We start from the raw sequence: 57,671 nt of genomic DNA, 5'->3' as shown, positions 1-57,671 counted from the left end.
GTATAACTATACGGGATTATACGAATAGCTTAGAATAAGGTGTATTTAAAAGTCGATTTAGAGGAATTCAGTATTCTATTCTGTACAGATTGACCCCAATTTTTACTTAAACACAACAATTAGGCTTGATCCTTTTTGAATCCATCTTGACGATTATACTCCGGCTAAACTTTATCACATAAAAAAATCTGCTAAGATTGCTCTTAGCAGATTTAATATTTTGAAAGAGGATTAGTCTCCCTGTTAATGATCCCTGGTAAGATAAAATCTCACCGACGGAATATTAAATATTCTCTTGATCGCGAAGCCCTTGAATATAAGATGCTTTCTGAATTTCTCTTCTACGTGATACAGAAGGTTTTGTGAAAGCTTGACGATCACGCAGCTTACGCATTGTTCCCGTTCTATCAAATTTTCTCTTGAAACGCTTCAGCGCTCTATCGATATTTTCTCCGTCTTTTACTGGTATAATTAACATAGTGGTACCTCCTTTCTTTAAAATTCTTTTCAGTTTTCAGGCCGCAAAGATAGTTTAAACTTTAAAACTAACAAGCGGATTTAAATTTAATTAGTTCGCCGCAGGCTTATATTCTTTTTTATCAATCACTATTTTAGCAATAATCTCCTTTAAAATCTCAGACGTACCGCCACCAATAGGGCCTAATCTGCTATCTCTGAACATTCTTGCCAGTGGATAATCTTCCATATAACCATAGCCTCCCAGCATCTGTAAGCATTTATAAATCACCTCATCTGCTATTTTTGTCGCAAGTAATTTCGACATGCTAGCTTCTTTAACCACATAATCCCCGCTATTTAAATTATTAGCAATAGCATAATTAAAAGATTTTACCATCTCTACTTCACTTGCCATTTCTGCAACAGTATGCCTCAATGCCTGAAATTTATCTATGGTCTTCCCAAAAGCTGTACGCTCAGACATATAGTCTAACGTATATTCTAAAGCATACTCAGCACGTGCGTGAGCATTCACCCCCATTATCAAGCGCTCTAAAGCGAAATGCTGCATAATATAAGAGAAGCCTTTATCTTCTTCTCCAAGTAAATTCTCAACAGGAATTTTCACATCAGAAAATGCAAGCTCTCCGGTATCTGAAGCTCTCCAACCCAATTTATCTAATTTTGTAGCGCTTATACCTTCTGCTGCTCTATCTATTACAAAAATACTCAGACCCTTATTCCCTTTCTCAGGAGTTGTCTTCGCAGCAACAATCAAGTAATCTGAATAAACACCGTTTGTGATAAAGGTTTTAGAACCATTTAAAACATAATGATCTCCTTTTAGCACAGCAGTACTTCGCATTCCTGCAACGTCAGAACCACCAAAGGGTTCCGTAATACATAAACAGCCTATCTTCTCACCAAGAACACTAGGAGTCAGATATTTTTCTTTAATCTCAGGTGAGCCTTCAACCTTTAAATGCGTCATTGCCAAATAAGCATGCGCCCACATTGCGGCAGCAAAACCGCCACTATTGACGCGCTGCAACTCTTCTAAAAAGATAACCGTGTAGAAAATATCAAGATCCAGCCCGCCGTATTCTTCTGGAGTGGCTAAACCAAAATACCCCATCTCCCCCATCTTTGTCCAGATAAAGCGATCTATATCGCCTGTCTGCTCCCATTTTTCAATATGCGGAACAACTTCCTTTTGCAAAAATTCTCTCAGACTTTCTCTAAAGAGCTGATGCTCTTCCGAAAAAAAAACATTATTCATCTAGTATACTTTAATTTAATATAAGGCAATCGGAAAGGAAGTTTTGCAAGCCAAATATGCGTAATTCTCAGTAATGCCTTCTTAATTTTGGTTGGATGACAAATATAATTTAATTCGCTCTAATTTATATGCGCTTATTCCGTCTATTTTGAGAAGCTCATCAAGATTGTTAATACCCTCATGTAAAACACGATAATCTATTATATCGCGTGCGATTTCAAAAGTTATAAAAGGAACTGTTGAGAGATCTGATGCATTAGCTGAATTGACATCAATCAATTTTATTTCTGGTTTTGATTGAACCGTAAACCGATCTTTAATGGCATAAACCTGACTTTTAGAAATCCCGTAGATATCATAAAGCTGGTTATCTTCCAGAAAACCTCCCAATCTTTTTCGGTAGCTCAACACACGTTTTGCGATTGCTTCATCTAAACCTTCTATCTGGGTAAAACTTGCAAAATCAGCTTTATTCAAATCGCTCTTAGGTTTTTCCTCTGCTGAAGCAAAACTGAACTTTGAAGCTTTTGGCTTGGAGTTAGTAACCCACTCCGGAAATTTAAAATATGGGGAAATCGTTTGGAGTAAAGAATCTGAGACACCCGTGACGTTTTGAAAATCTTCAGCAGAATTAATCCACTGATCTTTTTCACGAAAACGCAACAACTTATCTATTTCAGCTAAACTCATTCCTAAGGTGTAACCTTTATAATCGGTTATGAAATTAGGATTGAATGGAAAAATTTTCGGCTGAGAAGCTGCTAATTTAATCCGCCTCAATGAGTCTATGCGCGCTTCAAATACCTGAAGTTCTTCATTGGTTAAGGCTTCTGATTTATATGAAGTATCAGGTGTTATTAAAAAATATACTCCCCAAGAAGCTACCAGAATCAGCACCAAAAGTAAAATCCCACTCCGTTGTCTGTTATCCAGAAAGAAGTGGGATTTTAAATTCATAAGAGAATTGTTTTGTTAAGAAGCCTCTTTAGTCTTTTTTGAAGCTTTATCTATACCTGCATCCATCTTACCAATTTTAATGGCGTTGAGATACGCTTGTAATTCTTTTCTAACTTTAGGTGAAAGTAACACCAGACCGATAATATTAGGAAACACCATCGCAAAGATCATTGCATCTGAGAACGCGATAACTGCTCCTAAACTTGATGAAGCACCTACTACAACGAATATTAAAAATAAGATTTTATATGTAATATCCTGAACTTTTCCTTTTCCAAATAAATATTTCCAAGATTGAAGACCATAATAAGACCAAGAAATTGCTGTAGAAATTGCAAATAACACTACCGCTATAGTAAGAACAATAGAGAAATATGGAATAGCAGAATCAAATGCTACAGAAGTTAAATCAACTCCATTTATAGGTTCGTTAGTTGCATTAAGCATTACATTACTTGCCGCATCAAGATTACCATAGGTAAATAGATTATGCTTTGCATTAGTGATAATAATCACAATAGCAGTCATCGTACAAATGATTACCGTATCCACAAAGGGACCAATTGACGCCGTAAGACCTTCACTCGCCGGGTAACGTGTTTTCACTGCAGAATGCGCAATTGCAGCAGAACCTACACCAGCCTCGTTAGAGAACGCTGCTCTTTGAAAGCCTACAATAATAACCCCTACAACACCACCAAAGGCTGCATTAGGATTCATAGCACCATCCCAGATCTGTCCTAAAGCATAACCTACCATATCAATATTGATAGCGATAATTATAAAACCTGCAAGAACATATACGATAGCCATAAATGGCACTACCTTTTCGGTAAAAGAGCCTATTCTTTTAATACCTCCTATAATCACCAAACCGATAATAACAGCCATTATTAAACCTAAATACAAACCTGCATTAGGATTATCCCATCCTGTCATCTGTATCAACTGTGATGAAGCCTGATTAGACTGAAACATATTTCCACCGCCAAAAGAACCACCGATACAGAAAATAGCAAATACAACTGCAGCTACTTTACCAAGACCGCCAAGCCCTTTTTCTTTTAAACCTTTAGAAAGGTAATACATAGGACCTCCGTAGGTTTTACCATTCTCATCTACTTCACGGTATTTTACACCTAAAGTACATTCTACAAACTTAGAAGCCATACCTAAAAGACCGGCAATAATCATCCATATTGTTGCTCCAGGTCCACCAAGTGCAATTGCAACGGCTACACCTGCAATATTACCAAGACCTACTGTCGCTGAAAGCGATGCCGTTAAAGCTTGAAAGTGTGTCACCTCTCCTTGTACTTCTCCTGTAAGTTTAACAGTGTCTTTTACTTTACCATCTTCAACGGTTATTTCTTCGTCTGCAGGAACGTAATGATCTAAATCATCATATTTGCCCCAAGCTGTTTTAATACTGTCCTTAAAGTATCTAAGGTTTACACCTTTAAAATAAATTGTAAAAAACAAAGCCCCTAAAAGCAAAATAAGAATTACGATTGGTAATTCTTTTCCGGCTATTACTATAGGATACATAATGGTGTCTACAATGGGGGTTGTATATTTTTCGAAAGCTGCATTAATAGATTCCCCCACGCTCATTTCTTCCTGAGCAAATGTCAGAAAAGGGAAAATTAGACAACAGATTGAAAAAATAATTTTCTTCATAAGAATATTTTTAAAATAAATTTTGGAGTAAAAAAACCTTGAGGAAAACCCACAAAGCATTAACATAAAACAACAGTCTACACCGAGGCAAGCCTCGAAGTATTCAATCTCGATTTTCGAGTAAAGCCAGCAAGATGCTAAAAAAATAGCCTTTTTCAAAGATAAACGCCGTTAAAAAAGAGGAGAAACTCTCCATTTACAAAGAATAATTCAAAGAATCTTTTAGCTTATTACTTAAAATCATTGTTTCAATACATCTATTTAAGAATACAAAAAAGCCCTGCTCAATAAAGGTCAAACAGGGCTTTTAAAAATCATAATTCTAATACTTAAACATTAACTTATCGCATCTTTTTTCAATTTAATTGCTGCAAGGTATCTGTCTAACTGTTTCTTTACCACTGGGAATAAAAAGAATAAACCTATCATATTAGGGAATATCATCGCGAAGATCATCGCGTCAGAAAATGCCCAAATCGACCCCATATTTGCCGCTGAACCGATCACTATAAATGTTAGAAATAACAGTTTGTAAACAAGATCTGCAACCTTTCCTCTACCAAAAAGAAATTTCCAAGATTGTAATCCGTAATATGACCAAGAAATCATCGTAGACACTGCAAATAAAACCACAGCTACCGTTAAAAATATATTAGAATATGGAATATACTCATGAAAAGCTTTTGAAGTAATACCCGCTCCTTCGTAAGAAAGACCATCTATAATCACAGCGCCTGAACCATCACCACCGTACTCAAAATAGCCTCCAAAATTGAAGATAATAATCACCAAAGCTGTCATTGTACAAATAACAACGGTATCAATAAATGGTTCTAGTAAAGCAACCAATCCCTCACTTGCGGAATACTTTGTACGAACTGCAGAATGGGCTATAGAAGCAGAACCCGCTCCTGCTTCGTTAGAGAAAGCCGCTCTTTTAAATCCTATCAGGAGAACTCCAATCAAGCTTCCCACTCCTATTGCAGTAGGCTTAAAAGCCTCTTCCAATATTAAAGCAAACGCGTCATCTATATAACTATAATTAGAACCTATAATATAGGTACAAGCAGCCAGATACATTATTGCCATAAAAGGAACAACCTTTTCAGTTACCTGAGCAATACGCTTGATTCCACCAATTATAATTATTCCAACCAAAATCGCTATCACAATACCAATCCAAAAACCAGCACCTGCACTTTGAAAATTAAATAGTTCTTTCAATACAATTGTAGCCTGATTACTCTGAGCAGCGTTACCACCACCAAATGAACCCCCGACACAAAAAATGGCAAAGATCACTGCCGCTATTTTCCCTAAAACAGCAAAGCCTTTCTCTTTAAGACCTTTAGTCAGATAATACATTGGCCCGCCATAAACTGTACCATCTTCCCCCACATCACGGTATTGAACTCCTAAGGTACATTCTACAAACTTGGTAGACATACCTAATAATCCACAAACAATCATCCAGAATGTTGCTCCCGGACCTCCTAATGCAATTGCAAGCGCCACACCTGCTATATTACCATTACCTACCGTACCAGAAACAGCAGTAGCCAAAGCCTGAAAATGACTTACTTCTCCAGCAGAAGACTCATCTCTAATAGTATCTACTATATCTCCATTTACTGCTAAATCATTATCAAGAGTCTCTATATGCTGCTCTAGATTTACATTGTTTAAATCTACTCCATTAGCAATCCCCTCCTCTCCATACAGAACCTGAGCTCCGTGATTTTCTATATCTTCATATTTACCACGCACAGTCTGAATAGCACGCCAGAAATATCTGAAGTTAGGAAAGCCAAAATAAATAGTAAAGAAAAAAGCACTAAAGACCAGAAGAATTAGTATGAAAGGAATTCCAAATACATTAAAGAAAACAATATTTGAAAAGAAATCTGAAATAGGCGAAAAAGCCTGATCAATTTTTTGATCTATTCCAACCTCAACTTCTTGAGCTGTAACCTGGAAAACCGAAAAAAAGATAAAAACGGAAGCGAATAGGTGTTTCATAAAAAAAAGCAAAATCGTTAAATTAAAACTAGAATAAAGCGAAAAACATCACATTATTTTCATCGCTTTCTTCGACATCCTGTAAACATACTACTAAATCGCAAATTCTTTATGTAATTTTTCTATCTGTTCTGGCCTACCTATAACAATAAGTATAGAATCTTTTTCTAAGAGTAAAGAAGCTTCGGGATTTATGATATAATTTCCGTCAGGTGCCTTGTAGCCTATTATTGAGCACCCGGTACGATTTCTAAGATCAATATCTCTTATGGCACGACTCTTATGATCAGGACAAACAGCATCATAATTTATTTGCTGAACGTTCACACGCCCACCTGTTGCAACTTGTAAATGATCTAAGAATTCAAGCAAATCGGGTACCACAACGAGAGAAGCCATATGATCACCGCCTATCTTATCGGGCATAATCACATTATTTGCGCCGGCGAATTTTAACTTTTGGTAGGTGGTTTCTTCTGAGGCTCTACTAATAATCTTCATTTTTGCGTTAATCTGACGTGCAGAAAGCACCACAAACAAATTATCAGAATCTTTAGGCAACGCAGATATCAAGGTTGCAGCACGCGCTACGCCCGCCGCCATTAAAATCTCATCTTCATTGGCATTACCGGTGACAAAAGGTATATCGTCAGATTGAAATTTATTTACGACTTCTTCATCAAGCTCAATTACCACAAAAGGTTTATGGTATGTCATTAACTTTTGAGCTGCCTGTTTACCGTTACGACCATAACCCACAATGATCACGTGGTTATTCAACTTATCTATTTTTTTCTGCACGCTGCGTTGTTTTATAAGTTCAAAATTACTTCGGCTTAAAATATATTCTGTTATAATTGAAATCGCATAACCCACAACAACAACACTTACCAGAATTAAAATCACCGTAAAAACTTTTGCAGTATCATTTAAGGGCTGTACTTCTCCAAATCCTACGGTACTGATGGTTATCATCGTCATGTAGACAGCATCTGTCCAGGTATATTCAGCAAAAAACCGAAAACCAAAAATCCCCATAGCCAGCATACTCATTATAAGCAATAAGGCTATATACATTCGGTTTTTAAATATTTTGAGCATAGGCGATTACAAATCAAATACAGAAGTCCGCTTCGTATAAACCAGATCTTTAAGCTTAAGCCAGAATGCTAAAACGAGATAAAAAGCGAATCCCAATCCTGCAGTCGCAAAAGAAAGGTAAATGAAAAACAAACGTACATGCTTAGCACGTATTCCCATTCGATCTGCCAGTCGAGACGAAACGTAAAAACCGTTTCTTTCAAAAAAATGACGCAATTTATGCATAATAACTACTCGTATTTACAAAACGTATAACTGCTAAAGTAAAGCCTTTGATTCATTATCCCGCTTCATTGAGCAAATAATTACCTATCTGACAACGCAAACATTGATTTTGATCACAGTAGGTTTTTTTAAGCTGAATCAATGCCTGACTGTGCAAAGCATCTTTTTTAATAGATTTCAATTTTGAAAACCCGGCTATTATAGAATTCTTTTCTTGCGGAAGGCTTAACATCAAGTTGACCAAGTCTTCTTCTATTACTTGTCCCTGCCTTTTAGCATAAGCAAACTTTAGAGGAACTAATGTATTGATGATCAAAATATCGATAAACGCTGACGTTGTATGTTTAGATCGTTTTTTATGATTTTTACCAAAATTATAATGGGTTTCCCAATAACCTGAAGTATTCGCTTTAAACAACTCTTGCAACTCATCTCGTGTTTTTGCTACCAAAACCTGACTAAATAAATTAGCTTTCAATTCATATAATTTTGCAAGTTGAGAAATACGAATGGTAGGAAAATTAGGCGGGCGCAATTTAAAGAACTGAACTTTCTGATCGATACCGGAGACTAAATCATATTTATGCTGATTGTATTTAAAGTCTGCATTCCAATCTCGTATTTGTTGCTCATTGGCTTCTTCATGCAATAAGCCTGCAAGTCCTAGCAGTACAGCCTCTAACTGACCTTTCTGCGAACTTAACTTTCTTATAATTTTAAAATCTATTACTGAAGCTAAAGCTTCGAAAGCATCCGCATTGATTACCGTACCAAAGTTTCGGGCAAGCATAGCAAACAAAACAGCTTCCCAATCTCCATTCTTAATAGCGAGTAAGCTTTCGACCTGCAATACTTTTCGTTCTAAACGTTCAAAAAACAAGCGTTCCATCCAATTTTCAAACAAAAACTCAGGAACTTCTTGAAACCGGGATTCACAATTGATAAAGTTATAAACTTTAAATTCTAATAACTGCCAGTAACTATTCAACAACTCCTTATTCACTTTATCACTCAGAATAAGGGTTGGGATCGCTACATCAGCTTTATCAAAAACTGAACAATCATCTTCCCAAACAACGTGCAAAATTACATTTTCATAAGCTGCGTCTTGCTCGTGGTTATGCAAATACCAATCAGAACTTTTAATATGAACCTCAACATTTCCAGCCCATAACTGATCATCAATTCTCACTTGAGCATTAAAAAAATCGGGGCCGGCAAGTTCATTGTGTATCCCTGTCTTTACAATCTGAAGTTCTTTACCGCATACCGTTTTTAGCTTTGAAGACGAAGCTGCACCTTCAAATTTTCGGTATTTCCAGAGATGATGTAAAAATGTCTCTTTCATTGGCTTAAAGTTAAAGCAATTTTAGCATAATCTTAATAGCCTCAACACTTAAGCCTCTGTAATTTTAAAAAAAACAAAAAGCAACTATGAAAAATTCAATTTTAACTGTAGCATTTGCTGCTAGCTTAATTTTTACATCTTGTGTAGATCGCAAAACATCAGACAATGGTGAAGTGGATCTTGAAACTCAATCTGAGCAAGTTACACCAGAAGACATGTATCAAACATCAGGAACAGATGAAACTGATCATCCAGAAAATCTAGTAGAAATAAACAGCGCTAAAAAAGTAATTAATGATTATTTTGATGCATTAAAACGCGGAGAAATGACTGCAGCCTATGAAGAAATGTCTCGAACAAGCAATCGTGGTACGTCTTCTGAATTTGCCGAAAAACATTCAAATATTGAAACAGTTACTTTAAGTTTCACTAAAGATCCCGAAGTAATTAATGGTGCAGAAGGTACAGATGTAAAAATGCCGCTTAGATATACTATTAAAACTAAAGAAGGAAACACCGAAACGTATAACGGTTCTGTATTAGTAGTAAAAAAGAATAAGGAAGATGCTGATTATAAAATACAAGGTATGACTATGACACGCGAAGACAGCTAATAGGAGTCTAAATCAATCTATAAATCCTTTTTCGCGCATCCAATTGTCACTATACATTTTACCCACATAGCGGCTTCCGTGGTCATGAAAAAGGATTACTACTACATCACCTTCTTTAAAATGTTCTTTTAATTGCAGTAACCCTTTTATTGCTGCTCCTGCAGAATTCCCCAAAAAGAAACCTTCTTCTTTCGCAAGGCGCTGCGTATAAACCGCAGCATCTTTATCGGTTACTTTAGTAAAGCCATCGATAATATGAAAATCTACATTCTTGGGTAAAATATCTTCTCCTATTCCTTCTGTTATATACGGGTAAATTTCATTCTCATCAAAAATTCCGGTTTCGTGATATTTCTTAAACACCGAACCATAGGTGTCAATTCCCCATATTTTGATATTAGGGTTTTTCATTTTTAAAAATCTGCCCACTCCAGATATGGTTCCTCCTGTCCCTACTCCAGTAACAAAATGGGTGACTTTACCGTCTGTTTGCTTCCAAATTTCAGGTCCTGTAGATTCAAAATGTGCCTGAGTATTCGCTGGATTGTCATATTGATTTACATACCACGAGTTGGGCGTTTCTTGCGCCAAACGTTTTGAAGTGCTGTAATACGATTGCGGATCATCTGGTGCTACCGCTGTGGGACAAACCACGACCTCACATCCTACCGCTTTGAGAATATCTATCTTTTCTTTACTCTGCTTATCAGAAATAACACAGATCATCTTATAACCTTTCACAATAGCAACCAACGCCAAGCCCATTCCTGTATTCCCGGAAGTCCCTTCAATAATAGTCCCGCCGGGCTTTAGTTCGCCTGAAGCTTCGGCCGCTTCAACCATCTTAAGCGCCATTCTATCTTTTACAGAATTCCCCGGATTGAATGTCTCATATTTCGCCAAAACCAAACACGGTAATTCCGCTGTAAGCTTGTTTAGTTTTACGAGTGGAGTATTGCCTATTGTTTCTAAAATGGTTTCGGCATAATGCATAAAGTCGGGATTTTTAAGAAGAAGTTTTTTTGAGTAATTTTTAACCAAAACCAACTTCTGTTATCTATTCTTAAAAAATAAAAATTAAAAACGAATTTTTCTACCGATTTAACAACATTTTGATTTTTCAACCTGAAATTTGATAATCATTTTTCTTATCATTCAGAAACCAGTTTGTGCTTTGATCTTTTGCTCCCTTTTTTAACTTTGATGATATAATAAACAATAAAGGTATTCCCTATAATAGATGGCAAAATCCAAACCCATAATCCCGGAATTCGCATTCCTGCTACTAAAAATGCCGTGACAGATGCGATATAAGCTCCGGTAATTTTACCTATATGCTGTGTAAGCCAAGCTGTTTTGGTGCGAAAAGGATTCTTTAAAAATCGATAATCCTGAAAGCAAAGAGCGAGACCTAGAATTCCAAAAAAGACAAAAAGGATTTTATTACCAAAAACCTCCAGCACTCCGCTTACAATCATCAACAATGCAATCACCGCCATACTAAGTGTGATGCCCCAATCGGTTTTAGAAACTACCGCTTTTCTGGATTTAAAACGCAAAGTTCTATTTCCTACCAGAACCATATAAATTGTAAACAAACCAATTAAAAACAAAAACGGATTGTAGTGCCCAGGCATACTTGCAACAGGTAATGAAAGTCCGGAACTGACCAGCATTCCCGCTGTAAAAAACTTCCCTGATTTTCTATGAATTTTACTTCCTTTCTGAGTTAATAAACTCAACGTTCCCGAAAGAAGACCGATGCCGCCAAAGCATGCGTGAATATAAATTGCGATAGTAATTGCTGTTTCCATAATTGAGTGGTTTGATCTTACATTTCAAAAATGATAACATTTAAGAAAGCGGACTATTCAAATTCACCCAACTGTAAAATCTCAATACTCAATTGTAAAAAGAAACGCTTTTCCTTTCGCGAAAGCTTAGAAATCAATCAAACTTAATGGTCTTTACCGGAGAAATTCGGGTAATTACATAAGAAGGAACCAGCAGCATTACCGCACATAAAAGAAAGGTCCCCACATTAAGAAGCACAATATAATACCAATCGATGTAAACCGGAGCTTCACTCACATAATAGGTCTCAGGATTGAGTGTAATAAGACCAAAATACTTCTGAATAAACAACAGGCCAAGACCTATGACATTTCCCCAGAACAATCCAACCCCTACTAAATAAAGTGCGTTGTACATAAATATCTTTCGAATACTCCAGTTGTTTGCTCCAAGTGCTTTAAGAATACCCACCATTGGCGTACGTTCTAAAATCAATACAAGAAGTGCAACAATCATATTAATACCGGCAACAATAATCATCACAACGATGATAAGTGCGATGTTAAAATCAAACAGCGACAACCACTCAAAAATACTATAGTATTTCTGCGTTATAGTCATCGTATTTAGAAACGAATCGGTGTTCTGATAGATCTCTGTACCTATTTCATCCAGACGATCAAAGTCATTTACAAAAACCTCAAAAGCACCTACTTGATCGTCTTCCCAATTATTCAGTTTTTGAATATGACGAATGTCTGCAAATAAGAAGCTCTCATCAAACTCCTGAAAACCGCTATTATAGATCCCAACGATATCGAACCTTCTGTTTAAAAACCCTCCATCTTCTTTAAGAAAAAACACAATGACTTTATCGCCATTTTTAAAACCCAATCGGTTGGCTTGATACTGACTAACGAGTATTTCAGTATTTAATTTATCTTTATAATCCGGGATTCTTCCTGCTACGAGAAAGTCTTCCATATACTCCCAGCGGTAATCGTCTCCCACCCCTTTTACAATAATGCCCTCAAAATCTGTTGGAGTCCTAATCACACCGGCTTTAGTAGCAGTAACCTGTACGTGAGTAACCTCAGGTACAGCATCAAAATCAGGATAAAAAGGTTGATTTTTAGGAATAGGATTGAGAGTGATATCACTGTTATTTCCATCAAATTGAGAAATAATCACATCACCATTAAAAGCAGAAACCTTTTCTTTTATTTTTTGCTGAAGCCCCACACCGGTAGCAATAGTAATCATCATCATAACCATCCCCAGAATAATGGCGATAATTGCAATTTTAATTATAGGTGTCGAAGCAGTACTTTTATACTTCTTAGCGCCAATTATGCGTTTAGCTGTAAAATATTCAAAATTCAATCGTCCTATGGCGTTTCGTTTGCTCAAAAGTACCCTTTTTTTAGTTTTTGTAATTGCTATTTCCTGTGGAAACCGTTCCGGAAATAAAAATCAAATTCAAAACTCACGCATTCAAAATCCTAAAAACCCGGATTCAATACCTGCTTTTGAAAACCGGAAATTGATACTGGGAGCCAATCGCACGGAAGCATACTTACCGCTTCTAGCCGGTAAACGACTAGCGGTTGTAGGAAACCCGAGTTCGTTGATCTTAAAAAAAGAATTGCCTAACGGCGAAAAAACCTATGTTCACCTGATAGATTCTCTTTTAAGTCTGAATCAAAATCTGGTCAAAGTATTTTCTCCTGAACATGGTTTTAGAGGCACAGCAGATGCCGGTGAAGCTATAAAAGACGGTAAAGATCCTAAAACCGAACTACCGGTAATTTCGCTCTATGGAACTAATAAAAAACCAAAATCCGAACAATTAGAAGGAATTGACATTCTTGTTTTTGATATTCAAGATGTGGGTGTGCGCTTTTACACCTACATCGCTACACTGCATTACGTGATGCAAGCCGCTGCTGAAGCTAATATTCCGGTGGTTATTTTAGATCGTCCAAATCCTAACGGAAGCTATGTTGACGGTCCGGTGATGGAAGCTGCTCACACTAGTTTTTTGGGAATGCATGCCGGTGTTCCACTAGTTCACGGGATGACAATAGGAGAATATGCAAAGATGATGGCAGAAGAAAACTGGTTAAAAACCGATAAGAAAGTTGATCTCACGGTTATCCCGATGGAAAATTACAATCACGAAATGCAATACTCTTTGCCGGTGCGCCCTTCTCCTAATTTACCAAACGATCAGGCTGTAATGCTTTATCCTAGTTTAGGACTTTGTGAAGGAACTACTTTAAATGCCGGTCGCGGCACCGAAATGCAGTTTCAAATACTAGGTTCTCCTTATTTACCTAAAGATAAATATGAATTAAGCTATACGCCGGCTCCTAATTTTGGTTCAAAAAGTCCTAAGTTTAATGGCAAACTTTGCAACGGACTTGACCTAAGAACTGTTTCTGAGCTCCATCAAGTTGACCTTAGCTTTATCATAAATGCATATCGCGATTATACTAAGAAGGAGGACTTTTTCAATACCAAGAATTTTACGGCACACGCTGGTACTGCAAAACTTCAAAAACAAATTGAGGCCGGTGCTTCATTAGAAGAGATAAGAACTAGTTGGCAATCAGACACACAAGATTTTCTAAAAATTCGTTCAAAATATTTGTTATACGAATAGATCAAACAGTATTATTTCTTTCTGAATAACTAAAAAAAAGAGCTAAACGCTGATTTCCTATTCAATTTTCGATAATCATACAGCTAAAGGCGACAAAATCTACGAAAACGTTGTTCTAACTTAAATTACCTCAAATAAGTATAAAATTAACTTTTTTAATGATTCAGTTTATTTAAATTTAAGCCCTTAGATTATAAACATTTAGCACGTCAAGGTGCCTTATTTTTAAAATTCGATATAATGAAATCGTTTATTACCCTATTTTTTGCTTTGCTTTTTACAAGCGTTTTTTATGGACAACGTCTATTTGGCACCGTAACAGATGCCAAAACCGATGAACCTATAGCTGGTGTTAATGTATTCATCAAATCAATTAAAAAAGGAGTAACCTCAAAAAACAATGGCATTTTTTATTTTGAACAGGCACACGGTCTTAAAAAGCAAGACACCATACTTTTTAATATGGTAGGATACCATACACTGAAGCTCACACTTGAGGAGTACGATACTCTTGAGAAAAAAGTAAGACTTGTTGAAGAGAACTTCTCACGCAATCGTTCTAGTAACTCAACGGGTCGTATCATTACATTAGGTAAATCTAATAATAGTATAAAATGATTCTTTTATTTAAAAAAAACAGAAGACAGATTTAAACATTCTTCAGTAAATTTAAGCCTCGGTTCTACCGAGGTTTTTCTATTTAAATACATCTTATGAAAGTCCAGCTACATTACATTTTTTTCTTCTCCTTCTTCATTATTAGCTCTTCATTATTTGCACAACAAAGTCAGGTCTTACCCAAGGCTAATCCTGAAGAAGCAGGTATGAGTTCAAGTCGTCTAGCCTATATAGACAGTATATCTATCACAGCAATTGAAGATCAGCAAGTACCGGGTTTAGTGGCTTTAGTGGCGCGCAATGGCAAGATTGTATATCATAAAGCTTTTGGAACAGCCAATGCAAAAGGAGATCAACTGGATTTCAACTCAATTTTTAGAATTGCATCGCAAACTAAAGCTATTACTTCAACTGCAGTAATGATGCTCTGGGAGCGAGGCAAATTTCAGCTTGATGATCCTATTTCAAAATATATCCCTGAATTTAAAAATGAGCAGGTTTTAGACTCTTTACTACCTGACGGAAGTTACACAACCAAACCCGCAACACGCCCTATAACAATTAGACATTTGCTTACCCATACTTCAGGTTTGGGTTACGGTGAGATAGATGGTGATCCCCGTTTTAAAAAAATATATCGTGATGCGGGAGTAACAGACCTGTTTACAACTAAAGCTATACGTATTGAAGAAAGTGTAAAAAAACTGGCTAAACTTCCACTACACCATAATCCCGGTGAGCATTTCACCTACAGTGAAGGACTCGATGTTTTAGGATATTTTGTTCAGATTATATCCGGCAAACAGCTAGACGAGTTCTTTAAAACAGAGATTTTTGAACCGCTGAAAATGCAAAACACCTATTTCTATTTACCAAAAGGAAAACGTGATGAGTTGGTTTCTGTACAAACCAAAAATGAGGATAAATGGGTAGACTTCCCCACTACTTTTTACGATCCTGATTATCCTAAAAAAGGTGAAATGACCTTCTTTTCTGGTGGTGCCGGTTTATCAAGCACTCCGATTGATTATGCTCAGTTCTTACAAATGTATCTCAACAAAGGCACACTTAACGGTCACCGTTTATTAAGCAGAACTACAATAGATTTTATGCTAAGTAATCAAATAGATGATATTTGGAAGTCGAGAGGAGCTTATCATGGTTTAGCTTTTAGCGTGGTAGATGATTTAAGCGCTGCCAAAGGCGGAAAAGGGAGTCCGCGCACGTTTGAATGGGGCGGCTATTTCAACACTCAGTATTTTGCTGATCCTGAAGAAAACCTCATTGGAATCATTATGAAGCAGACACAAAAAGTAAGCGGCGATGAAACCAGTTGGAAATTCAGAAATATCGTATTTTCATCAATTGATGATTAATCGTATTTTTTCACCTCTTTTTTTGATTACCTGATAATAATTCAATTTACGAGGGTTAAATGCGCTACTTCTTTCGATTCATTAAAAACTGATACTTAATTTTAGATCATAACTAATAAAAGCTTTCAAATTTATTCAAATGAGAAAAACGTTTTACTTTTTAACCCTCTGTGCGGGTTTAAGCACCAATCTTTTTGCTCAGGATCAAAAAGCAACTGTAGAAAAAATAGTAACCGAAGCAACCGGAAATTCACAACTTAAAGTATTAGCTCATGAACTTCTTGATGTTGTGGGACCGCGCCTCGTTGGTACACCCGAATTAAAAGAAGCTCATGACTGGGCTGTGCAAACCTATACCGATTGGGGAATTTCTGCAGAGAACCAACAATGGGGTGTTTGGAAAGGTTGGGATCGCGGTATCACACATATAGATCTTGTGAGTCCACGTAGCGTAAGTCTTGAAGGTATGCAGCTTGCTTGGAGCCCTTCTACTTCTTCAAAAGGTGTTGAAGCAGAAGTTATAATTCTTCCAGAAGCTAAAGACTCGTTGAGTTTTCAGAATATGCTAAAACAGGTTAAAGGCAAATTTGTTTTAATCTCTATGCAGCAACCTACAGGAAGACCTGATGATAACTGGGAAGAATGGGCTACACCAGAATCTTTCGAAAAAATGAAAAAAGATCGGGATGTTCTAAAAGATGCTTGGGATGCTCGTATTCAAGCAACCGGATATTCCTCACGTGAATTGCCTAAAATTTTAGAAGAAGCCGGTGCTGTAGGTGTTATCACCAGCAACTGGTCTCGTGGTTTTGGTGTAAACAAAGTATTTTCTGCATATACAGATGATATCCCGATGGTTGATATTGCTTTAGAGGATTATGGCTTACTTTATCGTCTTGCAGAATATGGCGACAAGCCAAGCATTAAGGTAGTTGCTCAATCTAAAAATCTGGGTGAAGTGCCAACTTTCAACACCATTGCTCAAATTAAAGGAAGCGAAAAGCCTGACGAATATGTAATTCTTTCTGCTCATTTTGATTCTTGGGATGGCGCACAAGGTGCTACAGACAACGGTACCGGAACTTTGGTCATGATGGAAGCTATGCGTATTCTTAAAGAAGTTTATCCTAACCCCAAACGTACCATTCTTGTTGGCCATTGGAGTAGTGAAGAACAAGGTCTTAACGGTTCTCGTGCATTTGTAAAAGACCATCCGGAGATTGTTGCCGGCGTTCAGGCTGTATTCAATCAGGATAACGGGACAGGTCGTGTTGCTAATATTTCAGGAAACGGATTCTTAAATGCTTATGATTATGTAAGTAGTTGGTTAAATGCTGTACCTGATGAAGTAGCAAATATTGAAACTCATTTCCCTGGGGCTCCAGGTCGTGGTGGTTCTGATTATGCTTCTTTTGTAGCCGCAGGCGCTCCTGCTTTCAACTTAAGTTCATTAAGCTGGAATTACTGGAACTATACGTGGCACACCAACCGCGATACGTATGACAAAATAGTTTGGGATGATTTACAAAACAACGCTATTCTAACTGCCGTTCTTGCTTATATGGCTAGTGAAGATTATGATAAAACATCTCGCGAACAAATTGTTTTACCGGTAAATAAAAGAACCGGAGCACAAATGACTTGGCCGGAACCGCGTGATGCTAACCGTCGCGGTGGACTGGATGACTAAGGTTAAAATATAGAAAACTATATAAAAATGCTCTGGGATCACTCAGGGCATTTTTTATTTCAGCTTAACGCGTTCTTTCATTTTTTCTACAATATTGTAGGCTGCAGGGCAAATAGCAACATTTTTCAATGTGATATTTGTTATCTGCTGAAATTTCTTTCGATCTGTGTGTGGGAACTCTGCACAAGCTTTTGGACGCACATCATAGATCATACAATAGTTATCTGCTCCCAGAAAAGTACAGGGTACTTCCTGAAGCACATAATCGTTATCTTCATCTATACGTAAATACGTGTCTATAAACTGTGCATCTTTCATCCTAAAATGCTTTGCAATACGGCTCACATCACGGTCTGTAAATAAAGGCCCGGTAGTTTTACAGCAATTGGCGCATTTTAAACAATCTGTTTCTTCAAATTCTTCATCGTGTAATTCCTGCATCTGGTAATCCAGATCTTTAGGCGGTTTACGCTTCAGCTTTTTAAAATAGGCAGCATTCTCTTTATGCTTATCTTTGGCAAGATTAGGCAACTGCTCAATAAATTCATCCATACCGCAAAAATACGCATTTAAATCCCCTTGATTTTATGACCAAAAAAGATTCTCAAAACCCTGATATTTTTGGTCAGGCGTTACTCGATTTCCACACTGATAATTACACCGAAGATATCACCGTTATCTCTTCGCTTACCGAAGATGATGAAATACCAGTTCCCTATCTTTTTAGAGATTTTGATGCTATGCCTCTAGTAGAGCAAGAAGCTTTAAAACTTGCTAAAGGAAAAACATTAGACATAGGTTCTTGCGCCGGAAGTCATAGTCTGTATTTGCAAAATAAGGGAATCGATGTCACTGCACTGGATGTTTCTCAAGGAGCGATTAGCGTCTGTCAAAAACGTGGAATATCAAAAACTATTGAGTCTAACATTCTAAGCTATACCGAAAAAAATTACAACACCTTGCTGCTTATGATGAATGGTAGCGGCATTTTTGAAACCTTAAAAAACACGCAATACTATTTAAAGCATCTACACAGTCTTTTAAAAACAGGTGGTCAGATTCTTATTGATTCTTCAGACATTGCTTTTATGTATGAGGAAGAAGATGGCAGTTACTGGCGTGATGCGAGCCGTGAGTATTATGGCGAAGTAACATTCAAAATTCAATATAAAAACCAAACCTCAGAAGCCTTTGACTGGTTGTATATTGACTTTAAAACTCTGAAATCCGAAGCTGAAAAGGCTGGCTTTAGCTGCAAAAAAATTATCGATGGACCTCATTACGACTATCTGGCCCAACTCATAAAACTATAACGGAAAAAACACCGTACATAGTGTTATAGGTTACATTGCACTAAAAACATCATAAACTAAATACAACAAGACACGAACCTTAAACGTTTAGTTACTTTTGAAAACACTCAAATTCATTTTAATGACACTTAATAAAATCACCCCCTACCTTACAATTCTTTTTACATCCTTAATACTTTCCTGTTCAAGCGATAATGATTCAGCGGCAACGACTACAACAGACCCTACACTTGCAAATAAAAAAGCGCTGGGTGCTTCAGCAAGAGATTTTTTAAGTGCTGAACAATTCACTTCTATGAATGTTGAGATTGCTTATGTAGAAGGTTTTAGACCTTCTAATACAACGCTTAGTAACTTAAGAAATCTTTTCTCTCAACGCTTAAACAAACCAGACGGTGTTATTTTTACTGAAACAGTCGTACCTGCTTCTACTGTAGGCGCTTTAAATCGGGATGAATATACTAAGATAGAAGAAGATAACCGAACCGTTTTTAACGTTGGTGATGAGCTTGGAGTTTGGGTTTTCTTTACTAATGAAAACTCAGAAAGTGATGAAGGCAACAGCCGTATTCTAGGTACTGCTTACCGCAATACTTCTTGTATTATTTTCGGCGAAACGCTTAGAGATTTCAGCCGTGGTATTACAGGACCAAGTCTTACACAACTGGAAACAGTTACTACTGAGCATGAGTTTGGCCACCTTTTTGGGCTGGTAAATCTTGGTACTCCAATGGTGCGTGATCACGAAGATGAAACTGCTGATGATGACGGAGAAGAAACTCCTAACAAACACTGTAATCAAGACAACTGTCTTATGTACTTTCAAACAGTCGCAGATGCAACAAGTACTACGATGAATGGCTTACCTACCTTTGGCGAATTTTGTCAAGAAGACCTAAGAGCTAATGGCGGAAAATAGATTAGCAGCTGCTTTAAAAAAACAAAAGCTTCGGGAGGTCATCCAGAAGCTTTTTAAGTTTATAGAAAATTAAGACTAGTCTAAAACCAAGTTTGAAGTAGCAATCATTTTACCACCATCAAAAATATTGATCTTATATAATCCCTTTGGAAAATCATCTCCTTTAGGTGCAATATTCTCACAAATATCTAAAGCTGTTTTCTCATAGTAGAATTTTGAAATTGCACTATAAGTAACGCTTGTTACACTGTCTATAGCAATTGTCTTGTTTGCTCCTAAAATATTATTTTGAGGATCTAACACCTGAACATAAAGTTCACGATCTCCAGCATCAGCGATTCTGTTTTGAGGTATTGTAAAACACGCTCTGATACGGTCTATACGACGTGCTCTGTCATTCTCTACCAGTTTACCACTGTTTCTGATAATAACACCAGTACCTACTAATTTACTTGCAGATAAACTTGCTCCTAAAGCTACTTTTTCAGCTAACTCATCTTTTACCATATTAAGACTGTCTCGTTTCATTTTTGAAACTTCAAGCTCATAAGTCGTACTGTCAACCTGCATAGCAAGCATCTTGTTCATACCTTTTAAACTGTCATTCTGAGCAAAAAGATACTCGCGCTCTTTTTTAAGTTTATAAACCTCATCACGGTAACGACGCAATACAGATACATTAGCTTCCATTTTCTGAACAGAATCAATCAAAACCTGAATACGATCACGAGCTTGATTTAATTCGGTATCTTTTAGGTTATTCTCTTCGATTACCGCGTCATACTTAGTGACCATTTGTTTAAGATCATTAAGAACCAGTTCTTTTTCTTCTGTTAATTCTGCTTTTGTATTTTTCTCTTGGTTGTAGAGTTTAATTGCAAAAGCACCGGCTACAACAAGAAGCACGGCAAGTATTCCCGTAACTATCTTTATACCCGTATTCTTATTCTCATTTTCCATAAATAACTATTGTTTGATTAGCGTAGGCTTGTACCTATTTATATTTTAACGTTAATGCTGATTCAAAAGTGTGTAAAATTGTAAAAACAGCCACTATAATTTACTGTTTTTTAACGAAAAACAGGACTTACAACTGCTCTTAAAAAGCACCCAAACTTACAAAAAAGACAAACACTGCATCTTTAATTTTTTATTAATAACTCAGCCAAAAAATTGCATAACTGTATCTTTGAACTATGAAAGAAAATCACAAACGCGCGGCTATACTTTTTGGAGTTCTCGCAATAATTGCTGTTCTAATTTTATTTATCAATGCAAGTTTTGGTAAAGGCCTTCTACTAGGTTTAGGTTTTGCAGCCATCATTTATATCTTACGCAGCTTTTTACCCAGAAGACATTAAATAGGTTTCAGAACATTTTGATTCCTCCTAATTATAGTGTCATAAAATATATAGCAATTCTTTAGCACTGGTAAGCACTCTGAACTTAGAATGATTTATTTCGTCATCAACCTGCTCATGACTCCACGTGGTATGAAACGGAATATGAAACGCATAACCTCCCATCGCCAATACCGGAATTACATCAGACTTTAGCGAATTACCAATCATTAAAAATTCTTGAGGTTCTATATCAAGATGTTTAACCAGTTTTTTATACTGTGTTTCTTTTTTATCGGAAACAATCTCCACGTGATGAAAATAATCAATTAATCCGCTTTTAATAAGTTTACGCTCCTGGTCAAGCAAATCACCTTTAGTAGCAACAACCAACTTATATTTTTTAGAAAGCTCTTCAAGAACTTCTTCAATATAAGGTAAAACTTCAACTGGTTCTGCCAGCATCTGTTTTCCTTTATTTAGAATAAATGCAGTTGTTTCGGCATTCATACTATCTCCCATTAACCGATGTGCAGTTTCGAGCATAGATAACGTAAAGCCTTTTATACCGTAGCCATACGTATTCAGGTTTCGTATTTCCGTATCCAGAAGCTTTCGTACGATATCTTCTTCGTCACCGTAATCTGAAAGATGTTTTGCAAAAGCAATTTCTGCATCTCTAAAAAAGGTTTCATTTACCCAAAGCGTATCATCTGCATCAAAAGCGATAACCTTTATTTTATTTAAATCCAAATTCTCAAAATTAGAAGTTGCTTAAAAGTACTTAAAAAATAGGACCTCACTGTTTAAACAATGAGGTCTTATTTTATTTTAAAAGTATATAAATACTATTTTTTCTTTTTCATTTTATTGAGCCAAATTAAGGTTCCCGTTACCGGCAAACTTGTACCAATTAAACATGCGAGAAAGTAAATGAACTTAGAAAAGAATCCAAAAACTTCTCCCGTATGCAGGGGTTTTACCAAAGAAGCCAATTGCACATTAAACGGCTTATCACTAAATTTTTCTACAGCAAGCACCTCTCCTGTTTTTGAAACGTAAGCCATATCTGAAATAGAAGGTGACCAACCGTTAGCATCACGCTTTCTAATGCTAAAAAAATCATTTCGCTCTCCCGGTAGGTTTATAGAAACATCTCCCGGGTAATCAAAAATTGTATCTGCAGTATTTAAAATTTCAGGAAGACTGATTTTTGAAGCTTCTGCGCTTTCGATAATTTGAAATTCTGGAGAAGAACGGTTAAATATTTTAGTCCCTATAAGATTCCCTAAACCCACTCTATATCCTTCAAAAGACCAACATAAACCAGTGATTCCCATTATTATGATAAAGATCAAAGCGTAAAAACCCAGTGTGTTATGCAAATCATGATTCACACGTTTCCAATTGGCTTTTGTTTTAATTTTAAAACCGCTTTTTACATTTTTCCATTTTACTTTCTTCGGAAACCATAACACAAGACCGGTTATAGAAAGAATTAAAAAGATGATGGTTGCTACACCTACTATTGGTCTCCCAATCGCTGAATCTAAAAGTAACCAACGGTGCATTTTAAAGAAGAAAAAACAAAAAGCATCTGCAGGATTTACCGCTGGTTTTAAGCGCTCTCCAGTATATGGATTTACCATCATAATAGTACCGCGGCGCTCTTTAGGATTTTCTTTTACTGTAAAAACGTAAGCCTTGTCTGAAGCCTCGGGAATGCTTATACTGGTTAACACGCCACTATTTTCTGTTGTGATTTTTTCTTTTAAAACCGCTACACTTATTTTTTCACCTTTTGGGTCTATAACTAATTCATCTGCAAAGGCATCTTTAATCTCATGTTCAAAAGCAAGAATAGTTCCGCTAAGACAAACCAAAAACAAAATAATTCCGCTAGCAAGTCCCAGCCAGAGATGCACATCATTGATAAATTTTCTAATGGTGTAGGTCTTCTTATTTTTCATTTTAGAGTTTAAAAAAGTTGTCTATAGCAATATTAAGAATAGCCTTCAAGAATTTTGTTTCACAGTCTAATTTGTAAAAAATCATTAGCGCAAACTATTTTTCAAGTAGTTGCAAATATAAAACGGAAAATACTTTTGAACTATTTAGACTTAATAAATTCAACATGAATCAACTCTTCTGAACTATACATTTATACACTATATAATTACAAAAAGAAGCACTTCTTCTAAAAAGAATTTTTATCTAAAAAAAACTGCCTAAATACTTTTTAGACAGCCTCTTTTTAATATCCAAACCAGTTTTTATCGAACCAATTTTTTATACTTAATACGTTTTGGCATTAAATCACCACCTAGACGTTTCTTCTTATTTTCCTCGTAATCAGAAAAACCACCTTCAAAGAAATAAACTTGACTATCGCCTTCAAAAGCTAAAATATGTGTACAAATTCTATCTAAGAACCAACGGTCGTGAGAAATAACAACGGCACAACCCGCAAAGTTTTCAAGTCCTTCTTCAAGAGCGCGCAGTGTGTTCACATCCAAATCGTTAGTAGGCTCATCCAATAGCAATACGTTTCCTTCTTCTTTTAGCGTCATTGCAAGATGTAAGCGGTTACGCTCACCACCGGAAAGCATACTCACTTTTTTATTTTGCTCGTTTCCACTAAAATTAAAACGACTCAAATAAGCTCTCGAGTTCACCTCTTTACCTCCCATTAACACAAGCTCCTGCTCATCAGAAAAATTTTGCCAAATGGTTTTATCAGGATCAATATTACTATGACTTTGGTCAACGTAGGCGATTTGAGCAGTTTCTCCAACGGTAAAGCTTCCTTTATCCGGTTCGATTTCGCCCATAATCATTTTAAAAATAGTGGTCTTCCCTGCTCCGTTGGGACCTATAACACCTACTATTCCAGCCTGCGGAAGGGTGAAATTAAGATCCTCATAAAGCAATTTATCCCCAAATGCTTTACTCACGCCGGTAGCATCAATTACATTAGTCCCCAAACGTGGGCCATTAGGAATATAGATTTCTAATTTCTCGTCTGTTTGCTTTTGATCTTGAGATAAGAGTTTATCATAATTGCTCAAACGTGCTTTCTGCTTCGTCTGACGGCCTTTAGCTCCCTGACGTACCCACTCTAGCTCACGTTCCAGCGTTTTTTGACGCTTAGACGCAGTCTTGCTTTCCTGTGCCATGCGTTTGGACTTCTGGTCTAACCAGGAAGAGTAATTCCCTTTCCACGGAATACCTTCTCCCCTGTCTAATTCTAGAATCCATCCTGCAACATTATCTAAGAAATAACGGTCGTGTGTTACTGCAATAACCGTTCCTTTGTATTGCGCTAAATGATGCTCTAACCAGTGTACGCTTTCTGCATCCAAGTGGTTGGTAGGTTCATCCAGAAGCAATACATCGGGTTCCTGAAGCAATAAGCGACATAAAGCCACACGACGCTTTTCACCACCAGAAAGCACTCCTACCTTTTGATCTGCAGGTGGCGTACGCAATGCATCCATCGCAACTTCGAGCTTATTGTCCAGTTCCCAGGCACCACGCGCGTCAATCTCGTCCTGTAAGACGGCTTGGCGTGCCATAAGTTTATCCATCTTGTCTGGATCTGAGTACACTTCTTCAAGACCAAAAGAGTCATTGATTTTATTGTATTCTTCCAGAATGGCTACTGTTTCAGCAGCGCCTTCTTTTACAATCTCAAGTACCGTTTTTTCAGGATCCAACTTCGGCTCCTGTTCTAAATAACCTACACTAAATTCCTTATCTGAAGTAACCTCTCCCTGAAAATTAGTATCCAATCCTGCAATGATTTTCATCAAAGTGGATTTACCGGAACCATTAAGCCCTAATATTCCAATTTTTGCTCCATAAAAAAAGCTCAAATAGATTTTCTTAAGTACAGGGGTATTCGCACCGGAATAGGTTTTGCTTACCCCGGTCATTGAAAAAATTATCTTTTTATCGTCACTCATAATGTATTCAGTATTAAAATCTTGTTTTTTTTATAAAAACACCTAAAACTCAGGTGTATCCTTTCTAATCAAGTTAAGAGAATTTATTGGCTATATTAAGCCCAGAAGCCTAAGAATAATTGCAAGCTGACCGGTGTGATAAGCATTATGCTCTATAACCAGCATCAGTTCACGCAAAACACGCTGTTCCTCCCCGTGTTTAACCACTTGCAACAAGTCTGTATTTTCATCTTCAATAAAAGCCATTAAAAGCTTTCGATCTTTAAAAAACTCAGACACTAATGATTTCCATTCTTCTTTAGTTTTAGCCTTCTTTTCAGCCGGCCAATAATCTTTAGGCCAACTCGGCATTGCATACGACTCGGCTAAACAAAAATTCAATATATCTTTTTGTGCGTAAGCCATATGGTAAAAAACCTCATAAAAAGAATAAGGCAAACCCACAGGACGCTCACCACTTTTTTTATAGGAGATGTCCTCAAGCAGATCCTCAACATTTTTAAAGGCTTCTCCGCCGTGAAGATGTCTTAAAAGTTGCTCTTTAAGTAATTTTTGTGCCATTAAACACGACCTTTTAATGCATTAAAAACCCAGGCAATTGCAAAAAACCCAATCCCAACTGAGGCAAAACCCCAACCGGCAACTTCATTGTATCTAAATGCACCTAGAAATATAAGACCAAGTCCCACCACAATCATTATAAAAGTAGCCCAACTCAGTACCGTATTCTTATTCATCATAGTTTTGATTTTTGTGCGTCTTTGCATCGAAGCATAGAGCGCAAATATCGCATTTTTCATATAAATAGTAGCGTGTATTGAGATATCGATTTCGTATTTTCGTTACCACACAATGCTACGTTCTAATTATTTCAGTTTATTACCTATTTGCATAAAGACCATTAATTAAGAATGTTTAAATTTTATAGATGGATATCAAATTCAATAAAAACGAAGATCATAATAAGCTTCTTGTTTCAGACTTAAAAAGAAAATTTGCTCAGGTAAAACTGGGCGGAGGCGAAAAGCGTATCGCAAAACAACACGAAAAAGGAAAGCTTACCGCACGGGAGCGTATCGACTTTTTACTCGACAAACCCGAAAAAGCTATTGAAATCGCTGCATTTGCCGGTGAAGGTATGTATGAAGAACACGGTGGTTGTCCCAGCGGAGGCGTTGTGGTTAAAATAGGTCATATTAGTGGCAAACAATGTATTGTTGTAGCTAACGATGCTACCGTAAAAGCAGGCGCCTGGTTCCCCATAACCGGAAAGAAAAACCTTCGTGCACAAGAATTGAGTATAGAAAATAAGCTTCCTATCATTTATCTGGTCGACAGCGCAGGTGTATATCTGCCGATGCAAGATGAGATTTTCCCTGATAAAGAACATTTTGGGAGAATCTTTAGAAACAATGCGATAATGAGCAGTATGGGAATCACGCAGATTAGCGCTGTGATGGGAAGCTGTGTCGCCGGTGGCGCGTATTTACCTATTATGAGTGACGAAGCGATGATTGTAGACAAAACCGGAAGTATTTTTCTGGCTGGTAGTTACCTGGTAAAAGCGGCAATTGGAGAAAGTGTTGACAATGAAACCTTGGGTGGTGCTACTACACATTGTGAAATAAGCGGCGTTACCGATTATAAAGCAACTGACGATCGTGATGCTTTGACACGTATTAAAAATATAATGGGGAAAATAGGTGATTTTGATAAAGCCGGTTTTAATCGTGCTTCACCTGCTAAACCCAAAGAAAATCCTCAGGATATCTATGGAATTTTACCTGCTAAACGCAGTGATCAATACGATATGAACGAAATCATCAAACGTCTCGTTGATGATTCTGAATTTGAAGAATACAAAAAAGGCTACGGTCAAACGCTTATTACGGCTTATGCTCGTATAGACGGTTGGGCTGTAGGTATAATTGCTAATCAACGAAAGATTGTAAAAACTAAAAAAGGTGAGATGCAGTTTGGCGGAGTGATTTATAGCGATAGTGCTGATAAGGCTACGCGTTTTATTGCCAACTGTAATCAAAAGAAAATTCCGCTCGTGTTTTTACAAGATGTTACTGGCTTTATGGTAGGTAGCAAAAGTGAGCACGGTGGTATTATTAAAGATGGCGCTAAAATGGTTAACGCCGTTAGTAATAGTGTGGTTCCTAAATTCACAATCATTATAGGTAATTCATACGGCGCAGGCAATTACGCGATGTGTGGTAAAGCCTATGATCCGCGGTTGATCGCGGCATGGCCTTCTGCAGAATTGGCTGTGATGAGCGGTAATAGTGCCGCAAAAGTTTTACTTCAGATAGAAACGGCTTCCTTAAAAAAGCAAGGAAAAGAAATCACTCCGGAAGTTGAAAAAGAACTTTACGACAACATCAAAGCGCGTTACGACGAGCAGGTTTCGCCGTATTATGCTGCATCTCGTATCTGGACCGATGCAGTTATAGATCCGCTTCAAACCCGTCACTGGATTTCAACAGGAATCGAGGCTGCGAACCACGCCCCTATTGAGAAAAAATTCAATCTAGGAATTATACAGGTTTAATAGCTATGAAAAAAACAAGCTCTATTGTTATAGCTGTAATTTCATTCTTAATATTTGGAGGAATTAGCTTTTACTTAGTATCAAAATTATTTGAACCCGATGTTCAAGAAACTTTAATTGAAGTTGCTCTTGAGCTTAATAAACAAGCTCCTATTCAAGTTGATGAAGAAACACGTCTGGATAGCGCTACAGTAACCGGAGACAAGATCTTTGATTACTACTATACGCTTATATACCGTTCAGACATGGTTAATAAAGATACTATTGCTAAATACATCAAACCAGGCATAATTGCTCAACTAAAATCTAGTCAAGATATGAACTATTTTAAAGAACATGAGGTCACCTTAAATTATAACTATTATGGTTATGATGGTAAACATGCCGTATCATTAAAAATAACTCCAGATCTCTATAAAGATTAAACTAACTTCAGAAATTAACCTCCTCCAACTCTCATGCTTTCTACTCAGAAAAAACCCAATGACATACTCTATAACCTAGATTATTTCTTTGAATTATCTCCAGATGTAATGTGCATAGCTGGATATGATGGATACTTTAGAAAAGTAAATCCTGCGCTTATCACTACTTTAGGATATACCGAAGAAGAATTATTTGCCAAGCCCATTTATCATTTCATTCATGAAGATGACAGGTCTATTACAAGTAAGAAGCGACAAAGCCTATTAGAAGAAAATGAATTAACACAATTTGAGAATAGATACATTCACAAAAATGGAAGTGTCGTTTGGTTTCATTGGTCTTCAATCGCACTAAAAAAAGAAGATATTATCTATGCGGTAGCAAAGGACATAACCTTAAAGAAAAATATAGAAATAGAACGAAACCTTCTACTGAAACAACTGAGTGAAAGCAATAAAGATTTAAAGCATTTTAATTATTCTAGTTCTCACGATTTAAGATCACCGCTGAGTAACCTCATAACACTGCATCAACTTATTGATGAATCTAAAATTAAAGATCCAGACACCCTAGAATATGTAAAATTACTTCGCATTTCTACTGAAAACTTAAATGATGTAATAACGTCATATCTTGATGGGTGGATAAAAAAGGATCGTCTAAACCTTAAAACGAAATCTATAGATTTTGAAAAAACTTTAAACACTACGCAAGACTCAATAAAGCAACTCATTGAGAAAAATAATGTCACTATACAATATGATTTTAAGAGCGCTCCTTCGGTGGTTTTCAACCTAAACTTTTTAAAAAGCATTTTTCTTAATCTAATTACAAACAGTATAAAATACGCTAGACTAGACTTAGCTTCTGTTATAAATATTCATTCTTTTAAATCTGAGAACAATATCAAACTAGTGTTTCAAGACAATGGGTCTGGTATAGATTTAAAAAGTGCAGGTGATAAAGTCTTTAAACTTCATCAGCGTTTTCATGATTATGAAGATAGCAAAGGCATAGGATTATATCTTGTTCACAACCATATTACAAGTTTAGGTGGCAACATTGAGATTGAGAGTAAGCTTAACGAAGGAACTCGATTTACATTGACTTTTAAATCCTAATCTAGATCTTTTTTAAGTTTCAAACTTAATTCGTTCTTAAGTCATGAATATAACCTGTGTTATATTCTCAATTAATTTCACTAAATCGGTTAAGTGGCTACAAGTTAGTATGCTCAAACTATTCTATATTTGCAGATTTATAGACATTCTATTTGCTAGAATGATAAATGAAAACACATTTATATGTTTAAGAAGAGTCTGATTGCATTAGCTATAGGAGGTTTTGGGATAGGTATGACCGAGTTTGTGATGATGGGGATTCTACCTGATGTAGCCAAAGATCTCAATGTCACCATACCTCAAGCAGGACATTTTATTTCTGCTTATGCTTTAGGGGTCGTAATTGGTGCTCCAATTCTTGTAGCTATTGCCGGAAATTACCCCCCAAAAAAGATTCTATTCTCTTTAATGATAGGCTTTACTGTTTTTAATTCTTTTTCGGTTTTTGCATCTTCTTATGGCCTCATGCTTATTTCCAGATTACTATCTGGTCTTCCTCATGGAGCTTTCTTTGGTGTAGGTGCAGTAGTTGCCAGCAGACTTGTACCTAAAGAAAAAGCAGCTAGTGCTGTTGCTATGATGTTTAGCGGACTAACAATCGCCAATATTATAGGGATTCCTTTAGGAACCTATGTAGGTCACAACATTTCGTGGCGTTATACTTTTATGATTGTCGTAGCCGTAGGATTGGTAACTGTTTTAGCTATTAAATTCTGGCTTCCGAATATTGAAAAATCAGAACCCATACCTTTAAAACAAGCACTTAAGATTTTTAAACGCACTGAACTCTGGCTCATCTTGGCAATCACGGCTGTAGGTACAGGTGGCTTTTTTGCTTGGTACAGTTATATCACACCACTATTAACCGACGTAAGTGGCTTTGATAGTGATATGGTGATTTTTATCTTGATGCTTGCCGGTCTAGGGATGACCTTTGGTAATGTTTTAGGTGGAAAATTAGCAGATAAATTTTCGCCAATTAAGGCTACCGCGTTACTATTAAGTGTGATGAGTCTTTGCTTGATTACAATTTCTCTAATAGCACCTATACAATGGGCGATGTTACTAATGGTTTTTGTTACAGGCGCTTTTGCTTTTTCAACTGCCCCTTCTATACAAATGCTTATGATAAAGTCTGCAAAAGAATCTGAAATGCTAGCCTCTTCAGTAAATCAAGCTGCATTTAATATCGCAAATGCAGTAGGTGCATTTTTAGGAGGTTTACCTATTGCGGCTGGATATGGTTATACCTCTCCAGAACTTGTAGGAGCCTGTTTAGCCTTTGGAGGTGTTTTACTTTCTATAAGTGTAATTGTCTTGCGTAAGAAAAGAGCTAAGCTTGCCCTAGAGCAAGCTTAGACTGTCGCTTTTTTAATCAACTAAGATGAGTTCTTCCTGACGCTTATTGATGTATTTAAAGCCTTTTGGCCCCCAGAATCCATCTTCTTCAAGCATTATGCGGATGTCTTTATTCCACTCTGAGATATTTACGGTGGTATTGAGCTCAATGGCGTATGCCGTATTCTCAAAAAGTTTATAATCTCCCGTTCCCGGAACGCCATCTTGCGAATCCCACATTCCAATGGTAGGACCTGCAGAATGGCCATAAAGTCCTAATGGATGCGTATAAATAGATGGGCGTAACCCCTCAGCTTTAGCTTCAGTTAATGATTCTTTTAAAATCATGTTTCCGGTTTTTCCGGTTTCAAAATTGGAAGTAAAAATATCCTGTACCTGATTCCCTTTGGCAAAAGCGTCAACTAAAAACTGCGGAGCTTGCGTTTCGCCATCTTTTAAAACGTAAGCGTGTTCTTGCACATCTGTATTCAATCTCAAATAACTGATTCCAAAATCACAATGGAGTAAATCACCGGGTAAGATTACCTGACCTTCATTATGATTGGTAAAAGCTGTGATATGATTTTCTAAAGGTTCATCAGACCGCTGAATATCTATTGTAGGGTGAAACCAGGTTTCAAGTCCCATATCGGTCACTTTTTGTCTTAAAAACCATACGACATCTTCTGTGGTCGTTTTACCAGGGATGATCACTTTTGAACTAAAAGCTTCCTGAATAATAGTATGAGTAATGCCAACTAATTCCTCAAAAAGTTGCATCTCAACTGCACTACGAGTCTCTATCCAACCTACAGCAAGGGGTTCTGCGGAAACAACCTTAGATTTAAACGAAGATGGCAAAACATTCATAAATGCATCATAATCTGTTTTTGAAATCCCATCTGCAATCCCATAATTTTCTGAATAATTAAGAGCTATTTTTTCAGGATTATGCACCTCTATAATCTTTATCAAAGCCTTCCACTGATCTGGCTCTTCTTCTTTATCCCAAGCTGATGTGATGTTGTCACCAATATTGTAACGCGCCACAGCAAGTTTTTCTGCTTTAAATTTAGTATCATCATAAGAGAAGACGAGAATAGTGCGTCTTCTTGCATTTAACCACGTTGATGGGAGCATTGTTTTTACAACAGGATCTTCATTGTACTCACGGGTTATTAAAATCCACATATCAATACCGGTACGATCCATGATATCTGGTAAGACGTGATCAAAACGATCTGCTAAAATCTTATCGATTAAAGATGCCCGGTCGCGCTCGGGTAAAATCTGACTTTTTAAGGTTTGGGTAGCTGTAATAAAGGCAAGAAAAACTAGGAGAATATAACGCATGAATCTATGTATAAGTATTCCCGAAATTACGCATTAACCCCTAATAAAAAAAGGTGCTCAGAGCACCTTTTTGTTTGAATATTATTTTAAGTTTTTCAGGGCTTACCTCGAAGACATAAGTTGTTTCCTATTAACACCTTGAAGAATTTACTCAATGTCAATTACTCATTATCCCGTTTCTTTTTTCGTTTTCTTACAGCACTGGTTGAAAAGTCCATTTCCATAAACTTAGTGAGTTCTTCTTCTGTGAGTATAGATTTCAAATCGGTTTTAAATTCGTTTTGCATACGCTCAAAATCTTTACGCAAAGTCTCTTGATCTTTAACCTTATCTTTCTGCAAAGCCATTACTTCATTATAGTAATCTTCAAGATAAGCACGCAACACTTCAGTTTGAAAAGGATCTAATTCAAATTCCGCTACATAATCAGGCAAACGCTCTTCTGCAATTTCTGCTGCTGTTGGCGGTTCTTCTGTAGGTCCTTGTGGAGTTTGACTAGCTCCCATTCGACTACTCCCCATTCGGTTACGGCCATAACCACCGTACCCGCGCCCATAACCGTATTGAGCTGATAAAGATTGAATTGATAAAAGTGTGATTGCGATTATAGCTATGTAGCGCATAATTAAAATTTTAGCCAAAGATAATAAGTTTAATTCGAAAAGAACGAATTGTCTTTTCCGCATTGATTTGAGCATAAACTATGCCTAAATTTCTTCTGCCGCTGTCAGACTTTTTAAAATCGAGCCACGTTTAACCTTACCGGTCTCTGTTCTTATAAATTGCGGAGTACAATAAATCCGCTTGGGTGTTTCATATTTACCAAGAACTTCAAAATTAAGTCTGGAAGCATCAAAACTATCACACTCAATTACCAGAATCAAACGCTCTCCTAAAGCATCGTCAGGCTCACTACCCACAATAAAAGGAATATCTATCTGGTGTGCTAATTTCTGTTCTATAGTCTCTGGATAGAGTTTTATACCACCACTATTTATCACATTATCTACACGACCTAACCACAGGAATTTTTTGTAGGAGATGAGATCAACCAAGTCGTTTGTAATTACCGGATCTGTCGCAACTTTTGGAGCTTTAATAACAAGACAACCTCGATCGTCTTTACTCACTGTCACTTTATTAAGTGTCTTAAAAGGAGGTTCAATATCTCTATGCTTTTTTGAGTTTATACGTCTCACAGCAATATGAGTGACCGTTTCGGTCATCCCGTAGGTTTCATAAATCTTAGCCGAACTATCTTTTACCAACTCTTTCAACGTTTGAGAAAACGGACCGCCGCCAATGATCAACTTACCCAAAAGATGTAAACGTGCAATACTATTATCAAGCTGAAACGGAGTCATAGCCGAAAAATCGTAACGCTTTAAAACCTGATCTAAAGGATTAGATTTAGGCGGTACCAAGTCTAACTTCCAGCCTAATATAACCGCTCTTACAAACATCATCTTGCCAGCTATATATCTGGTAGGCAAACAATGTAAAGCTGTAGAACCGGCTTCTAATTTAAATCGCTTTCCGGTTGCTTTTGCACTGTTTACCATGTGTCGCTTAAGCAACTTGATGCTTTTTGGCGCTCCGGTAGACCCTGAAGTATTCACCAAAACATAATCTTTATCGTTAAGCCAGTCTAATATAAACTCACCCAACTCTTGCTCATAAAGCTCTCCTGTTTTCTGAATCTTTAAAGCAAACTCCTTTAAGCCGGAAGCTTTGAGTCGCGTGCCATTTAACTGAAATTCTGAGTGTACAGGATATTTAGACATCACATTAGGATTTAATCTGTAACCAAATTATCTTCAAGTTTTGTTGATTCTGGTTCTTTTACAGAACCGAATAATTTTTCTTTCCAGCCGGTCCATTTGTATCTATATGCTAAAATCCCTAAAAAGATAGGATAAATTATAAGAACAGGAAAGATTATTTCTAACGCACTTGAACTACCTGCTGTAGATTTAAAAATAGCGTCAGTTTGTAAAGCCGAATAATCTGTAGTTACTAAAACTGCTGCTAAAAAGTTATTTCCTAAATGAAAGCCTAAGGCCATTTCTAAACCTTCATCCATTAAAGTCATAATACCAAGCAAAAATCCAGTTCCGATATAAAACACCATTGTTATTGCTCCCATCTCAGCTACTTCTGGATTTGCGGAATGAAACACCCCAAAGAGTACACTGGTAACTATTAACGGAAACCATTTTGATTTTGAAGCGACCCCTAGCTGTTGCATTAAATACCCTCTAAACAACCACTCTTCGAGACCTATTTGAAAAGGAAACATCAACAAACTAATTACAAATAATATTATAAAATTAGTTAGGTCAAATTGAAGAACATAATCTTCCGGAGTCAGATAATAAGAAATGAAGAATCCAGCTATTGTGAATATTAAAATCAAACTTAATGAAAAGGCAAATCTCTTAAAATCAAATTTTGATCTTGAAGTTGTCAATGAAAGTATACTTCGATTATGCAAGTATTTCACTAGGATAAAAAGCAAAATTAGAATAGGAATAAATACCCCTAAATTTAATATTAGATTGATATTAGCAGGAATACTTTTCAGCATTTCATACATCTTATCCATGTCTTCCTGACTGGTAAATAAGAATGCTATAAAATTTAAAATAAAAATACCCATTACCAGAATAGTTGTAATCCCAACTTTCCATTTGGCATTATCTCCTTTATAAGCTTGTTCTATAAACATAAATTAAAATTGAAAGCTCCAGTTTTGTTGTGCATTGTACCACAATTTGCCGTGCTTAATTTCTAGAGGGGAAGATACATTATTTGTGTACAATCCGCCAGTACCAAGACCTTGAGGGATTGTCGTGTTTTTTGAATGTGTATATTGAGCAATCGCATTGAGCCCAATGTTACTTTCTAGCGCAGAAGTGATCCACCAGCCTATGCCCTGCTCTTCTGCAAGTTGTATCCAAGTATCGCATCCGCGGAAACCTCCTACCAGACTGGGTTTTAAAATAATATACTGAGGTTTAATCGTTTGCAGCAATTCTTTTTGTTTAGCATAGCCAAAAACACCAATCAACTCTTCATCTAAAGCAATGGGTAAAGGTGTTTGATCGCAAAGTGTAGCCATTTTTTTTTCTTGGTGTTGCTTGATGGGTTGCTCGATTGAATGAAGATCTAAAGCTGCTAATCTTTCTAATTTATGTAAAGCTTCAGCGGGAGCAAAAGCGCCATTTGCATCAACACGCAAGGTGATTTTTTCTTTCGGAAACTTTTTTCGTATACCTTCTAACAACTTGATTTCGGTATCAAAATCAATAGCGCCAATTTTCATTTTGATACAATCAAAACCGGCTTCTATCTTTTCATTAATTTGATCTTGCATAAACTGAGCTTCGCCCATCCAGATCAAACCGTTTATCGCAATGCCCTCATCTCCTTTTGTAAATTCTGAAGAAAAAAGCTCATATGGATTTTCTGCATTGAATGACCTGAAAGCCATCTCAATCCCAAATTGAATACTAGGAAAACCCTCTAAATTATCATAAAGTGTTTGCTCACCTAGATGGATGTTTTTACAAGCCCACTTGAGTGTTTCTTCATAATCTGGGCGATCGTCAATACTGAGACCGCGTAGAATTCCACATTCTCCAAAACCTGTTTTTCCTAATTCTTCAATTTTGATAAACCAAGTTTCCTTTTGTGTCATAACGCCCCGCGAAGTTCCGCTGGGGAGTTTGAAGTCTAGAACATATTTTTTGTAAGCTGCTTTCAAAAGCTTTTTTTTAAAGTTCTAATAAACCGCCAATTTCTAGTAGTGTAAGTTCTTTTTCAACTGCAGAAAATGCTTTTTTAGCACCTTCGTGATCAATTTCTATATATCCAAACGTATCATAATGACACCCTAATATTTTATTACATTCAATAAAATCACTGGCGCGCACGGCATCTTTAATTCCCATTGTAAAATTGTCTCCAATAGGTAAAATAGCCAGATCCAGATCAAAATCTAATGGAATCAGTTTCATATCCATCGTCAGTGCTGTATCGCCAGCCATATAGATTGTTTTCCCATCTATACTGAATATAAATCCGCCAGGCTGACCACCATAGCTTCCGTCAGGAAAAGAACTGGTATGAATGGCATTTACATATTTTACTTTCCCAAAATCAAACTCCCAGCTTCCGCCGTGATTCATAGGATGTGTTTCAATTCCTTTATCTGCATAATGATTTGCTATCTCATAATTACTCACAATAACAGCATCTGCTTGTTTGGCGATCGTTTCGGCATCTAGCGTATGATCTTGATGCGCATGGGTTAAAAATATATAATCTGGATTTAAAGTTTTAATATCAATCTTATCTTTTGCAAGATCGTTTCCGGTAATAAATGGATCAGTAAGTATCGTTGCGTTTTCGGTTTCAAAACCAAAACAGTTCTGACCATAATAGGTGATTTTCATAATTTTTTCTCTTTTTTAATTGACATTAAATTTCGACAAGGAAAGCCTCAACAGAAAATCTCGCGCTATAAGTTTTCGTTAAAAATAACTTAGAAAAGGAAGCCTACAGTAAAGAGTAGCGAAAAGAAAAAAGTGGATAGTGCTACTTTTTTTAATTCAGGATCCAATAATGCCGGACTTTCATTTTTAGCGACATAAACCAGATGCTTGAATAAGGGGATAAAAACCAAAAAGGCAACAGCAGACCATTTGTAGGTTTGGGTTAGCTGAAAGAAAACTAAACTGGAAACAAAAGCGCCTATAATTAAAAAATAATGATAGTATTTTACATTTTTAGCACCTAATGCTACAGCTAATGTATTCTTGTTAGCACGTGCATCACTCAATCGATCACGCATGTTATTGAGGTTTAAAACTGCAATACTTAACAAACCAATAGTTATTGCTGGAAAGAAAATCAGAGGCTCAAGATTCACAGCATACAAATAGTAACTACCCACAACGGAAACCAAACCAAAAAATAGGAACACAAATAAATCGCCCAATCCTCTATACCCATACGCACCTTTACCTACTGTATATTTTATAGCTGCCAGAATAGCGAACAGTCCCAATCCAAAAAACAATACTGATTGTAAAAAATGTGCAGAACCAAAAGCAGTATATATCAAGGCTGCACTTATTAGAAGAGTGAGTAATGCCATAAAAGCCATTCCATTTTTAAGCTGCTTAGCGGTTAACAAGCCGCTTTGCATGGCCCGTGCGGGACCAATACGCTCATTATTATCTGTGCCTTTCATTCCGTCGCCATAATCATTCGCAAAGTTTGAAAGTATCTGAAAGCCCAATGTAGCCAACAATGCGAGAATACAAATATCCCATCTAAATACTCCGGCATTATACGCCAAAGCACTTCCTACAATTATTCCAGAAACTGATAAAGGCAAAGTGCGTAAACGCGCAGCAGAAACCCACGCTTTAACTCGTGTCATAAGGTAGTGTTTAGTGCAAAAATAAGCTTATCTATTCCGATAATAAAATTCTAGAATTGATTTAATGAGTCTGTTAAAAACTAAATCGAAACCCCTGTAGTAAGCTTCATGTTGATTATTTTCACTTTATTGATATTTCAAAAATTATCAATAAACTTGGGTACAACCCAAGCGGTTATTTTAGGAAAAGATTAGGCTAGCTTTAGTTAATATTTAATACCCGTAGAAATCGTTCATTAGGTTGCTTTTGTACCTTGATTTTAACTAACCAAGACTAACTTAATGGATACTTCTTACTTTTTTAAAAATACCGATCTGATTATCGAGTCCCTAATAGGAACTATTCTAATTTTTATTTTAATAGTAATCTATACGCGTATTTTTGGACTCAAAAGCTTCAGTAAAATGACTGGTTTTGACTTTGTCATAACCGTTGCTATTGGTAGTATTTTAGGAATTACCATCAATTCTGGTAATCCTTCTGTTTTATTAGGCGCAGCAATTCTGCTAATTTTATATGGACTAAATTATGCAGTTACCGTATTGCGCTATAAATCAGAAAAAGCAGAAGACCTTATTGATAATAACCCACTTTTACTTATGGAAAACGGTGAAGTAATTTGGGAAAATATGAAGGTTAGTAAAGTCACCGAAGCAGAACTGCAATCCAAATTACGCGAAGCAAATGTTATTAGACTTAAACAAGTAAAAGCAGTCATTCTCGAAACTACGGGAGAAATAAGTGTTCTACACACTAACGATGAAAGCATTCAAGTTGAAGACTATATAATGGATGACGTTATTAGAAAGAAATAAACTTAAAATACAAATAAAAAACTGTATACTAACGACTGGAATACAGGATAGCACAGGGTGCAAAACTTAAAAAACTCGAGTATCTTAATGAAGATTTGAAATAATATACATAAAACGAAATCGATATCATAATCGATTTATATTTTAAATCGACTATACCTAACTTATTTATTTGAATTAGCCATCAAATAAAAAACGGAATCTCTTTCTAAAGATTCCGTTTTTTAATATTCAATATTAACTCCTGTGACAGACTAAATAATATAGTTAGCAACACCTCCGTCTACACGCAAAGCTGCACCGTTTGTCGCTGAAGATAACGGACTCGCAACATAAACGACCATATTGGCTACTTCTTCGGTTTCTGCAAAACGCTGAATAAGCGATGTGGGTCTACGTTCTTTAAAGAATTCTTCAATTACAACATCTAAGCTAGTGTCATTTTCTTCTGCTTGCTCTTTTAATCCTTTTTCGTTCGCTCTACTCATTGTAGGTCCTGGCAATACACTATTTACTGTTACATTAGTCCCTTTACTCAATCGTGCTAATCCACGAGAAATAGAAAGCTGTGCTGTTTTACTGAAACCATAATGCACCATTTCAGTCGGGATATTCAATGCTGATTCGCTAGAAATAAATATGATTCTTCCTTCATTCTTTTTCAGCATCATAGGAAAATAATGTCTTGCTAAACGCACTCCACTCATCACATTAACTTCAAACATTTCAAACCATTGATCATCTGTAATATTTTCAAAATCTACTTGATTGAAAATTCCAACATTATTTACAAGGATATCTACCTCAGGGATTTCTTTCAATAAATGATCTATATGATCCTTTTGTGCAAAATCTGCAACTATGCCTGTAATTGCATCATTTCCGGTTTCTTTCTTCAGCTCTTCAATAACTCGAGCGATATCATCTGCTTTACGCCCATTTATAATAACTGCAGCTCCTTCTTTAGCTAAGCCTTTAGCAATCGCTTTTCCTATACCAGCCGTAGAACCAGTCACTAAAGCTGATTTTCCTTTCAATTGTAAATCCATTTTATTTTTTTTAGTTGTTTTATTCTATCTCAAAGTTACTAAACTGGATCACGACGTAAAATTTAACTTTCTGAATCTCAAAACAAAATAAATCAAACAACAAACTACTAATCAGATATTTAGATTTACAAATTATGTGAAATTTTAGATTTTAAACTTAACACAGCTTAACAAAACGCACGATATTTTAATAATTCATAGGCAAAACTGCCTATGAAATACCGCTAGCTTAGCAGTAACATTAAAATGTAAAAAGATGAAACGATTATTTTTATATACGAGTTCTGCATTATTAACGCTTGCTATTACAGCTTGTAATACTGATGCTAAAAAGCAAGATTTAGCGGAGACTAAGACCGAAGTAAAACTTGAAAAACCACAACCACCAGAAGAGGTTATTCCTGAAGGTTACAAATTGTATAAAAGCTCAACGCTTATAAATGACTGGAAGGTGAGTTTATTACACCCAGACCGTGCATCTGTTGATGCTTCAGGCAGCCAACTCTCTGTAAAATATTCTGGCGAAGACAACTCATTTTATGGAGGCCTAACTGATGGTTTTATTATGAATATGACCATGTTGAACAATTCAGATTCAGAGAAACATATAAAAAATAATACTCCTGAAAAAATAGGAGATTATGATGTTTATACCTATCAAGCTCCCAACAGTATTGGTACTGCACGAGTAGATCATTACTTAATACGAATTACTCCAGAAGATGAGACCGAAGCTGTATATGCTGATTTTGCTACTGCTATAAAAGGTAAACTAAGCAGCGAGTATGAGACGATGATAGAAAAGATTTTTGAATCAATGACATGGACTAAAGCCACTGAATAACTTTAAAAAATCATAAAATTAAAGAGGCGCCAATTATGGCGTCTTCTTTTATATCTTAATCTTATTACACCTAGAATTTAGGCAATACGCTATTTTTATATTCAGTGATTATTTCTTCTACAATATCAGCTGCAGGCTTAATTTCCTTTATAATACCCGCTATCTGGCCTATTTCTAATTCACCCTCTTCAGTATCTCCTTCAAACATTCCTTTTTTAGCTCTGCCTCGACCTAAAAGATTAACCAGCTCTTCTTTAGATGGAGTGGTTTGATACAATGCTTTTACTTCCTCGTAAAACTTATTTTTAAGCAAACGCACCGGCGCCAACTCTTTTAAAGTTAACTCGGTTGCACCTTCCTCTGCTTCTACAACTAAATTTTTATAAGCAACATGACTACTAGCCTCTGGGGTTGCAACAAACCTACTGCCTATCTGCACGCCATCTGCTCCTAGAATCATAGCGGCTAGCATACCTTTTCCTGTTGCAATACCTCCTGCTGCGATTAAAGGAATATCCAATTTCTCCTTAACCATAGGAATTAAGGTAAATGTGGTGGTCTCTTCCCGACCGTTATGTCCGCCGGCTTCAAACCCCTCTGCAACCACAGCATCTACTCCGGCTTCCTGAGCTTTTAAAGCAAACTTCACGCTACTTACTACGTGAACCACTTTAACGCCGTGATCTTTTAAATACGAGGTCCAGGTTTTAGGATTTCCGGCACTGGTAAAAACAATTTGTACACATTCATCAATAATGATTTGCATCAGCTTATCAATATCAGGATATAACAAAGGAACATTTACTCCAAAAGGTTTATCTGTTGTCTTTTTACATTTCTGAATATGTTCTCGAAGGACTTCAGGATACATAGAGCCTGCACCCAAGAGACCTAGACCGCCTGCATTGCTAACAGCACTTGCTAATTTCCAACCGCTATTCCAGACCATTCCTGCCTGAATTAGTGGATATTTAATATCAAAAAGTGCTGTGATTCTATTCAAACTAGGTATTTATGAAATTACTCCGGAGCCCAGACATTCTTCGCCATCATACCAAGCAACAAACTGCCCTTCACTAATAGCCGATTGTGGCTCGTCAAAAGACACGTAGAGTCCATCTTCTGTTTTATGTAAGAGTGCTTTTTGTAAAGGTTGACGGTAGCGTATACGCGCTTCTACCTCCCGCACTTCTCCTTCAGCTAATTTTAAATCTTCTCTTATGTAGTGTACTTCATCTTCCTGAACAAACAAAGCGCTGCGTAACAAACCCGGATGATCTTTACCTTGACCGGTGTAAATCACATTTTCTGCTACATCTGTATCTATCACAAAAAGTGGTTCAGGAGTACCACCAACCGCGAGACCTTTACGCTGACCTTTTGTAAAGTAATGTGCGCCTTGGTGTTTTCCTACAATTTTTCCATCTATAATGCTATATTTTGGCTTTTTAGCGAGTGTTGCAACGTCACTTACAGCTATTGCAATACTATCAGTTTCCTTAGCCTGCAATGCCTCTATTTTCTCTTGTGCTTTTTCCGCAGCTATTTCAACAATTACCCCTTCTTTCGGTTTTAATTTTTGCTGAAGAAAATCAGGTAAGCGAACTTTTCCTATAAAGCATAACCCTTGAGAATCTTTCTTTTCTGCAGTTACCAGATCTTGTTCTTTAGCAATTTTACGCACTTCACTTTTTTGCAAATTCCCAATAGGAAATAAGGTTTTAGACAATTGCTCCTGCGAAAGCTGACACAAAAAGTAAGATTGATCCTTATTTGTATCTGCACCTGCTAATAATTGATAAACCGGCTTACCATCTATTTGGCTCTCCCCTTTTTGACAGTAGTGGCCTGTAGCCACATAGTCTGCTCCAAGCTCTAATGCTATTTTCATAAACACATCAAACTTGATCTCACGGTTACACAATACATCAGGATTAGGCGTACGTCCTTTCTCATATTCCCGAAACATATAATCTACAATACGCTCTTTGTATTGCTCACTCAAATCTACCGTCTGAAAGGGAATCCCTAATTTTTCTGCAACAAGCATCGCGTCGTTGCTATCATCAAGCCAGGGACACTCATCAGAAATAGTTACCGAATCATCGTGCCAGTTTTTCATAAATAACCCTATCACATTATAGCCTGCTTCTTTGAGCAAGTAGGCAGAAACACTGCTGTCTACTCCCCCACTAAGTCCTACCACCACGGTTTTCATGTCTTCAAATTTGAGATTTAAGTCGGATGACTTGCTGCAAAATTACGAAAGATTAAAAGAAACTGTTGTGAGCTTCCTGTAACCTGTAAGCGCATAGCTTATAAAATCAATTATTTTGTTTAACATTTTTAACTTAACCTTAAACAATTTTAAAATTGAGTCTTTTAATTTTAAACAAACTAATAAAAAAATGAATTATGAAAACTAGTAACAAAATGCTTCAAATACTGTTTATTACAGTATTTACTCTTGGTTTAACATCCTGTAGTGATGATGATGACAATGGTAACATTATTGACCAACCTCAAACGATTGCAGACATCGTATCTGAAAGTGATGATTTTGACATTCTCCTAGCTGCTGCAATACGGGCTGATCTTGTAGAAACCCTATCTTCTACGGCAAATACGAATCTTACCGTTTTTGCCCCTACAGACGCTGCCTTTTTAACCTATTTGGAAGCTGATGATGAAGCTGCTGCCATTGCTGCAGTAAACGCATTACCCGAACAAGCTGTTGCCAATTTACTGCTCAACCACGTTTTAGGAACTGCCGTGATGTCTTCAGACATTACTGCGGGGTATGTAGAGGCGCTTTCCACTAATGCAGACGGCGACGCTCTTAACCTGTACATAGGTGTTGCAGACGGAACAGTTTCAGTAAACGGAGTTGCAGATGTAGTGACTGCCGATGTAGATGCAGATAACGGAGTAATACATGTGGTAGATGCCGTAATCCCAGAAGCTACCGTAGTGACTTTTGCAACAGCAGATCCCAACTTTTCAAGCCTAGTCGCTGCATTAACCAGAGAAAGTAGTTTTTCTTACGTAGCCACACTTTCAACAGCTAACGGTACAGATCCTGCTCCTTTTACGGTTTTTGCTCCTACAAATGATGCTTTCACAGCGCTTATCGCTGAATTGGACGCTGTAGAGGCTCTAGGAGATATCCCCACGGCAACCTTAGAAGCTGCACTAAATACGCACGTAGTGGCCGGGGCTAATGTACGGGAAGCTGATCTTACAGACGGACCTGTTACAACTCTGGGTGGTGAAGTAACTATTGATGCTTCAACTGCGGTAATCACCGATGCAAACGGAAGAGAAAGTACTATTGTAGTTACCAATGTACAGGCTTCAAACGGCGTGATTCACGCTATTGATACCGTATTGCTTCCGGAATTGTAAACGGGAGAATACAGTGCTAACTAAAAACCCTTCAGGTAAATTCTGAAGGGTTTTTTATGGTTTAAAGCGAAGCCTGACTACTTATACTATTTATTCTTTTGTTGCTTTTCTGCCTGCTCCATCATTTCAGAAAATTTCTTAGAGAAACGATTTTGCTTTTTAGGTTTTGCTTTTGCAGTTGCAATTTTAGCGTGAATTCTATCTTCATCCAGAATAAAATTCTTTATTACAAGCATAATCCCTATTGTAATCAGGTTTGAAATGAAATAATATAAACTCAAGCCACTCGCATAATTGTTGAAGAAAAACAACATCATTATAGGAGATAAGTACATCAAGAATTTCATATTTGGCATACCCGGTTGTTGAGTTTGTTGCATACTCTGCCCGGTTGTCATCGTCATATAAATGAAGATTGCAATAGACGCAAGAATTGGAAATAAACTCACGTGATCGCCGTAAAACGGAATATGGAACGGTAAATCTGCAATCTTATCATAACTTGATAAATCGTCTGCCCATAAAAAGCTCTTATGCCTTAGCGCAAATGCCGAAGGGAAAAACGTAAACAAAGCGTAGAACACCGGGATTTGAAGCAAGCCGGGAAGACAACCACTCAGCGGACTCGCGCCTGCCTTGCTGTAGACCTTCATAGTCTCTTGTTGCTTCTTCATTGCATTATCTGCATACTTCTCATTAATCTCATTGATTTCAGGTCTTAAAACCTTCATTTTAGCCTGAGACAAGTACTGCTTGTACTGTACCGGAGACAATAACAATTTCATAGAAATCGTCAATAAAATAATAGCGATTCCGGCAGGGAAATACGTAATTAAGAAATTAAAAAACGGAATAATCACATACTTGTTAATCACTCCAAATATCCCCCAACCTAGAGGCATCGCCTCATCAATATCACGGTCGTAGTTATTTAAAATCTGATAATCTGTAGGACCGTAATAAAAATCCATAGCATAATTAAGCTCACCGTTCACAGGTTTTAAAGCCATTTTAGCACCATATTGTTTAGTGAATAAGGTATCTATTTCCTCATCTTCTACCAGATTATTAGACGTAAAAGTTACTTTTTCAAAAGGCTGATCAGTTAATAATATAGAGCTGAAGAAATGTTGTCTGAAGTTAAACCAATTTACATCGGTTTCAATAGCATCATCATCACCGCTCTGACCCAGTTTATCATGACTACCATCTTCATACTCGTAGGTTAAACGCGTGTAACGGTTCTCGTAACTGATACTTTTTGCGTGGCGATAGCCTTTAAGTTCCCAGTCCAGATTTACCGGCTGAGAAGTATTCATCAAATTTTGAAGTCCGGTAGTTTTGATACCAAAGCCCATCATATAATCGTCTGGCTTTAATGTATAACGGTATTCTAAATATTCTGAATCTGAAACCTTCAACTTCATAGAAAGCACATGATTCTCTCCTTCTTTAGATAAAGTAGGCTCAAAATACATATTCTCACTATTCAATGTACGGTTATCCGAAGTACTAAAACTTAAATTGAAACGGGTGTTTCCGTCCTTAATCAAGTAAACAGGAACCGAGTCGTAGCTTTTAAAATTCTTCAAACGTGCTTCGGTAATAAAACCACCTTTATTGCTCACCTTAAGTGCCAGAACCTCATTTTCAATTTCGGTTACATCATCTGTAGCAGAAGGTAATGTTGCAGAATATGCAAAACTCCCTAAAGTAGATTTGTAACGTTCTAATGCCAAAGAGTCATCTTGAGGAACAGCAGTCTCTGCTTTTTCTGAAGGTTCTGCGGCAAGAGGTGAAGTCTTTGCAGCTTCAACCTGTTCTTGTTTAGCTTTCTCTGCGGCAAGCTCTTCTTCTGTAGGCTGGTTTTGCCAAAGCATAAATAATAATATAGCTCCTATTAAAAGGAACCCTATCATTGACTGTTTGTCAAATTTCTTTTCTTCCATAATTATTGAGGCATCACTGCCTTATTACTGTATTTGTAACTGATTTTTGTGCTGTTTTTTTCGCGTAAGCAAAAAAAGTATTATGTGGGCTAGATCAATAACAATCCCATAGATTAGTCATGTGCCACATTGGCGGAACTTTTTGATTGGCTGTACTTTACTGCTGCCTGAACATAAGCCACAAATAACGGATGTGGATTGGCAACAGTACTCTTGTATTCCGGGTGATATTGCACACCTACAAACCAAGGGTGATCTTCCATCTCAATGATTTCTACCAATCCGGTTTTAGGATTTGTACCTGTGATTTTAAGTCCGGCTTTTTCTAATTCTGCACGATACTTGTCATTAAATTCATAACGGTGACGGTGACGCTCAGAGATGGTTTCAGAATCATAAACACCGGAAACGATACTACCGGGTTTGAGATCACAAGCCCAACTTCCTAAACGCATGGTACCCCCCATATTTTTAAGATCTTTTTGGTCTTCCATCAAGCTGATAACAGGAGCAGAAGTATCTGCCTGCATCTCAGTAGAATTCGCATCTTTGAGTCCGGCTACGTTGCGTGCAAACTCTATAACAGCCATTTGCATCCCCAAGCAAATTCCTAAAAACGGAATCTTATGCTCACGGGCATATTGTACAGCCTTGATTTTTCCTTCAATACCGCGCTCTCCAAAACCGGGAGCAACTAATAAACCGTCTAGTTTTGAAATCTTATTCGTGATTACATCCTGTGAAATAAATTCAGAATGTATAGGCTCTACACGAACTTTCACTTCATTTTCTGCACCGGCATGAATAAATGCCTCCAGAATAGATTTATAAGAGTCTTGAAGCTCTACATATTTCCCAATAAGACCTATAGTAACTTCAGCTTTTGGATTTTTATGTCTGCGCAAAAACTCATTCCATCGTGTAAGTACGGGTTCAGTTTCTGCAGATAAATTTAATTTTGAAAGGGTAATGGTGTCTAAACCTTCTTCTAACATCAGGTTGGGTACATCGTAAATAGTAGAAGCGTCAATAGATTGAATTACTGCTTCTTTACGCACATTACAAAATAAAGCCAGCTTCTCACGAAGATCATCACTCAACTCATGCTCGGTACGACAAACTAGAATATCGGCTTTAATACCGCTTTCCATTAAGGTTTTAACCGAGTGTTGCGTAGGTTTTGTCTTTAACTCACCTGCAGCAGAAAGATAGGGCACTAAAGTTAAGTGAATAACTAATGCATTCTCATCTCCTAACTCCCACTTTAACTGACGTACAGATTCGATATACGGCAAAGACTCAATATCCCCCACGGTACCACCTATTTCGGTAATGATGATATCATAATCACCGGTGTTACCCAAATGCTTAATACGTTCTTTAATTTCGTTTGTAATGTGTGGAACCACCTGTACGGTTTTTCCTAAAAACTCACCACGACGCTCTTTTTCAATAACGCTTTGATAAATACGACCGGTAGTTACATTATTAGCCTGAGACGTATTTACGTTTAGAAAACGCTCATAATGCCCCAAATCTAAATCGGTCTCTGCACCATCATCGGTCACATAACATTCTCCATGCTCATAAGGGTTGAGTGTTCCCGGGTCTACATTTATATATGGATCTAATTTTTGAATAGTAACGCGGTACCCGCGTGCTTGTAACAATTTTGCTAGCGAAGCTGCGATTATACCTTTACCTAATGAAGAAGAAACCCCGCCCGTGACGAAGATGTACTTAGTATCTGCCATCTGTATCCTGATTATTTTTTTAAGCTCTTTTTAACAATAAGAGCGCGTCTACGGGATGCAAAGGTAGGGATTTATTGGCGAACCTTTTAAGCTGAAAATGGTATTATTTTTAAGGCTTTCTTTTGGGTTTAGGAGCCGGGTATTGACGCCTGATCTTAAAGATAAGCTCCTCTAAGCCATTGATTTTTATCTCGTGCATCTGCTCCATCATAAAACCCAGTTTTCCTTCCGGGAAGCCTTTTTGCTTAAACCAACCAAAATAATACTCGGGAATTTCTACCAGATAACGGTCTTTATACTTACCAAAGGGCATTTTATAATGCGCGAGTTCTACAAGACTTTCCGGGTTCAAAATCAGACAATTTTTATTTTATACGTAGCTAATAATCCTGCTATGCCTTCTTTGCTAAAAACTGCTCCGGCAATTTTATTCTGCTCAGGATTTAAAGAATAATTCACTGCTGAAGAAAAATCAGCCTTTTGCAGGTTTGTATTTTCAAAAGAAGCTCCTGCAAGATCACATTCGTTTAGAAAAACTCCTGAAAGATTAGCCTCCGTAAAATCTGCTTCCTTAAACTGACACTGATAAAACTGAGACATACTTAAATTCATCTGATAAAAACTACTGAAATTGAGGATGCAAGACTGACAGTTAATCTGAAATAAAAAATCTGCACAGACTTCAAAAGTAACACCCAGCATTTTACAGGCTATAAAATCACATTCCTGAAATCCCGTTTGGATTAGATTCACACCACTAAAATCGCAATTTTCAAAAGTGCAATTGGTAAAAGTCAACTTCGATAAATTAGCCTTCGCAAATACACAGCTCTTAAAAACACAAGCATCAAAATCTGCTCTAATAGAGTTATGCACGAAATTATTTCCGTCAAAAATTTGATCTGCCAATAATTCATTCATGGTTCTTATTCTAAACTTTTTCCAACGCAATTTGCGTGAATCAATTTTCGGCTTAAATAATTAAAACGAATATACAACAACACTGCTGAAGCACTCAATCCGGCCAGTAAACCATACCAAATTCCTTGACTCCCCATCTGATCTGCCTGACCAAAATACCAAGCTACCGGAAAACCAATCAACCAATAAGCAATAAAACAAATTCCCGTAGGAATATTTACATCTTGCAAACCGCGAAGCGCGCCCAGAATAACCACTTGCAAACCATCGCTCAGCTGAAACAGCGCTGCGACAATAAGCAATCGAGCTGCCAGCACAATCACCTCTATATTATCTAAATAAAAAGTAGGTAAAATATCTTTAAGTAAAATAAAGCCTAAAGCAAAAACTGCCTCGATCAGAAAAACCTGTAAAAAGAGCGAAAATGCAATACGACGCATATTTTTATAATCAGATTTTCCTTTCTGATTTCCCACTCGAATAGTTGCCGTAACCCCCAGTCCAACCGCGATCATAAAAGTCATCGCAGCTAAATTTAATGCGATTTGATTTGCTGCCTGAGCATTTGTCCCCAAGATTCCTGAAAGAAATATACACGAAGTAAACAACGAAACTTCAAACAACATTTGCATTGCGGTAGGAAAACCTAAATCAAATAGCTTTTTAAAAACAGGAAGCTGAAAAGCCTTGCGGCGCGTCCATATAAAGTAAGGTTTGAATTTAGTTTTTCGGCTTAGAATATAATACAGCATCCACAGCATAAAGAAGCGTGAAATGAGTGTTCCGTAAGCAGCACCTACTAATTCTAATCTTGGGAAAATCCAAAATCCATAAATGAGAATGAAGTTAAAAGACACATTAACTATATTAGAAACCAGCGTCGCATACATTGCATAGCGCGTGTTTGACAAGCCGTCTGCAAACTGCTTAAATGCTTGAAAAATCATCAGCGGAATCAAAGAGAACGCAACTATATCCATATACGGAATTGCGAGCTCTACAACCTCAACAGGCTGATCGAGATAATATAATATTGGCTTAGCGAGTAACAATAAAATAAAGAGCAATATCCCGTTTAAAGCACACATAACAATACCGTGGTGGAAGTAGTTTCTACCGGTTTGCGTATCCCCTTTACCATCTGCTTCAGCAACTAAAGGTGTGATTGCAAATGAAAAACCAATACCTAATGAAAGAGCGATAAAAATCAAACTATTCCCCAGAGAAACAGCGGCGAGTTGAGCAGCGCCTAATCTCCCTACCATCAGATTATCTGCTAGCGCAACCAGAATATGCCCCAGTTGCCCCAACATTACAGGATAAGCGATCTTTAAATTTTGACGGAATTCTTTAGTATAATCAGCTAACAAAACAGCATTTTTTTTAGGACTGCAAAAGTAATACTAAAGATTAAGACTCATTAGCTTTTAAAGGAAGCATTCCATCTTAATAACTTTGAATTTACAATCGCATTAACAGGGATGTTATAGACCTATACCTAACTTTACGTTTCTTATAAAGTATACCAGAAATTTGGAACACAAAGACATCCCACAAAGCATAGAAAAAGAAGCAAGAATTGCACTTTCGTACTACCCGCAATTGACTGAAACGAATATTTCTTTAAAGTTTAAAAACGATATTAAGAAATCTACTATGCAAGCTCAGCCGGTTTTTAAATCGCTTTTAAAACCTAGAAAAAATCGGGATTATGTGATTTTTATAAGTAAAAAAGTAAAGATTGAGGAGGAGGCTTTTAAGATTACTGACATCCCTTCTGACGTATTAATTGGATGGATAGGTCACGAATTGGGTCACATTATGGATTACCGAAACCGAAGCAGTCTAGGCTTGATCTGGTTTGGAATAAAATACCTGTATTTTCCTAAATTTATCAGAGAAGCAGAACGCGCTGCAGACACTTTTGCTGTTGCTCACGGAATGGGAGAATACATCTTAAAAACCAAAGATTTTATTCTAAATCACGCACACATATCTGAGCTTTATAAAGCGCGTATCAAAAGTCTTTATTTATCGCCTGAAGAGATTATGATGCTCATTAATGAAAATAAAATTCCTGAAGAAGAGCTAGAGCTTTAAACTTGCTTTTTTACAAAAGCTTCCCATTCGGCAAACTTCTCTTCGTTCATCACTTTTTCCATTTTTACTTGTCCGCCTTTTTTCTTGTTGGCTCCACTCCATTCGTAAAAAACATCAGGATTTACGGTATTCACAAAAACACCTTTAAGCGCTTTACTTCGGGCTACACCATAATTCTTATTGGCCTCCTGTAAGCTTTTATCTAAGGCATCTGCAAGCTCCTCATTAGAAACTGAAGTTTCGGTACCCAAATACCAATAATGATAAAATTCATCGTCTTCTGGATTGCGTTTTGCAGCGATCGTAAACTCCGGTATTTTGATATCGAACTTCTCTTCTAGCTCCTGTACAGCAGCTTCCATCTTATTTACCGAAAGCTGAGAACCTACGGTGTTCAGGAAAAACTTAGTTCTACCTGTGATTTTAATTTCGGCTCTTGCCTTATCAGTAAATGCAATAGTATCGCCTATTAAATACCTCCACGATCCTGAAACGGTAGATATAATTAAAATATAATCTTGATCTTCTACAACATCTGCAAGACCTACAACCGGAGCATCTTGTACAATTGAACCGTCTTGATTGATATAATCCGGGTTCATCGGTACAAATTCAAAATAAATCCCGTTATCTGTAACCAGTTTCATAGACTCGGTTTCTGGTCTTGCCTGAAATGCAATAAAGCCTTCTGAAGCCAAATACGTATCAATTACAGTGATGGGTTTTCCCAATAATGCATTGAAGCTTTTTTCATAAGGCTGAAACGCCACACCGCCTGAAGTATACACCTGAAGGTTTGGCCAGATCTCATGAATATTTTTAAGATTATGATGCTCGATGACTTTCTCTAGCATCAACTCAATCCAACTCGGGATTCCGCTCAAAGCTCCTATATCCCATTCTTCAGCTTTCTCTGCAATATGCTGTACACGCTCATCCCAATCTTCAATCTTAGCTATATCTTCACCCGGCTTGTAGTAGCCTCTAAACCAAAAAGGAATATTACTAGCGCTTATTCCACTAATTTCACCTTCCTCGTGACCATTTCGCTTTGCGAGATCAGTAGAACTCCCCAGCATCATAATTTCCCTCTCGAAGAAATCAGACTCTAAATCAAAGTGAGCTAAAGCTCCTACTTGTTTGATACCAGCTGTACGAATGGCATCAACCATTTCGTCTGTCACCGGAATTCGTTTACTACTCTTACCGGTTGTACCGCTACTCAAGGCAAAATAATCTGGAGTTCCAGGCCAGGTCACATCAACTTCTCCATCATGTAATTTAGACCACCACTCTTCATTAAGACTGTTATAATCAAAAAACGGAACTTCTTCAGCAAATGTTTTAGCAACGTTCTCAGACTCTAAAATAGCATCAAAACCGTAAAACTGACCAAACTGGGTATTCTTAGCTTTTTCGAGTAACTTTTTAAGTACTTCTTCTTGCTCTTCTATGGGATTAGATTCAGGAATTACTTTATCTGAAATATCTATAATACCTTTTATGAGTGCGCCTAAAATTGCCATGGATGGATTGTTGTATGGGTTTCTATCAAAAATAAAAGACCTCGTGATAACGAGGTCTTTACTTAGTAGAAGTTTAACAGCTTAACTTATTTCTTAAGCGTCTTATGGTTAGGTATGGCAGGCTTCACTCCATAAGTATCAAACAAGTAAACCAGACTGGTCATTGTTGCTGCCCCTAATTCTAGTTCTCTTTTATTCACAGCATCAAACGTGTCATTACTGGCATGATGATGATCGAAATACCGTTGAGAATCGGGACGTAATCCTGCAAGAACAGTCCCTTCCTCTTTTAATGGACCAACATCTGCACCACTCCCTCCTAATTCAAAATAGTGAATCAAATAGGGTTTAAACAAGGGTATCCAGCTTTGTACCTGCGCGAAGTTTGCCGCATCTGCATCAAAAGAAAAGCCTCTGGGCGTAAAACCACCGGCGTCACTTTCTAAAGCAAAAACGTGCTTCTCTCCTTCTTCTTTTGCCACTTTTGCATATTCTGTACCGCCGCGCAGACCATTTTCTTCATTCATAAAAAGCACTACACGAATGCTGTGCTTGGGTTTATAATTGGCTGCTTTCATCAATCTCAAAACCTCCATACTTTGCACCACACCGGCACCGTCATCGTGGCTTCCGTCTCCCAGATCCCAAGAGTCTAAATGACCGCCTACAACCATAAACTCGTTTGGTTTCTCACTACCCGTAATCTCACCAATAACATTAAAAGAAGGTACATCCTCCTCATAGTTTTTACAGTTCATTTTTAAATAGAACTGAGTCTTCGCATCCTTCTTAAGCATTTTACTTAAAAGTGCCGCCCCATTCGTACTTATTGCAGCTGCCGGAATACGCTGATCGTTTGGCAAATCACCGTAAGACATCGCACCCGTATGTGGTAAATCATCCATTCTTAAGTTCATAGAACGTACAATAACGCCAACTGCGCCGTATTTTGAAGCTTCTTTAGCACCAGAATAACGCTGATCTACACAACCTCCATAAGCATTAAACGTCTGAATAAGATCTGCCTGCATCGGACGGTTATAAAAAACGATCTTACCTTTAATTTGATCTTCATCGTATTTAGCCAGATCATCCAGTCCGTGCACTTCGATCACTTCTGCTGTAATACCAGAAGCTGAAGTTGCGATAGAGCCACCCAATGCGCACACCGGTACATCTATTTTTGTATCTACTCCTTCTACAAAGGCCTTCTCAGGAGCACCGCGCTCCCACTTAGGAACCATTACCGGTTGCAACCATACTTTATCAAGACCTATAGCCTCTAATTCTTCTTTGGCCCACTGCACAGCTTTTGCTGCTCCGATGCTACCACTTAGACGCGGCCCGATTTCGTTAGACAAAGCATCAAGCCATTCATAACTTTGACCGTCTAAAAGTGATAAATCATAAAAATTACGCAGTTGTACCGAGTCTTTTGCTGTCTGTGCAGAAAGGAAATTCAGACTAAACAAGGCTACAACGAATAGGAAAATTCTTTTCAAAATTTGTTGTGTTTTTTAGATGAACTCTAAAATTAAGATTCTCTTGCGGGATATAGTTTCTTTAAACAAAAAAATCGCCTCAATTGAAGCGATTTAGATTTCTATACAGGAAATTATTCATTCGGTTTCCAGTTGCTTGCGATACGCCTCGAGGTTGGCTTTTGTTTTTGTATCGAGCTCTGGCTCTTTAATGTCTTTATATTCTGAAAGTTTTTCGAGCAATATATTAGCCAAAATCAAACGTGCAGTAGGCTTATCATCTGCAGGCACAACATACCAAGGCGCATGAAATTTAGAAGTCTTATTAATTGCATCTTCATAACATTTCTGATACGCATCCCAAAGTTTGCGCTCTTTTAAGTCACTGGCAGAAAACTTCCAGTTCTTATTGGGTTTATTGAGACGACGCAACAACCTGTTCTTTTGCTCCTCTTTAGAAAGATGCAAGAAAAATTTAAAGATAATGGTTCCATTTTCAGCACTATGTTTTTCAAAATTATTAATCTGCTCAAAACGCTTTTCCCAAAAAGCCTCATCTACATCTGAGACACTATCAATACCCGGAATGTTTTCGTTTAAAACATATTCTGGATGCACACGCGTTACTAAAACATTCTCGTACTGCGTACGGTTAAAAATAGCAAATTTACCACGTGCCGGTAATGCGATATAATGACGCCACAAATAATCGTGACCCAATTCCAAATCTGTTGGAACTTTAAAACTATGCACCACAACACCACGGGCGTTGAAATTTTTAAAAACCTCACGAATCAAACTATCTTTCCCGGCAGTATCCATACCCTGAATGCAAATCAATACGGCATATTTACCATGTGCATACATCGCATTTTGAATATCAGCGATTTGCTTACTAACCGAATCCAGCTCTTCTTCAAGTTCTTTTTTCTTACCGAAATCCTGATGGGTTTCCCGGTCTTTCAATTGAATAGGTTGTGTGATTTGATAATCTGAAGCTTTCATATTTGGTTATTTATTCGATAATCGAGATTAAAATATTAGAAGTTTATATCTAAATTATTTACTGGCAAAAAGTTTTACATCTTCTTCAGAGACTTCGCTTCCTCCTAAGATAATCAGGCGCTCTACTACGTTGCGCAACTCTCTAATATTACCCGTCCAGTCGTATTCTTGCAATTTACTGATTGCTTTATCTGTGAAGTTTTTAACTGCCGTCCCTTGCTCTGTCGCCACTTTATCAGAGAAATGAGTTACCAATAACGGAATATCATCACGACGGTCATTCAATGCAGGAACAGGCACTAAAATCACAGCCAAACGATGGTATAAATCTTCTCTAAAGTTACCGTCTGCTATTTCTTTCTTAAGGTCTTTATTGGTTGCAGCTAAAACCCGAACATCTACTTTTATGTCTTTATCGCTCCCCACACGAGAAACTCGACTCTCCTGAAGCGCACGTAGCACTTTAGCTTGTGCCGAAAGACTCATATCACCTATCTCATCTAAGAATATAGTTCCGCCATTTGCAGCTTCAAATTTACCGGCGCGATCTTTATTTGCCGAAGTAAAAGCTCCTTTTACGTGACCAAAAAGCTCACTTTCTATCAACTCTGAAGGTATCGCAGCACAGTTCACTTCAATCATAGGTCCTTTTGCACGATCACTTTTCTCGTGCAACCAGTGCGCAACAAGTTCTTTTCCGGTACCGTTAGGCCCCGTTATAAGTACGCGTGCTTCGGTGGGAGCTACTTTTTCGATGATATCTTTGATCTTAACAATAGCTTCGCTTTCGCCAATCATCTCATACTGCTTGCTAACTTTATTCTTAAGACGGGTATTTTCAACAACCAGATTCTTTCGGTCTAAGGCATTACGCACTGTATTTAAAAGTCGGTTGAGATCCGGCGGTTTTGAAATATAATCAAAGGCACCCAGACGCATTGTATTTACAGCAGTATCCAGATCGCCGTGACCCGAAATCATCACCATCGGTATTTCTGGCTTTATTTTCTTTGTAGCTTCAAGCACCTCAACACCATCCATCTTTGGCATTTTTATATCACAGAGAACCAGGTCATAGTCGTTGTCTTTAATCTTTTCCATACCTACCAGACCATCCTCGGCTTCCTCTACCTGATATTCTTTGCTTTCCTCCGTTAAGATTTTAGTTAAAACCCTGCGAATAGCCGCTTCATCTTCTATGATTAATATTTTTGACATCTCTAAAATTTAAATTTTACACCGGTTCTAAAATAAAACGTATTGTCACTATTTATCGTGTAAATATCGTCCCGGTCATTATTGCGCAATCTAAAATCATTGCTTATTGAATGTGTTGCGTATGCATAATATAACAAATGCTTAGTGAAAAAGTGTTCATATCCTAAACCGCCCAGAATAATTGTCATCGAAATGTTTTCTGCGGAACGACCATCTATGCTCATATTATTCTGAATGTTAGCAAAAAAGTTGTCGAGCGTAACAAAAGCCTGCAAAGCATCTTTATGGTTACCGTTTAAGTAATGACGAACATTCGTTTTAGGAACACCAAGCGTATAGGTCCAGTTGGGATGAAATTCGCGATAATAATTAATCAATGGAAGTGGAAAATTACGTCCCGGAGTAGTTGAATAATCCAGACCAAAGATCCAGCGATAAGGCTTTGTCGTCGAAGCATCTTTCATATCATTTATCGCATACACCGAAGCTGTATAGATCCAGTCATCTGCAACCAAACTTCCGGCTAGATTTGAATTTATACGCACACCAGCCTTCACCCCAAAACGCCAGTTCTCTTTAAATTTCCAGACGTAACCTGCATAAGCAGATATTCTATGCAACGAACTCACATCTTGAATATTGAATCCTGCTGGCACTGCATCTTTTATATCAACATTTACATTTCGATATTCAAAACCGGCTACTAATATCTTATTCAATTCTTTATCTAACGGAATAGGAACTTGCAACAATGCTCTAAAACGTCCAACTGAATTATCAGAATTACTAAAAGGTATACGCATATACTCTACCCGAGCGATGTCTGTAGATTGTGCTTGAGCAGTTAATGCAAAAAGCACGGTAATACTGAAAATGAGTTTGTTTATCATATAATTTTAAGAATCTGATGAGTTGGTACGGTAGAAATGTACATCGCGCTGCGGAAACGGAATCGTAATCTTGTTTTTTCTAAATTCTTCATCAATACGAAAACGAATCTCACTCTTTATTCTAGGGTCAGAAAAACTATCGTTAATAAAGAAAAACAAACCAAACATCAAAGCTGAATCTCCAAAATCTTCAAAAAGCACCGTAGGTTTAGGAGTTTTAAGAACACCATTTTGTTGCCCGGCACAGTCTAGTAAAATCTTACGAACCAAATTAGTATCGCTTCCGTAAGCTACACCAACTTTTACCGTCTCTCGAGTTGTACGATGATTTTGTGTATAGTTGTAAACAATGTCACTTATAAAATGATGGTTAGGAACAATAATCACTTTATCATCACGAGTAAGAGCTCTTGTAGTGCGCAACTTAATCTCAAAGATGCGACCAACTTTACCATCAATTTCAACTACATCTCCTACCGACAAAGATTTATCGATCATTATAAAAATCCCGCCTATGATATCAGTAAAAAGATCTTGTAACGCCAAACCAAGACCTACGAATAATGCTGCTGAAGCGGTGAGTAAAACCGTAACATCAATACCCGATGCACTCAAGGTTATAACGATAACAATGACATAAACAATATACCGTATGAATTTGAAAATACTCTTAAACTTGAGCTCATTTTCTAAATCCATCTTACGGGTGATCAAGCTTCGAATCAGCCTAAGAGCAACCGTTGCAACAACAAAAGAAAAAATCACTAACAAGAAATGACCTACTGTAAAATCTATAGGTGTTCCTCCTGTTTTAAAATGAATACCGAGTTCCAGGAAATCTACTATAGTACCCCATATGTTTTCTTCGATGACGTCCTTTACCTTTTCGGCGCCATCCTTTACGGTTTCTTTTACTTCGTCTTGAATCATTTTAGTACTTAATCCACTTTAGAATTTCTTTATACGTAGGTTTTTTACCATACATTAAAATCCCTACCCGATATATTTTTGAGCCAAACCAAACGGTAAAAATAAAGCTCGCTACCAGTATACTTACCGATAAAGCCAATTGCCACCACACCACCCCAAAAGGAATACGCATCAGCA

Annotated in this window: 56 protein-coding genes (1 of these 56 only partly in view); 16 read left to right on the top strand and 40 right to left on the bottom strand. The window is 37.1% G+C overall.

The annotated features are described in order from the left end of the window. Positions 1–283: 283 nt before the first annotated feature. The 8 genes from rpsU to BUB91_RS12425 form a co-directional block, all read right to left on the bottom strand. Positions 284–478, bottom strand: a complete 195-nt coding sequence (gene rpsU / locus BUB91_RS12460) for a 30S ribosomal protein S21 (protein WP_028377788.1) — start codon at positions 476–478, stop codon at positions 284–286. A gap of 90 nt (positions 479–568) precedes the next feature. Then, entirely contained in the window at positions 569–1,738 is a 1,170-nt protein-coding gene (locus BUB91_RS12455) for an acyl-CoA dehydrogenase family protein (RefSeq protein ID WP_073099614.1), read from the bottom strand. Positions 1,739–1,819: 81 nt separating this feature from the next. Next, positions 1,820–2,695: a ComEA family DNA-binding protein gene (locus BUB91_RS12450; RefSeq protein WP_073099613.1), complete on the bottom strand. Its 876-nt coding sequence runs from the start codon at positions 2,693–2,695 to the stop codon at positions 1,820–1,822. A gap of 15 nt (positions 2,696–2,710) precedes the next feature. Then, positions 2,711–4,375 carry an alanine/glycine:cation symporter family protein gene (locus BUB91_RS12445; RefSeq protein WP_073099612.1) on the bottom strand — a complete coding sequence of 555 codons (1,665 nt, stop codon included), beginning with the start codon at positions 4,373–4,375 and terminating at the stop codon, positions 2,711–2,713. A 336-nt stretch (positions 4,376–4,711) separates the two neighbouring features. Continuing rightward, positions 4,712–6,394: an alanine/glycine:cation symporter family protein gene (locus tag BUB91_RS12440; RefSeq protein WP_073099611.1), complete on the bottom strand. Its 1,683-nt coding sequence runs from the start codon at positions 6,392–6,394 to the stop codon at positions 4,712–4,714. Positions 6,395–6,487: 93 nt separating this feature from the next. Further along, positions 6,488–7,471 (bottom strand): potassium channel family protein, encoded by a 984-nt coding sequence (locus BUB91_RS12435; protein WP_241652650.1) that lies wholly within the window; start codon positions 7,469–7,471, stop codon positions 6,488–6,490. Between the two features lie 30 nt (positions 7,472–7,501). Then, positions 7,502–7,720 carry a PspC family transcriptional regulator gene (locus BUB91_RS12430; RefSeq protein ID WP_073099609.1) on the bottom strand — a complete coding sequence of 73 codons (219 nt, stop codon included), beginning with the start codon at positions 7,718–7,720 and terminating at the stop codon, positions 7,502–7,504. A gap of 55 nt (positions 7,721–7,775) precedes the next feature. Further along, positions 7,776–9,068, bottom strand: coding sequence for a DUF2851 family protein (locus tag BUB91_RS12425; protein WP_073099608.1), 1,293 nt, complete (start codon positions 9,066–9,068; stop codon positions 7,776–7,778). A gap of 86 nt (positions 9,069–9,154) precedes the next feature. Here BUB91_RS12425 and BUB91_RS12420 point away from each other — a divergent pair, with 86 nt between their 5' ends. Continuing rightward, complete coding sequence (locus BUB91_RS12420) at positions 9,155–9,682, top strand: hypothetical protein (RefSeq protein ID WP_073099607.1); 528 nt, start codon at positions 9,155–9,157, stop codon at positions 9,680–9,682. A 12-nt stretch (positions 9,683–9,694) separates the two neighbouring features. Here BUB91_RS12420 and BUB91_RS12415 read toward each other — a convergent pair whose 3' ends face one another. The 3 genes from BUB91_RS12415 to BUB91_RS12405 form a co-directional block, all read right to left on the bottom strand. Beyond that, positions 9,695–10,675, bottom strand: a complete 981-nt coding sequence (locus tag BUB91_RS12415; RefSeq protein WP_073099606.1) for a PLP-dependent cysteine synthase family protein — start codon at positions 10,673–10,675, stop codon at positions 9,695–9,697. A 158-nt stretch (positions 10,676–10,833) separates the two neighbouring features. Beyond that, positions 10,834–11,496, bottom strand: a complete 663-nt coding sequence (locus tag BUB91_RS12410) for a DUF2306 domain-containing protein (protein WP_073099605.1) — start codon at positions 11,494–11,496, stop codon at positions 10,834–10,836. Positions 11,497–11,629: 133 nt separating this feature from the next. Then, positions 11,630–12,859, bottom strand: coding sequence for an ABC transporter permease (locus BUB91_RS12405; RefSeq protein ID WP_073099645.1), 1,230 nt, complete (start codon positions 12,857–12,859; stop codon positions 11,630–11,632). Between the two features lie 7 nt (positions 12,860–12,866). Between BUB91_RS12405 and BUB91_RS12400 the strand changes: the two genes are divergently transcribed. From BUB91_RS12400 to BUB91_RS12385, 4 genes are all read left to right on the top strand, one after another. Further along, positions 12,867–14,141 carry an exo-beta-N-acetylmuramidase NamZ family protein gene (locus BUB91_RS12400; protein WP_073099604.1) on the top strand — a complete coding sequence of 425 codons (1,275 nt, stop codon included), beginning with the start codon at positions 12,867–12,869 and terminating at the stop codon, positions 14,139–14,141. 240 nt (positions 14,142–14,381) lie between these two features. Next, positions 14,382–14,759, top strand: a complete 378-nt coding sequence (locus BUB91_RS12395; RefSeq protein ID WP_073099603.1) for a carboxypeptidase-like regulatory domain-containing protein — start codon at positions 14,382–14,384, stop codon at positions 14,757–14,759. 95 nt (positions 14,760–14,854) lie between these two features. Continuing rightward, positions 14,855–16,135: a serine hydrolase domain-containing protein gene (locus tag BUB91_RS12390; protein ID WP_073099602.1), complete on the top strand. Its 1,281-nt coding sequence runs from the start codon at positions 14,855–14,857 to the stop codon at positions 16,133–16,135. Positions 16,136–16,274: 139 nt separating this feature from the next. Then, positions 16,275–17,825, top strand: coding sequence for a M20/M25/M40 family metallo-hydrolase (locus BUB91_RS12385; protein WP_073099601.1), 1,551 nt, complete (start codon positions 16,275–16,277; stop codon positions 17,823–17,825). Between the two features lie 54 nt (positions 17,826–17,879). Here BUB91_RS12385 and BUB91_RS12380 read toward each other — a convergent pair whose 3' ends face one another. After that, entirely contained in the window at positions 17,880–18,377 is a 498-nt protein-coding gene (locus BUB91_RS12380) for a YkgJ family cysteine cluster protein (protein WP_073099600.1), read from the bottom strand. A gap of 35 nt (positions 18,378–18,412) precedes the next feature. Between BUB91_RS12380 and BUB91_RS12375 the strand changes: the two genes are divergently transcribed. Both BUB91_RS12375 and BUB91_RS12370 read left to right on the top strand, forming a co-directional pair. Then, positions 18,413–19,138 carry a class I SAM-dependent methyltransferase gene (locus tag BUB91_RS12375; RefSeq protein WP_073099598.1) on the top strand — a complete coding sequence of 242 codons (726 nt, stop codon included), beginning with the start codon at positions 18,413–18,415 and terminating at the stop codon, positions 19,136–19,138. A 121-nt stretch (positions 19,139–19,259) separates the two neighbouring features. After that, positions 19,260–20,057 (top strand): hypothetical protein, encoded by a 798-nt coding sequence (locus BUB91_RS12370; protein ID WP_073099596.1) that lies wholly within the window; start codon positions 19,260–19,262, stop codon positions 20,055–20,057. 75 nt (positions 20,058–20,132) lie between these two features. Here BUB91_RS12370 and BUB91_RS12365 read toward each other — a convergent pair whose 3' ends face one another. Continuing rightward, a complete protein-coding gene (locus BUB91_RS12365; protein ID WP_073099594.1) occupies positions 20,133–21,017 on the bottom strand; it encodes a hypothetical protein in 885 nt (294 codons plus the stop codon). Between the two features lie 236 nt (positions 21,018–21,253). Between BUB91_RS12365 and BUB91_RS21055 the strand changes: the two genes are divergently transcribed. After that, positions 21,254–21,418 (top strand): hypothetical protein, encoded by a 165-nt coding sequence (locus BUB91_RS21055; RefSeq protein WP_164917875.1) that lies wholly within the window; start codon positions 21,254–21,256, stop codon positions 21,416–21,418. A gap of 39 nt (positions 21,419–21,457) precedes the next feature. On the opposite strand, the gene BUB91_RS12360 is transcribed toward BUB91_RS21055, so the two are convergent. The 5 genes from BUB91_RS12360 to BUB91_RS12340 all read right to left on the bottom strand — a co-directional run bounded on the left by BUB91_RS12360 (position 21,458) and on the right by BUB91_RS12340 (position 26,099). After that, positions 21,458–22,150, bottom strand: a complete 693-nt coding sequence (locus tag BUB91_RS12360) for an HAD family hydrolase (RefSeq protein ID WP_073099592.1) — start codon at positions 22,148–22,150, stop codon at positions 21,458–21,460. Between the two features lie 95 nt (positions 22,151–22,245). Next, a complete protein-coding gene (locus tag BUB91_RS12355) occupies positions 22,246–23,367 on the bottom strand; it encodes a PepSY-associated TM helix domain-containing protein (protein ID WP_073099589.1) in 1,122 nt (373 codons plus the stop codon). Positions 23,368–23,670: 303 nt separating this feature from the next. Continuing rightward, the gene (gene ettA / locus BUB91_RS12350) at positions 23,671–25,362 is read right to left on the bottom strand and encodes an energy-dependent translational throttle protein EttA (protein ID WP_073099588.1); all 1,692 of its coding nucleotides are present in this window, start codon (positions 25,360–25,362) and stop codon (positions 23,671–23,673) included. 90 nt (positions 25,363–25,452) lie between these two features. Continuing rightward, positions 25,453–25,923 (bottom strand): DinB family protein, encoded by a 471-nt coding sequence (locus BUB91_RS12345; protein WP_073099586.1) that lies wholly within the window; start codon positions 25,921–25,923, stop codon positions 25,453–25,455. Further along, complete coding sequence (locus BUB91_RS12340) at positions 25,923–26,099, bottom strand: CAL67264 family membrane protein (protein ID WP_241652655.1); 177 nt, start codon at positions 26,097–26,099, stop codon at positions 25,923–25,925. The genes BUB91_RS12345 and BUB91_RS12340 overlap by 1 nt, the downstream gene beginning before the upstream one ends. A 191-nt stretch (positions 26,100–26,290) precedes the next feature. Here BUB91_RS12340 and BUB91_RS12335 point away from each other — a divergent pair, with 191 nt between their 5' ends. The 4 genes from BUB91_RS12335 to BUB91_RS12320 all read left to right on the top strand — a co-directional run bounded on the left by BUB91_RS12335 (position 26,291) and on the right by BUB91_RS12320 (position 30,825). After that, a complete protein-coding gene (locus BUB91_RS12335) occupies positions 26,291–27,919 on the top strand; it encodes an acyl-CoA carboxylase subunit beta (protein WP_073099582.1) in 1,629 nt (542 codons plus the stop codon). Positions 27,920–27,924: 5 nt separating this feature from the next. Beyond that, the gene (locus BUB91_RS12330; RefSeq protein WP_073099580.1) at positions 27,925–28,344 is read left to right on the top strand and encodes a hypothetical protein; all 420 of its coding nucleotides are present in this window, start codon (positions 27,925–27,927) and stop codon (positions 28,342–28,344) included. A gap of 33 nt (positions 28,345–28,377) precedes the next feature. Beyond that, positions 28,378–29,466 carry a sensor histidine kinase gene (locus BUB91_RS12325; protein ID WP_073099579.1) on the top strand — a complete coding sequence of 363 codons (1,089 nt, stop codon included), beginning with the start codon at positions 28,378–28,380 and terminating at the stop codon, positions 29,464–29,466. Between the two features lie 183 nt (positions 29,467–29,649). Further along, positions 29,650–30,825 carry an MFS transporter gene (locus tag BUB91_RS12320; protein ID WP_073099578.1) on the top strand — a complete coding sequence of 392 codons (1,176 nt, stop codon included), beginning with the start codon at positions 29,650–29,652 and terminating at the stop codon, positions 30,823–30,825. Positions 30,826–30,837: 12 nt separating this feature from the next. Here BUB91_RS12320 and BUB91_RS12315 read toward each other — a convergent pair whose 3' ends face one another. From BUB91_RS12315 to menA, 7 genes are all read right to left on the bottom strand, one after another. Next, positions 30,838–32,157 carry a M24 family metallopeptidase gene (locus BUB91_RS12315; protein ID WP_073099576.1) on the bottom strand — a complete coding sequence of 440 codons (1,320 nt, stop codon included), beginning with the start codon at positions 32,155–32,157 and terminating at the stop codon, positions 30,838–30,840. Positions 32,158–32,318: 161 nt separating this feature from the next. Then, entirely contained in the window at positions 32,319–32,780 is a 462-nt protein-coding gene (locus BUB91_RS12310) for a hypothetical protein (RefSeq protein WP_073099575.1), read from the bottom strand. 84 nt (positions 32,781–32,864) lie between these two features. Then, positions 32,865–33,941: an AMP-binding protein gene (locus BUB91_RS12305; protein WP_073099574.1), complete on the bottom strand. Its 1,077-nt coding sequence runs from the start codon at positions 33,939–33,941 to the stop codon at positions 32,865–32,867. Positions 33,942–33,952: 11 nt separating this feature from the next. Then, the gene (locus BUB91_RS12300) at positions 33,953–34,885 is read right to left on the bottom strand and encodes a CPBP family intramembrane glutamic endopeptidase (protein ID WP_073099572.1); all 933 of its coding nucleotides are present in this window, start codon (positions 34,883–34,885) and stop codon (positions 33,953–33,955) included. A 3-nt stretch (positions 34,886–34,888) separates the two neighbouring features. Beyond that, complete coding sequence (locus BUB91_RS12295) at positions 34,889–35,923, bottom strand: o-succinylbenzoate synthase (RefSeq protein WP_073099570.1); 1,035 nt, start codon at positions 35,921–35,923, stop codon at positions 34,889–34,891. A 10-nt stretch (positions 35,924–35,933) separates the two neighbouring features. Continuing rightward, complete coding sequence (locus BUB91_RS12290; RefSeq protein ID WP_073099568.1) at positions 35,934–36,614, bottom strand: metal-dependent hydrolase; 681 nt, start codon at positions 36,612–36,614, stop codon at positions 35,934–35,936. 89 nt (positions 36,615–36,703) lie between these two features. Then, the gene (menA, locus tag BUB91_RS12285) at positions 36,704–37,606 is read right to left on the bottom strand and encodes a 1,4-dihydroxy-2-naphthoate octaprenyltransferase (protein WP_073099566.1); all 903 of its coding nucleotides are present in this window, start codon (positions 37,604–37,606) and stop codon (positions 36,704–36,706) included. Between the two features lie 282 nt (positions 37,607–37,888). On the opposite strand from menA, the gene BUB91_RS12280 reads away from it, so the two are divergent. Further along, positions 37,889–38,422, top strand: a complete 534-nt coding sequence (locus BUB91_RS12280; protein WP_073099565.1) for a DUF421 domain-containing protein — start codon at positions 37,889–37,891, stop codon at positions 38,420–38,422. A gap of 254 nt (positions 38,423–38,676) precedes the next feature. Here the strand turns inward: BUB91_RS12280 and BUB91_RS12275 are convergent, their stop codons facing one another. After that, positions 38,677–39,471, bottom strand: coding sequence for an SDR family NAD(P)-dependent oxidoreductase (locus BUB91_RS12275; protein ID WP_073099564.1), 795 nt, complete (start codon positions 39,469–39,471; stop codon positions 38,677–38,679). Between the two features lie 256 nt (positions 39,472–39,727). On the opposite strand from BUB91_RS12275, the gene BUB91_RS12270 reads away from it, so the two are divergent. Then, the gene (locus tag BUB91_RS12270) at positions 39,728–40,315 is read left to right on the top strand and encodes a hypothetical protein (RefSeq protein WP_073099562.1); all 588 of its coding nucleotides are present in this window, start codon (positions 39,728–39,730) and stop codon (positions 40,313–40,315) included. A 70-nt stretch (positions 40,316–40,385) separates the two neighbouring features. On the opposite strand, the gene BUB91_RS12265 is transcribed toward BUB91_RS12270, so the two are convergent. Further along, positions 40,386–41,318: an NAD(P)H-dependent flavin oxidoreductase gene (locus BUB91_RS12265; protein WP_128759379.1), complete on the bottom strand. Its 933-nt coding sequence runs from the start codon at positions 41,316–41,318 to the stop codon at positions 40,386–40,388. 9 nt (positions 41,319–41,327) lie between these two features. After that, complete coding sequence (gene mnmA / locus BUB91_RS12260) at positions 41,328–42,533, bottom strand: tRNA 2-thiouridine(34) synthase MnmA (RefSeq protein ID WP_073099558.1); 1,206 nt, start codon at positions 42,531–42,533, stop codon at positions 41,328–41,330. A 197-nt stretch (positions 42,534–42,730) separates the two neighbouring features. Between mnmA and BUB91_RS12255 the strand changes: the two genes are divergently transcribed. Then, positions 42,731–43,720, top strand: a complete 990-nt coding sequence (locus BUB91_RS12255; protein ID WP_073099557.1) for a fasciclin domain-containing protein — start codon at positions 42,731–42,733, stop codon at positions 43,718–43,720. A gap of 86 nt (positions 43,721–43,806) precedes the next feature. Here the strand turns inward: BUB91_RS12255 and yidC are convergent, their stop codons facing one another. From yidC to BUB91_RS12230, 5 genes are all read right to left on the bottom strand, one after another. Continuing rightward, on the bottom strand, positions 43,807–45,669 hold the full coding sequence (gene yidC, locus BUB91_RS12250; protein ID WP_073099555.1) for a membrane protein insertase YidC: 1,863 nt from the start codon (positions 45,667–45,669) through the stop codon (positions 43,807–43,809). A gap of 113 nt (positions 45,670–45,782) precedes the next feature. Continuing rightward, on the bottom strand, positions 45,783–47,423 hold the full coding sequence (locus BUB91_RS12245) for a CTP synthase (protein WP_073099554.1): 1,641 nt from the start codon (positions 47,421–47,423) through the stop codon (positions 45,783–45,785). Between the two features lie 109 nt (positions 47,424–47,532). After that, positions 47,533–47,775 (bottom strand): DUF3820 family protein, encoded by a 243-nt coding sequence (locus BUB91_RS12240; RefSeq protein WP_083557940.1) that lies wholly within the window; start codon positions 47,773–47,775, stop codon positions 47,533–47,535. 2 nt (positions 47,776–47,777) lie between these two features. Continuing rightward, positions 47,778–48,344: a pentapeptide repeat-containing protein gene (locus BUB91_RS12235; RefSeq protein ID WP_073099552.1), complete on the bottom strand. Its 567-nt coding sequence runs from the start codon at positions 48,342–48,344 to the stop codon at positions 47,778–47,780. Between the two features lie 5 nt (positions 48,345–48,349). Next, a complete protein-coding gene (locus BUB91_RS12230; protein ID WP_073099644.1) occupies positions 48,350–49,657 on the bottom strand; it encodes an MATE family efflux transporter in 1,308 nt (435 codons plus the stop codon). A gap of 220 nt (positions 49,658–49,877) precedes the next feature. Here BUB91_RS12230 and BUB91_RS12225 point away from each other — a divergent pair, with 220 nt between their 5' ends. Then, positions 49,878–50,444 carry a hypothetical protein gene (locus BUB91_RS12225; protein WP_317041344.1) on the top strand — a complete coding sequence of 189 codons (567 nt, stop codon included), beginning with the start codon at positions 49,878–49,880 and terminating at the stop codon, positions 50,442–50,444. On the opposite strand, the gene BUB91_RS12220 is transcribed toward BUB91_RS12225, so the two are convergent. The 7 genes from BUB91_RS12220 to BUB91_RS12190 all read right to left on the bottom strand — a co-directional run. After that, complete coding sequence (locus BUB91_RS12220) at positions 50,441–51,970, bottom strand: GH3 family acyl-acid amido synthetase (RefSeq protein WP_073099549.1); 1,530 nt, start codon at positions 51,968–51,970, stop codon at positions 50,441–50,443. The two genes, BUB91_RS12225 and BUB91_RS12220, sit on opposite strands and share 4 nt — an antisense overlap. A gap of 86 nt (positions 51,971–52,056) precedes the next feature. Then, positions 52,057–53,475 carry a M20/M25/M40 family metallo-hydrolase gene (locus BUB91_RS12215; protein ID WP_394342922.1) on the bottom strand — a complete coding sequence of 473 codons (1,419 nt, stop codon included), beginning with the start codon at positions 53,473–53,475 and terminating at the stop codon, positions 52,057–52,059. Between the two features lie 114 nt (positions 53,476–53,589). Beyond that, positions 53,590–54,456 carry a PPK2 family polyphosphate kinase gene (locus BUB91_RS12210; RefSeq protein ID WP_073099545.1) on the bottom strand — a complete coding sequence of 289 codons (867 nt, stop codon included), beginning with the start codon at positions 54,454–54,456 and terminating at the stop codon, positions 53,590–53,592. Positions 54,457–54,510: 54 nt separating this feature from the next. Further along, the gene (locus BUB91_RS12205) at positions 54,511–55,674 is read right to left on the bottom strand and encodes a sigma-54-dependent transcriptional regulator (RefSeq protein WP_073099543.1); all 1,164 of its coding nucleotides are present in this window, start codon (positions 55,672–55,674) and stop codon (positions 54,511–54,513) included. A 2-nt stretch (positions 55,675–55,676) separates the two neighbouring features. Then, entirely contained in the window at positions 55,677–56,564 is an 888-nt protein-coding gene (locus BUB91_RS12200) for a hypothetical protein (protein ID WP_073099541.1), read from the bottom strand. Positions 56,565–56,570: 6 nt separating this feature from the next. Then, positions 56,571–57,494: a mechanosensitive ion channel family protein gene (locus tag BUB91_RS12195; protein ID WP_073099539.1), complete on the bottom strand. Its 924-nt coding sequence runs from the start codon at positions 57,492–57,494 to the stop codon at positions 56,571–56,573. A gap of 1 nt (position 57,495) precedes the next feature. Next, a protein-coding gene (locus tag BUB91_RS12190) for an ABC transporter permease (RefSeq protein ID WP_073099537.1) crosses the window boundary here: on the bottom strand, positions 57,496–57,671 show its end. It continues 1,114 nt past the right edge of the window; the window shows 176 of its 1,290 coding nt (coding positions 1,115–1,290); its start codon lies beyond the right edge, outside the window; the stop codon is at positions 57,496–57,498.

The organism is Leeuwenhoekiella marinoflava DSM 3653 (assembly GCF_900129005.1).
GTDB lineage: Bacteria > Bacteroidota > Bacteroidia > Flavobacteriales > Flavobacteriaceae > Leeuwenhoekiella > Leeuwenhoekiella marinoflava.
The sequence above is the reverse complement of the archived record's forward strand: the minus strand, read 5'-3'. Positions and strand labels throughout refer to the sequence as shown.

Excerpts from the sequence above, each read along its gene's own strand:
- rpsU (WP_028377788.1), bottom strand. The coding sequence starts at position 478 with ATGTTAATTATACCAGTAAAAGACGGAGAAAATATCGATAGAGCGCTG.
- BUB91_RS12455 (WP_073099614.1), bottom strand. The coding sequence starts at position 1,738 with ATGAATAATGTTTTTTTTTCGGAAGAGCATCAGCTCTTTAGAGAAAGT.
- BUB91_RS12450 (WP_073099613.1), bottom strand. The coding sequence starts at position 2,695 with ATGAATTTAAAATCCCACTTCTTTCTGGATAACAGACAACGGAGTGGG.
- BUB91_RS12445 (WP_073099612.1), bottom strand. The coding sequence starts at position 4,375 with ATGAAGAAAATTATTTTTTCAATCTGTTGTCTAATTTTCCCTTTTCTG.
- BUB91_RS12440 (WP_073099611.1), bottom strand. The coding sequence starts at position 6,394 with ATGAAACACCTATTCGCTTCCGTTTTTATCTTTTTTTCGGTTTTCCAG.
- BUB91_RS12435 (WP_241652650.1), bottom strand. The coding sequence starts at position 7,471 with ATGTATATAGCCTTATTGCTTATAATGAGTATGCTGGCTATGGGGATT.
- BUB91_RS12430 (WP_073099609.1), bottom strand. The coding sequence starts at position 7,720 with ATGCATAAATTGCGTCATTTTTTTGAAAGAAACGGTTTTTACGTTTCG.
- BUB91_RS12425 (WP_073099608.1), bottom strand. The coding sequence starts at position 9,068 with ATGAAAGAGACATTTTTACATCATCTCTGGAAATACCGAAAATTTGAA.
- BUB91_RS12420 (WP_073099607.1), top strand. The coding sequence starts at position 9,155 with ATGAAAAATTCAATTTTAACTGTAGCATTTGCTGCTAGCTTAATTTTT.
- BUB91_RS12415 (WP_073099606.1), bottom strand. The coding sequence starts at position 10,675 with ATGCATTATGCCGAAACCATTTTAGAAACAATAGGCAATACTCCACTC.
- BUB91_RS12410 (WP_073099605.1), bottom strand. The coding sequence starts at position 11,496 with ATGGAAACAGCAATTACTATCGCAATTTATATTCACGCATGCTTTGGC.
- BUB91_RS12400 (WP_073099604.1), top strand. The coding sequence starts at position 12,867 with ATGGCGTTTCGTTTGCTCAAAAGTACCCTTTTTTTAGTTTTTGTAATT.
- BUB91_RS12395 (WP_073099603.1), top strand. The coding sequence starts at position 14,382 with ATGAAATCGTTTATTACCCTATTTTTTGCTTTGCTTTTTACAAGCGTT.
- BUB91_RS12390 (WP_073099602.1), top strand. The coding sequence starts at position 14,855 with ATGAAAGTCCAGCTACATTACATTTTTTTCTTCTCCTTCTTCATTATT.
- BUB91_RS12385 (WP_073099601.1), top strand. The coding sequence starts at position 16,275 with ATGAGAAAAACGTTTTACTTTTTAACCCTCTGTGCGGGTTTAAGCACC.
- BUB91_RS12380 (WP_073099600.1), bottom strand. The coding sequence starts at position 18,377 with ATGGATGAATTTATTGAGCAGTTGCCTAATCTTGCCAAAGATAAGCAT.
- BUB91_RS12375 (WP_073099598.1), top strand. The coding sequence starts at position 18,413 with ATGACCAAAAAAGATTCTCAAAACCCTGATATTTTTGGTCAGGCGTTA.
- BUB91_RS12370 (WP_073099596.1), top strand. The coding sequence starts at position 19,260 with ATGACACTTAATAAAATCACCCCCTACCTTACAATTCTTTTTACATCC.
- BUB91_RS12365 (WP_073099594.1), bottom strand. The coding sequence starts at position 21,017 with ATGGAAAATGAGAATAAGAATACGGGTATAAAGATAGTTACGGGAATA.
- BUB91_RS21055 (WP_164917875.1), top strand. The coding sequence starts at position 21,254 with ATGAAAGAAAATCACAAACGCGCGGCTATACTTTTTGGAGTTCTCGCA.
- BUB91_RS12355 (WP_073099589.1), bottom strand. The coding sequence starts at position 23,367 with ATGAAAAATAAGAAGACCTACACCATTAGAAAATTTATCAATGATGTG.
- ettA (WP_073099588.1), bottom strand. The coding sequence starts at position 25,362 with ATGAGTGACGATAAAAAGATAATTTTTTCAATGACCGGGGTAAGCAAA.
- BUB91_RS12345 (WP_073099586.1), bottom strand. The coding sequence starts at position 25,923 with ATGGCACAAAAATTACTTAAAGAGCAACTTTTAAGACATCTTCACGGC.
- BUB91_RS12340 (WP_241652655.1), bottom strand. The coding sequence starts at position 26,099 with ATGAATAAGAATACGGTACTGAGTTGGGCTACTTTTATAATGATTGTG.
- BUB91_RS12335 (WP_073099582.1), top strand. The coding sequence starts at position 26,291 with ATGGATATCAAATTCAATAAAAACGAAGATCATAATAAGCTTCTTGTT.
- BUB91_RS12330 (WP_073099580.1), top strand. The coding sequence starts at position 27,925 with ATGAAAAAAACAAGCTCTATTGTTATAGCTGTAATTTCATTCTTAATA.
- BUB91_RS12325 (WP_073099579.1), top strand. The coding sequence starts at position 28,378 with ATGCTTTCTACTCAGAAAAAACCCAATGACATACTCTATAACCTAGAT.
- BUB91_RS12320 (WP_073099578.1), top strand. The coding sequence starts at position 29,650 with ATGTTTAAGAAGAGTCTGATTGCATTAGCTATAGGAGGTTTTGGGATA.
- BUB91_RS12315 (WP_073099576.1), bottom strand. The coding sequence starts at position 32,157 with ATGCGTTATATTCTCCTAGTTTTTCTTGCCTTTATTACAGCTACCCAA.
- BUB91_RS12310 (WP_073099575.1), bottom strand. The coding sequence starts at position 32,780 with ATGCGCTACATAGCTATAATCGCAATCACACTTTTATCAATTCAATCT.
- BUB91_RS12305 (WP_073099574.1), bottom strand. The coding sequence starts at position 33,941 with ATGTCTAAATATCCTGTACACTCAGAATTTCAGTTAAATGGCACGCGA.
- BUB91_RS12300 (WP_073099572.1), bottom strand. The coding sequence starts at position 34,885 with ATGTTTATAGAACAAGCTTATAAAGGAGATAATGCCAAATGGAAAGTT.
- BUB91_RS12290 (WP_073099568.1), bottom strand. The coding sequence starts at position 36,614 with ATGAAAATCACCTATTATGGTCAGAACTGTTTTGGTTTTGAAACCGAA.
- menA (WP_073099566.1), bottom strand. The coding sequence starts at position 37,606 with ATGACACGAGTTAAAGCGTGGGTTTCTGCTGCGCGTTTACGCACTTTG.
- BUB91_RS12280 (WP_073099565.1), top strand. The coding sequence starts at position 37,889 with ATGGATACTTCTTACTTTTTTAAAAATACCGATCTGATTATCGAGTCC.
- BUB91_RS12275 (WP_073099564.1), bottom strand. The coding sequence starts at position 39,471 with ATGGATTTACAATTGAAAGGAAAATCAGCTTTAGTGACTGGTTCTACG.
- BUB91_RS12270 (WP_073099562.1), top strand. The coding sequence starts at position 39,728 with ATGAAACGATTATTTTTATATACGAGTTCTGCATTATTAACGCTTGCT.
- mnmA (WP_073099558.1), bottom strand. The coding sequence starts at position 42,533 with ATGAAAACCGTGGTGGTAGGACTTAGTGGGGGAGTAGACAGCAGTGTT.
- BUB91_RS12255 (WP_073099557.1), top strand. The coding sequence starts at position 42,731 with ATGAAAACTAGTAACAAAATGCTTCAAATACTGTTTATTACAGTATTT.
- yidC (WP_073099555.1), bottom strand. The coding sequence starts at position 45,669 with ATGGAAGAAAAGAAATTTGACAAACAGTCAATGATAGGGTTCCTTTTA.
- BUB91_RS12245 (WP_073099554.1), bottom strand. The coding sequence starts at position 47,423 with ATGGCAGATACTAAGTACATCTTCGTCACGGGCGGGGTTTCTTCTTCA.
- BUB91_RS12235 (WP_073099552.1), bottom strand. The coding sequence starts at position 48,344 with ATGAATGAATTATTGGCAGATCAAATTTTTGACGGAAATAATTTCGTG.
- BUB91_RS12230 (WP_073099644.1), bottom strand. The coding sequence starts at position 49,657 with ATGTTGGGGCAACTGGGGCATATTCTGGTTGCGCTAGCAGATAATCTG.
- BUB91_RS12220 (WP_073099549.1), bottom strand. The coding sequence starts at position 51,970 with ATGGCAATTTTAGGCGCACTCATAAAAGGTATTATAGATATTTCAGAT.
- BUB91_RS12210 (WP_073099545.1), bottom strand. The coding sequence starts at position 54,456 with ATGAAAGCTTCAGATTATCAAATCACACAACCTATTCAATTGAAAGAC.
- BUB91_RS12205 (WP_073099543.1), bottom strand. The coding sequence starts at position 55,674 with ATGTCAAAAATATTAATCATAGAAGATGAAGCGGCTATTCGCAGGGTT.
- BUB91_RS12200 (WP_073099541.1), bottom strand. The coding sequence starts at position 56,564 with ATGATAAACAAACTCATTTTCAGTATTACCGTGCTTTTTGCATTAACT.
- BUB91_RS12195 (WP_073099539.1), bottom strand. The coding sequence starts at position 57,494 with ATGATTCAAGACGAAGTAAAAGAAACCGTAAAGGATGGCGCCGAAAAG.